We start from the raw sequence: 54,033 nt of genomic DNA, 5'->3' as shown, positions 1-54,033 counted from the left end.
AACTTTAATCAGTGGGGGTTTTGTTCATCCCCCACTGATTATTAGCCCTCACCAATCGGGCTGCCCGGCAAATAGCGGGATAAAATAAAAAACTTTACGTTTAAACGTAAAGTTTTTAATAAGTTATACAACCAGCGATTACAATCCCAATTGAAAGCGATAAAAACATAAGAAAAAGACCGACTGCTTGATTATCTTCTTCGAGACTTTTGTTTATATTAAAGCGTGGTGTAAGCCACTCAGCTAAATAAAAGACGATAATTTGAGCCAAAATCCCAACTGCTCCCCACGAAATCATATCAAGAAGTGAAATTGAATTAGCTGCTGTCGAATATAAAACAATAGCTAACCCAAGTAATCGTCCTCCAAGCACATAGCTTACCGCCTTATTCCCTTGAGCCATTAACTTAAATTCCTTAACTTTCGTTGTCACTTCCATCAAGAACAGACCAATACATAAAAGTCCGAGTGTTACTGCTAGATATAATAAAAAATTAATCATTTTTTCCCCCTCCTTTTTATACCTACCGGTAAATAGTACGATTCATTTCCTGTAATCTTTTCTCCCGCGCGAATACCGATACTACTCGCTTTTCCAGCAATTAAAAACGAACCAAACACATACGACAGTTTCTCCATCCCTTTTTCTGTTTCCAAGGATACGACTGGAAGTTCTATATACTTTTGAAATATCGGCAGTGACGCTTTATACGTTTGGTGTGCATTTTGAAGCATAATATTTTCGTCTTTATCGCGAATCGTAATTGTATCTCCTTCTCTCCCAAATGAAGGTTTTTGAACGAAAGAACCTTTGCCTAAAAATAAATCTGGTTCTAAATATGTAGGTAACATATATTCTTTAATCCACTGTTGTTCCTCATTTGTATAAAAGGCCTCTTCTTCTGCTAACCCCCAAATAAGACACTGAATTGATTTTGGCTGAAGTAAAAATGCTGACAAAGGATTTATTATAAAAAGCTTTCCGGCTTTTACAAGTTGTAACAGTTCCACACCTACCAAATCTCCTGTTTCAGGATCTTGATCCTCAATTAAATCTTCTATCGGATATGTTTGGCGATATAAAACATCAATCTTCGCCCCATCTTTATCGACTAGAGCATCTTTCGTAATTCTAAGTTCTGACATTGGCACTACTTTATTTTCAACATGGCATAACTGACTCAAATACTTAGTCGTATTCCAATCCTCAATATGTTCATGATGTGCTGTAAAAACAACATTTGGATTGTCTAATCCCTTTGTCGCTTCCATTACGGCTTTCGTAACACCAGAAGATAGTAATCGTTCTTGATCCGAGTTTGGATCATCATATCCTAGGTTTTCACAAACTTTTCCATTCATTTGAAAGCATTCCATAATAAAAGTTGGTGTATCACTATTAAACTCAAGCATTTTAATTTGGTTATCGTCCGTTATAACGAAATCAAATCGTGAAATAACAGATTCAGGATATAATTCTTTCATTCTAATGAATGATAAGCTCGCAGGAGGAAAACCCAGCTCAAGAAGCTGTTCGTCACTTAAATTACGTAAAAGTCTAGCAGTCTTAAAAAATATTTTCCCCATTCGTTCAGTAGCTAATTGCAATTGTTCCAAAGTCTGATTTGTTATAGAAAAAACATGAAACAAACTATACTCACATTCATATAAATCCGACCAAAAATTTGGATATTTCAAATAAAACTCTTTTCGATTTCTTATGTATTGCGACATATTTTAGCCCCCAAATCCTCCCTTTGAACCGCTTCCAATTCCACCTTTAAATTCAGCAGACGATTGATACGATTTAAACGCCGATGAATTTTTAAAGGTGGACTTATTTTGATAGTATCGCCCACCATAGAAATAATGCCCACGATAACCTGAACTACTATCATCACACTGCCATACCCCAAGTTCATCATCCCAATCCCAATCAGAACAACTATTATCATTCGGTTTTGGGGGAAGATCTTGTGCGCAGCCAAATAAAGTGCCAGTCATTAAAGATGTTACGACACCACCTACTAGCCATTTCGTTTTTGTCACCTTCGCACTCCCCTTTTTAAATTATATTTCTATTATATAAGACGGCATGATAAAGTAGAAGAAAAAGGAAGAAGAGGGATTAAATGCGCTTAGAATATCGACTTAATGATGAAACAAAAGGGTATCCTGCTTTATGGAACTACGCAAATATTTCTAATTCTGAAATTATCGCACGCATGACTTGTGAATATTTTATTAAAGAGAAAAATACTTATGTTGTTACTGCAACTTCGGTTGATCCAGACGGAACAGTAGTTATTTATATTCAAAAAGAAGTTTTCGCAAATGACCCTTCAGACCCTACATACTCCTACATCGGTTTTGAAATTAGAGAACTAAGTGAAACGAGTTCAAACATAGTAGATAGTCAAGATGTATGGAACTACGAAGAAATTTTACCATCTCTTCATTCAGATATTATATATATTCAGCGAGACGGCATGTCTATGGAATTCTCCTTGGATTCAAGAGAGATTGATGAAGACAGAAAGTGCTACATTTATTACGGAAACTTCACAGGTGAATCAAGATAATATTGATATATCTATGCAACAAAAAAACCTTACGTATAAAACGTAAGGTTTTTATATAGCCCCACATATGCCGTTCTCTCTAGATGTCCATAAACCTGCTCTCACAGGTGGATGCTCTCACAAATGTTTGTAACTTCCTTCTTAAAAAGATGGCATGTTAGCTACATTTAAATATTGAACTTCCATATTAAACTTATTGGTTTAAGACATGCATAAGCTACGTACACCGTAGGAATTTTATATAAGGTTAGTTGAAATAAGACCCCCGCACGTGCCGCTCCTCGTAAATGTCCAAAAACCCGCTACTCGCAGGTGGATGCCCTCACAGTTACCGTACATCTTCCTCCACAAGGAAGGCTTGATGATGGTCGCTAAATATTGAGCTTCCGTATAACTAACATCGGTTTTAGACATAAATAAGTTACGCACACCGCAGGATGTATTATTTACTTGTCGTTATATTATCACATTGTTTCTAATGTGTAAAATACAAAGTTTTTCGAGCAATCTCTTGCTTGTGACCTTATTTTAATACAAATTATTTTTGCATGCAAGTGATTAATCTTCTTCTTTTGCAATTTGATTTTCTGGATAAGAAATCCAATCACTCCAGCTACCTGCATACAATTTAACATTTTGGAATCCAGCCAATTTTAATGCAACGATATTTGGACATGCCGTAACACCAGAACCACAATATACAATGGTTTCCTTATCTTTCGACAGGTTTTGGAATCGTTCTTGTTGCTCAGCTTCATTCTGAAATTGTCCTGATTGCAACATTCCATCCTTCCAAAAATAATTTACTGCTGTCGGAATATGTCCTGCTTTATGATCGACAAGTTCCTCTACACCAGCATAACGTTTTGGCTCTCTTGAATCAATTAACGTAACATCTGCACCTGCCTGGATATTCTCTCTTACTGTTTCCATCGATACAAGCATATGATCTTGTATGTTTGTTTTGAATGTTTTTCGTATAACAACAGGAATTTCCGTTGTTGTCGGTAGTCCATTCTCTTTCCAAACCGGGAAACCACCATCTAATATATATACTTTCTCATGTCCTACATAGTTACATAACCACCATAAACGAGCAGCATTTGCACCAGCTTGACTGTCGTACGCAATTACTGTCGTATGTTCATCAATACCAACCTCCGAAAGCTTGTCCGCAAACTCTTCAATGCTTGGCAACGGATGGCGGCCACCATGTTCTGCTATAGGACTTGATAAATCTAAATTCAAATCAAAATATAACGCATGAGGAATATGTTCTTCTTTATACTTTTCTCTACCCCAATTAGGATTCGCTAAATCAAAACGACAATCGATTACACGGACGTTCTCATCTTCTATATGCTCACGTAACCATTCGACTGTAACTATCATCTTTAACGACCTTCTTTCTCTTGTAAACGACTTACATACTCCATAACCATTTCTTCTGTAACATATTTACGCTGCAAGGTAACACCATTTTTTGCAAGATCATTAATTTGCTTTGTTACAACATTAATGACATCAACCGAAAATTCTTTCCCATTTGACGCAAGAGATACGGCTGCTTCAATAGCTGCTTCACGCTGCGCATCTAATTGTAAACATGCTTTTACACTTTCATTTTGTTTACGAGAATGTGCTGTAATTGCTTTATGTACTTCCATCTTCTCTTCCCCCTAAATAAGTTATACGTTCTAATTCAATTCCATTGCAAGCCGAATCATATCACGACATACAATCCCATTTTCAATAATCTCTTCTTCATAATGCTTTGAAAAGTAATCAAAATCAATAGAAAAAATACGAAATCCACATTTTTGATATAAAGCAAGTTGTGAAACACTAGAATTACCTGTACCAATTTCAATTTTGGACATACCATATTCCTTAGCTGTTTCTACAGCATGCTTTAATAGCTTCTTTCCAATACCTTTTCCTTGCATATGTTCTACAACCGCAATATTCATGATTTCCATCGTCTTCGGCCTTGTTTCCAAAAGAACATACACACCGATGACGCTGTCCCCTTGCTTTGCTACGTATGTTAACCCTCTTTGTACATATGTAGCTATTTGCCGTTCACTTGGATCAGCAAGTAGCAATAAAGACTTCGGTATAGCCTCTTTTAAAATACGTTCTATTACAAAAGACATAAAAAATCCCCCCATCTCTATTGTTCTAAACCCTCCTTGTCTACCATAAATAATAGAAAGGAGGGATTCACCATGGACAACAATGAGAAAAAATGCAACGTCATCTCTATTGATGGAAAGAAGAAGAAAAGCGACACGTATTCCTATCCAAAATTAGTAGTTGAAAATAAAACATATGAATTTTCTTCATTCGTCTTATGCGGTGAAACACCAGATGGCAGACGACTCGTTCTTACTCATATGATTTCTACAGATGAATTTGCTGGATTTGTCAAATCTTTAGATACTGTACTGCAAAAGAAAATTGAACGAATCTTTTTCTCATAACGACTATATAACATAAATTTCTTTTTCAATCTCTACTAACTGATTGTGCAATTGTTCTTTACTTTGTTCATATAGAGATACATCGATCGTTTCAGCCAATGCAAACAATATACTTTCATAATAGTTCATCACATCTTGTTGCATCACTTTTTGGAATAAGTTCCACTTCATATCCCATTCTTGCTTATAATGATGAACAAATAAATCTTTTTCATCGGCTACATAGTTTGATACGAGCGGTTCTAATACAGATTTAGCGTCTTCTTGCATAAAAGCTTTGTCATTCTTTTCAAAAAAGCTTTTCTCATTTTTAAATTGTGCCAGTGCTTTTTTGAAATCTTTTATTTCAACTGAAGGGAACGGTTCTTTATGTGTAATATCTTTATATTCATACTCCACTGTTCCATTCATAGAAATTGATTGATTTTCTACTTTACAGTTCACTACAATTTCATCCTTTGCACGCTTCATCGCTTCGTCTATCCATTTTTCAAGACGTAATGATGTCGCACGCATTTCTTGTAATAAATCATGCTGAATAAATGCTACTAATTCCATAACACACTGTTGCAATTGTGTTTTCACATTTCCATCCGTTCGAAGTGACGCCGGATTAATAAATTCAGTAAACACATCGTTATAACGTAGGAATAGACGCTGTTGCACGTAATAAAGCAACTCTTTCACTTCATTTTGCATCGCCTGTTCTTCAGCAAGTACACTATATGATGAAATAATATGAAGTAGTTGATCACGCTCTGCTTCATATTTTTTCGTTTGCTTCTCTTTCTCTTCATTCCCCTGCTTTGCACCATTTATCATGTTTACTAAAAGCTGATCTGCCCCTTGCAACGCACCGTATAGAGCATGCACAGAAACAAGCATTAAATCTCTCATCATAAAGGACGTAAATGATTCCTCAAACTTAGTAATTCCAGAGTTTTGTAAAATACCATACTTCTCTTTTTCAACATTCTTTCCTTGTTTCTCTTCAAGCGCACATAAACTTGAAATTGCAAATAAACGCGGATTTCTAATACCGTATTGCAGTAGCTGATCTGCGATATAACCTTTTACCATTTCAAGTTCTTCTTCAGACTCTGCTAAATCCGCCGCATTAATTAAGAAGAACATTTTATCAAGGGCAAAAGTATCCTTTACACGACCAAGCTGAATTAAAAATTCACGATCAGCACGAGAGAATACATGGTTATAATATGTTACAAATAAAATAGCATCTGCGTTTTTAATATACTGGAATGCAACATCCGTATGGCGAGCATTAATAGAATCCGCTCCAGGTGTGTCTACAAGCGCTACTCCCTGCCTTGTTAAAGCACAATCATAATAAAGCTCCATATACTCAACGAAGCATGATTTTTCTTCATTCGCTACATAATCAGAGAACTCTTCTAATGTGACTTGTACTTGTTCTCCTAAATAAGTAGAAACTGCATCATACCCTTTTTGTACCGCTCGTAAGAAGCTAAATGTTGTTTTTTGCTTCCCAGTCGGTGAAGGATATTTCATAACTTTATCAATTTGTGCTAACGCCTCATCTAACGTAGTAATCTCATAATGAAACAGCTTATAAACAGCTTTCATATCTTCTAATAGAGCTTGCTTTGATTTGAATTGAACCATTACTGTTCCGTGTGGTTTTTCCTCTGTAACCGGCAAAATTTGATTAATCGTTGCCGTCGTCGGATTTGGTGATACAGGAAGTACCTTCTCACCAAGTAAGGCATTGGCAAATGATGATTTCCCAGCACTAAAAGCTCCGAATAACGCTACTGTAAATTGTTTCGTTTCCACACGACGCCTTTTTTCTATCACCTCTTGCTGTACATGTTTCAGCGCTGGCAATGGCTCTAATATCATTTCAGCTTTCTTCACTTTCTCTAATATACGCTGAATATTTAAAGCTGCCGTTCCTTTTATCTCTTCTTCATGAGCCGCTACGTTATCATTTACCATTTCCTGCTCTTGTAGTGTGAATTTCTCACTAACAATTTGTTTTTCACGTTGCAATATCTCCTCTATTTGCAATCCTTCTGGTGTAGCAACACGCTCGTGCCAAACATTTTGTAAATAACTTTCATATGTCTCTAAATTGTTACTGTATTGTAATTCCGTCTCTTTTGCCGTTTGCAACATCGTATATTTTTCAATCTCTTCTTCCATACGAGCAACTGCTTCCTTCACTTTTTGCTTTAAAACGACTGCACTTTTATCAAAAATTTGCTGTGCTTTTGTAAAATAACGTTTCTTCAGTTCATTCGCTACATCCGCTGTATAAAGAAGTAAGTAATCACCTGTGAAACCTGCACCTTGTTTAATGACTTCAGCTAACATTTCTGGTCCAAAAGCAATTTCTAAAGCATATATGTCTTTCCCAATTTCCTCCGTGAACAATCCTTCTTCTTTTAAGAAGGCTACAATAAATTCTTTCACATGAAAATCAAGTTGCGTTTCAACAGTCTTTTGAAGGGCAGAATAAAACGCCTCTACACGTCTTTGTTTTTCTTGCTCCGTCTTTCCTTTCGCAAATAGCAAACCAACTTTAAACTTTGTTAATTTCGTTTCTAAATATGCATTTGCCAATTCTCTCATTTCAAATGGCATTAAATACGCGTTATCTAATATAGCTTGTAAACCTTTTATAAATTCGTTTCTCACATGAGATTCTTTACTAGCCTCGCGATGTTTAGTTTCCGTTAGCTCTTCTTTCTTTTCAACTATTTCTGAAATCGAAAGCGGTGATGCTAACTCTTCCTCATATGTCAAAAGAGCTTTTTCATTTTCAGAAACAATAAACGAGAAATGTTCTCCCATTAAATGTTCTGTTTCTCGCTCCATTCCCTCTCTTACATACTGCTCTTTTTCTTTCATAATAGAAGTAATTAATGTTTCTAAACTTCCAATTTCATTATGTGGATGGTTCATCATTCGTAATGACGTATAATAAACTCCATCTACTTCAATATCCCAGTTAGAGAACGATTGTTTCACACTATCTTTATAATCCTCAAATGATAATTCGTTTTCTTTATGTTTATCTATTTGATTTACAACGAGATAAACCGTTTTATTACGTTGTTTCAATTCTTTAACAAATTGCAAATTCACTTCCGATTGGACGTGATTATAATCCATCATATAAAAAATTACGTCTGCTAGATGTAGCGTTGATTCTGTCGCTAGTTGATGGGCATCATCTGTTGAGTCAATCCCTGGTGTATCAACTAACATAACACCCTCAGGAATTGGTGCATCATTCCGATAAATATGAACACCAATTACCTCATCGCCATCTTTACAAATTTGCTTTAATTCTTCTGCTGAATATGCACCGTCATATTCGTACTGTTCTCCAGATTTAATCGTAACAACAACACGATCAAATCCCTTTTCAATTTTAACGACGTTAGCGCTTGTCGGAATTGGACTTGTTGGTAACAACTGCGCTTTATATAGATGATTCATCATCGTTGATTTCCCTGCTGAGAAATGACCGCAGAACGCTATCATAAGCTGCTCTCGTTTATATTTTTGAATTACTTCAAACAACTTTAAGCTATTCTCTGCATCGCCGTGTTTTTGCCACTCTTCATAAAAACAAACAAGTTTTTTCATACCGTTTGTCTGTACTATGTTTGTCATCCCCTTGTTCCCCTTTATCCAAGATGTATATACTTTTCCCCGCTAATTGCGAGCTCATAACCAGTGAGAGTTACACCTACCCATTGATTACAGTTTCACTTTACTATCATACTAAATTTTCAGCATATTCTCATTAAAAATAAAAAATCCCTTTCATTCTTTTTACAAATGAAAGGGATTTTATGTCATATCACTCATTTTGCTGTTCCTACTCCATTTAAAACATACTTTGCAATAACTGCATATACAGCAACTGTACCTGCTACTAATGCATATACCATACTCATGCACCAACTTTTTTTTGATAATGATTATCACTTTTGAATACATTTTATCATTAAAGAGAATCATTATCAACACTTTCCATAAAGAAAGCTCCTTATAAGAAGGAGCTTTACTGCCTGTTTTGAAAAAGGTTAAAACTTGTTGTGCACTCTTATTATATCTCATCCTACATAACTTAACAGTTTAAAAAAATGGAAATATCCCCTATCCCCTCCATCTTACATTTTGTATAATAAAAGGGAATTACTTAACAAGGAGGAAAAAAATGACACAAAATCTTACACAAGGCGAGAGGATACACTCCATTGATATTATTAGAGGAATAGCTGTACTAGGTATTTTTCTTGTAAATTGGCCTGTTATCGCCGGGGTTGACTCACGTGATCTTTCAGGAGTTTATGAGGGGCTAGATAGCTATATCCGTCTATTCTACGATATGTTTATTCAAACAAAGTTTTATACTATCTTTTCGTTTTTATTTGGCCTAGGATTTTATATTTTTATGACTCGTGCTGAAGCGAAAACAGATCGTCCAAAAACTTTATTTGTTCGTCGCTTACTTATTTTATTATTATTTGGTTTCTTACATTACGTTCTTCTATGGGACGGAGACATTTTACATACGTATGCAATCGCTGGATTTTTCTTATTTTTATTTTATAAGAGAGAAGCTCGTACCATTTTAATATGGGCAATCGTTTTATTAAGTATTTTTCAGTTTCTTATGCTAATTGCTAGTATTGGTATTGCCTTCATGCCAAAGGAGGAGCTTGGGTTATCCTTACCAATCATGCCACTTGAAGACTGGGTGTCACAAATACAAAATCGTTTCCATGCATTTTATGCTGATGGAATTAGACTAAACGTATTCATGCTACCAGAAACAGTTGGGCTATTTTTACTTGGTTTATATGCCGGTAAAAAGGATATTTTCCGCCGTACGAAAGAGTTAGATCCAAAGCTTAAAAAATGGCAAATTATTATGTTCATTTTAACATTGCCAATGTGGTTCTTCATGGTCCGTTATTTCTTATCAAAACCATCTTATGAACCAATTTATATGCAGGCCTTTACAATGTTTAGCGGCAAAACATTATTCATATTCTACATTTTCACGCTCATGCGTTTATTACAAAAAGAAAAATGGCAAACATTATTACGTCCATTCCAATACGTTGGACGAATGGCATTAACAAATTACATCTCGCATACAATTGTTACATTACTTGTATTCGGGCTATTGTTTAAAAATGATTATCTTGCTCCACTATGGGTTGGACCACTATTCTGCATTAGTTTCTACACGTTACAAATCTTTATTAGCCGCTGGTGGCTTTCACATTACCAATACGGACCACTTGAGTACATTTGGCGTCTTGGTACTTACAGAAAAATGATGTCCCTTAAAAAGAAAAGCAAGGTCTCATAACGAGACCTTGCTTTTTTACGCTTCTCTTACCGCACTTTGCATAGACACCGGCTCTTCTTTTACTTTCACTTTACGCTGCGGCACCATATTAAATACGATATTTAAAAGTACTGCTGACGCACTTCCAAGTACAATTCCGTTATCTGTTAAAATACGAATGTTTTCAGGAAGTTGTGAGAATAATGTAGGAACGACTGTAACACCAAGCCCGATTCCGACAGAACATGCAACGATTAATAAGTTTTCTTGTTTACCAAAATCAACGCTACTTAACATTTTAATACCATATGCCATTACCATACCGAACATTGCGAGCATAGCACCGCCAAGTACTGATTTCGGAATGATTGTTGTAATAGCTGCGATTTTAGGAATGAATCCAAGAACGATTAACATACCACCGCAAGTATAAATAATAACGCGATTTCTTACTCCAGTTAATTGAACAAGTCCTACGTTTTGAGAGTAAGTTGTATATGGGAACGCGTTGAAAATGCCACCTAACACCATCGCTAATCCTTCTGCTCGATAGCCCTTTGTTAATTCTTTTTCACCGATTTTTTTATTGCAAATATCAGATAATGCAAAGTATACACCCGTTGCTTCTACAATCCCTACACAAGCAACGAGAATCATCGTAATAACTGGTGTTAATTCAAATGTTGGTGTACCGAAGTAAAATGGTTGAATACCATGGAACCAATCAGCCTCTCCAACCGCTTGCAAGCTTACTTTCCCCATAAACGCTGCAACGATTGTACCGAACAATAGACCTAGTAAAATAGAGATTGAACGAATAAATCCATCAAAGAAACGATACATAATGATGATAAATAGTAACACACCAAATGCTAATGCTAAATTTTCAAGACTACCGAAATCCTTACTTCCTACTCCTCCAGCCATATCATTAATTGCTGCTGGAACAAGTGTAACTCCAATTACAGTAACAACAGATCCTGTTACAACAGGTGGGAAAAGCTTTACAAGTTTCCCGAATAACTTTGCAAAAATAACAACGAACAATCCAGCAGCAATAATTGCTCCATAAATGGAAGACACACCGTATTGTTTTCCAATCGCAATCATTGGTCCAACGGCTGTAAATGTACAACCAAGTACAACGGGAAGTCCAATACCGAAAAAGCGATTTGATAATGCTTGTAAAATTGTCGCAACGCCACACATTAATAAATCAATTGAGACTAAATATGTTAACTCTTTTTGATTTAAACCAAGTCCACCGCCCACAATAAGCGGAACGATAATTGCTCCAGCATACATTGCAAGCATATGCTGCATACCAAGCGATGCAATTTTAAATGGATGCTGCTTCATCGTTTATTTCACCTCCGCAGTTTCTTGCTGTACAAATGTAACTGTGCCGTTATCAAGTGATGCAATTTCTGCTAGTGATTCAACACGAACGCCTTGTTCACGAAGCTTCTTTCCTCCATCTTGAAATGCTTTTTCAATAACAATTCCAATTCCTGCAATACTTGCTCCTGCTTGCTCTACCAAACTCATTAAACCTAAAGCAGCCTGACCGTTTGCTAAAAAGTCATCGATGATTAGCACGCGATCATTTTCATCGATATGATTTCGAGATAATGAAATTTCATTTGTTTCTTGTTTTGTAAATGAATATACGTTTGCAACGTACATATTATCTTGTAACGTTAACGATTTACGTTTTCTTGCAAAGATTACTTTTACACCAAGCTCTAATGCAGCCATAACAGCTGGTGCAATGCCTGAAGATTCAATCGTCACGATTTTTGTAATGTTCTCTTCTTTAAAACGTTTAGCAAATTCTTTTCCGATTTCTTGCATAAGTACTGGATCAATTTGGTGATTTAAAAATGCATCCACCTTTAATACATCACCAGATAAAACCTTTCCTTCATTCAAAATCTTTTCTTGTAATACTTTCATGTTTGTTCCCCCTCTTATGCAATAAAAAAACTCCAAAAGCCGCCACCACTCGTTACAAGTGAGAGACGCGCTTTTGGAGTTTCGCAAAAAAAGAATGCTAAACAAGCAATTATATTCGTCCTCACTCATAGTCAAAGTATTTACGGTACTTCGGTAGAAACTTGCAGGCCATATCCCCGCGATTATATGAGTGTAGCTAACTATTTATTTTATAGAAGGATTATAACGCACTTTTTATACTTTGAAAAGCATTTATCGAAAAAACACGTACGAATTTTTAAAAACTACTATTTTCGTTCGAGTTTTGTAAACTCTTTCATTCCCAATTACAACTTCGTTAAAATGACTGGTCCATCTTTTGTAATCGCAATTGTATGCTCGTATTGAGCTGATAATTTCCTGTCCATCGTTCTTGCAGTCCATCCATTTAAATCTACTTTCGAGTATCGCATACCTACATTGACAATCGGCTCAATCGTAATCACCATTCCTTCTTGTAACTGAGGCCCTTGTCCTTGCTTCCCAAAATGAAAAATTGCTGGTTCTTCATGAATCTCTTTACCAATTCCATGTCCCGTAAAGTCTCTTGCGACAGAAAAACCTTCATTTGTTACATAACTTTCAATTGCATAGCCAATGTCTCCTACATGATTACCGATTACTGCCTGATCAATCCCTTTATATAAAGCTTTTTCAGCTACTAACAATAACCTTTCTGCTTCATCAGAAACATTTCCGACTATATACGTCCAAGCAGAATCTGAAAGACCACCATTTAAGTTTACTACCATGTCAACGGTTACAATATCTCCTTCATTTAAAGGAACATCGGCCGGAAACCCATGACACATTTCATCGTTTACAGATGCACATATCGCATATGGATACCCATTGTAATCTTTCTGTTCAGATGTGGCACCATGCTTTTTTAAATACATTTCAACAAACGTATTAATTTCTTGTGTCGTTATACCTGGCTTTATCATTTTCGCAATTTCTTTATGACATGAAGCAAGTAATTTTCCAGATTCATGCATCAAATCTATTTCATTTTTCGTTTTAATTGTAATCATACTACCTCTACCTTTCCTTACTAAACCTGCTATTTGCTACTAAAATTCAATCATACACATCAAAACCCTCAATTACAACAAGTACAAAAATATGTATCATATATTTCTACATCAAAATAAAAAAACAGAAGATCCCTCTGTTTTTTAATCATTTTTACACATGTAATTCATTTTCAAAAACTCAAAACAACTACCATTTGTTCTCTGTATAAACGTTCCAACTGCCTCAAATCCTGCTCTTTTATACACTTTGATTGCTCTCTCATTAAATGTCGCTACTGATAGTGTTATATAATTGCATCCGTATTTTTCTTCACTAAAAGCTAGTCCAGCATTTACGAACTGTAAACCAAATCCATTGCCAGTTATATCAGGTCTCATTCCAAGTCCTATATCAACCGTTCCATCATTCATTTTACAAACAGTAAAAAAACCAATGAGAATGCCATTTTGCTTCACAGAAAATGTATGATTCCCTCTACTCTCACCATGTAAAAATTCATCTAAATCTTCTTCATCTGCCTCTATATCATAAAAAGAATATTTCCCTTCATAATGCCAGTTATACGCAATTTCCTCCGCTTCTTCTTGCTTCATTACTGTATATGTATAACAACCCATTCTCCCATCCCCTTTAACAAAAAGAGCTGCAATTAAGCAGCTCTTTTTGTTACAACTCATAAATCTCTTTATATTTCGCTTCTAAATAATCGGCTAAGTAGTTTGCATTTAAGCCTTCACCTGTTACATCTTTTAAAATTTCAAGTGGCTTTTTCGTTTTACCATATTGGTGAATATGTTCTGTTAACCATTCACGAATCGGTGTTACGTTTCCTTCTTCTAATAATGCATCAAAGTTCGGAATATCTTTTAACATTCTTTGCTTAAATTGCGCTGCATACATGTAACCAAGCGCATAAGATGGGAAGTATCCAAATGAGCCACCAGCCCAGTGAACATCTTGCAATACACCTTGCGCATCATTTTCCGGACGAATTCCTAAATATGCTTCCATCTTATCATTCCAAGCTGCTGGTAAGTCCTTCACTTGTAATGTACCATCAAATAATTCTTTCTCTAATTCATAACGCACCATAACATGAAGCGGGTATGTAAGCTCATCTGCTTCTATACGAATGAATGACGGCTTCGATTCGTTAATTGCATCATAAAACTCATCGACTGAAATATCATCAAATTGACCATCGCTATACTCTTTTAATAAATCATAATTTTTCTTCCAGAATGATTTATTACGGCCGATAAAGTTCTCAAAGAATAATGATTGTGATTCGTGAATACCCATAGATGTACCACTGCAAAGTGGTGTACCTTCAAATTGTTCTGCAATGTTTTGTTCATATACTGCATGACCACATTCATGAATTGTTCCAAATACAGCCATACGGAAATCTTTTTCATCATAGCGTGTCGTAATACGAACATCCCCTCTATTTAATGTAATTTCGAAAGGATGTACTGTTTCATCAAGACGACCTGCTTCAAAGTCATAATTCAATTGCTTTAATAGTTCTAATGTAAAGTTCTTTTGTTTTTCTTTTGAAAACTGTTCCGATAAAGCACTTGTTTTTAATCCTTTTTTAGACTCAGAGATTTCTTTTACAAGCGGCACGATGCGCTCACGAAGTTGACCAAATACGTGATCTAAAACTTCTACTGTAATACCTGGCTCATACATGTCTAATATTGTATTGTATTTATATGTTTCATAACCCCAATATGTAATAAATTTCTTTTTAAATTCAACAATTTTTTCTAAGTACGGGCGGAACATTTCGAAATCAGATTTTTCGCGAGCTTCTTCCCACACACTCTCTGCTTTCGCTTCTAATTTCACATAAGCCTCATATTCAGCTTGTGGAATTTTTTTATTTCTATCATATTCTTTCCGACACTCTTCAACCATTTTCTTTGTCGTTTCAGAAAGTTTATCTTCACGTATTAAAGCTTCAAGTTCTGTTAAATAGTTTCCCATCTCATCTGAAGTCGACATAGCAAACACTTCTGACGAAAGCATACCAATTACTTCTGAACGCTGATCTACACCTTTTTTTGGTGCACCTGTTCTTAAATCCCAAAACATTAAACTTAATGCTTCTCCGTAATTCTGTATCTTTTTCACGTATGTTAAAAATTGTTTTTCCACTTCATATGTAGCAACTGTCATCGTATAAAAGCCTCCTTTTTCTACCTCAAACTTAATTCGACACGGAAACATAAATTCCTTTTATAATAGAAAAAAAGCTTGGCAAGCGCCAAGCTTTCTCCTTATAATTCTTTACCTTCTACTGGCAGTACATTTTTCACAGCTGCAACTACTTTCTCATCTTCTGAATCAGATAAGAAGATTGATATAGCACCTTTATCTTCACTTGTACGAATTAAACGCCCAATTCCTTGACGAAGTCGTAAAATCATATATGGTACATCTACATCCCAGAATGGATCATTTACGTGCTTACGTTTCGCTTCAAACACAGGGTCGTTTGGAGGGAATGGTAATGACCAAATAATAACGTGTGATAATGATGAACCAGGAATATCTAAACCTTCCCATAAATGAACCGCACAAAGTACAGTTTCTTCTTCATTTTGGAAACGAGAAACGAGCTGGCTAATTTCCTGATCTCCTTCATATAAGAATGGAACCGACATTTGCTCTTTACTTACATACTCTTTGAACGCTGCAAGCTCTTGCGTTGTACGGAATAATACAAGTGTACGTCCATTTGTTTTTTGTATATTTTCAAGTGTATATTGACACTTTCTTTCCCATTCATTTTCTTTCGTATGCGATAGTAAGTTTACTGCCATTTGCTCTTCGTAATCAAACGGTGAAGCAACTGAGAATGATAAGTAATCTTTTACCCCTAGGCTATTAGCTGTAAACGCGAATGAATCATTGTTCGATAATGTCGCAGAAGAGAAAATATACGGTATTTTCTTCGAGAACACTTTCTCTTGTAATACTTCTTCAACTGCACGCGGCATAATAACTAACGTGAAGGCACCATCACCTTCTTCACCCCAAGTAATTACATTTTTCTCGTGCATGAACAGACGAAGTGAATGTTCTAATACATCTAAATGCTCATCAACAATATTTAAATCATACGTGTTTACTGTATGCATTTCACTTTCAAATACTAATGCATCTCCAACTTCACCGATTTTTGCATAAAGTCGTTTCGCTTCAGCTGTTACTTTTTCTGTCACAGTAATTTCTAAACGATCAGAACCGGCAATTTCTTTTTTGTTTTCTTGTAACACATCAAAGAATCGTTCAGTTTGCCAGATTGTTTCTTCTACTAAATGTGCAAACTCTTCACGAATATCATTTTGTAATAATCTCGTTAAAAGTTGCTCCATCATCGTTTGCTTTAAACGGTACGTTAACGCTTTTTGAGCTGCATATTCTACAAGATGCCCTTCATCGAATACAACGCAGCTACTTTCAGGTAATAACGGAATTTGCCCTTCACGTTTACGAGCATCGTACGTCCAAATATGATCCATATAGAAATCTTGAGAACAAATAATTAAATCTGCTGCTTTACGATAATGTTCACGAGAAAGAGTTTGACCACAGCGATGACGTGAATCGCAAGTAAAGCAATCCTGGAAGTAATCCCAGTTTACTCTTGACCATTCTTCGTCATTTAAAAGTGGAAATTCTTTTCGATCACCATAGTGAGTAAAGTTTTGCATCGTACCATGATCGAATACGAATTGTGGTAATTCATAATATAGGTCTTCAATTACTTCTGGAGCTCGTCCACTCATAACATCTTCTAATTTTCGTAAACATAAATAATTATCCATTGATTTCGCAAGTCTTACATCAACTGATAAACCTAATGCTTCAGATAATTTAGCAATGTCCCCTTCTTCTTTTACAAGCTGCTCAATTAACGTTTCATCTGCACAAGCGATAATTGCTGGTTTTCCAGTATAACGCGCGTAGCAAATTGCATATAGAAGATATACAATTGTTTTCCCTGTTCCTACACCCGCTTCTGCGAACATAACTTTCTTTTCTTGGAAAGCGCGTTCTAACTGAAACGCCATAAAAATTTGTTCATCACGCTCTTCAAAGCCTTTTTCCGGAAGGATGTCGTAAAACACATCTCCAATCCACTCATTCAACTTATCATAAAAATTATCTTGTTTTCCTACTTCAAATGGTAATCTCTTCTCAGTAAACATCCTTAGCCTCCAACCAAAAAGTTTTTCTATAAAAAGATATAGCAACTGCTACACATATGTGTGCAACCTCTTTCCCCTGTTGCAATACATCGAAATTCACGAAAAAAAATTTTCCTTTCGAAAAAGGAAAATTTTCTTCTATATTAATGACTTTAAATACCGTTTATCAATCGCCGTTTCATGTGAAAGAGCTGACAAATATTCTTCTTGTGCTTTTTGTATTTCATCTACAATTACACCTTGACTATCCACTTCTTTTCCGAGCTCATCATACGTACGGTGAATAGCTTTTTGAATCATTGATAATTGGAAACTATCCATATCACTTCCTCCTTTACGCATTACATAATAGCCAGTATATGCGCGCTGGAGGAGTTTTATACTATGAATTACGCGGTGGACGTTTTCCGAAGTATTGGTAGTAATCTGTACGGATAAATCCATTAAACAGTTTACGCTTCTTCGACGCATCTTTTCCGTAACACTTCTCAAATGCTTCGTAGCTTGTTAATACATACGCTGACCATGTATCTAATGGGCGGAATACTTGTCCCATTTCTTTATACAGTTGTTCAACGAGTGCTTTTTCACTTAAACGTTCTCCGTATGGAGGATTCGTTACAACGTAGCCATAATCCTCTTTTGTTGTGAAATCTTTTACTTGCATTTGTTTAAATGTAATTAAATCGCCTAAGCCTACTTCGTCTGCGTTATCTTGAGCAACTCGAATCATACGATGATCAATATCTGATCCAATGATTTGTAATCGTTGATCATAGTTCGCTAAATCTTCAGCTTCTTGACGAGCTTCACGCCAGTTTTGTTTACCTACCCAGCCCCACTCATCTGATGCGAAACCACGGTTAAATCCTGGTGCAATGTTTTGTCCAATTAATGCTGCTTCAATTGGAATTGTACCTGATCCACAGAATGGATCAACAAATGGACGATCTGGCTTCCAGTTTGTTAATTTAATTAAAGACGCAGCTAATGTTTCTTTTAACGGAGCTTCCCCTTGATCCATACGGTATCCACGTTTATGAAGTCCAACACCACTCGCATCAATTGTTAATGTTGCAATATCCTTAAGCATTGCAATCTCGATACGGAATAACGGACCATCTTCTTCAAACCAAGTTGTACGTTTATATGTTGTTTTTAATTTTTCAACGACAGCCTTTTTAACAATACGTTGGCAATCCGAAACACTGAATAATTCAGATTTTAAAGATTTACCGATAACAGGGAATTCGCCATTCTCTGGAATATAATCTCCCCAGTTTAATGCTTTCGTTTTTTCAAATAGCTCATCAAATGTTGTTGCTTTAAATTCGCCAACTTTAATTTTTACACGGTCTGCAGTACGTAACCATAAATTCGTGCGACAAATCGCCTTTTCATCTGCTTCAAATGTTACTTTGCTGTTTTCTACTTGACATTCATAACCAAGATCGCGAACTTCTCGGGCAACTAACGCTTCAATACCCATTGCCGCTGTTGCAATTAAAGTAACTTTTCCCATTTGTATTCACCTCTTATGTATATTCAAACAATAATTAATAGCAATTGGTTCTATTAATCATTACATTTTACGAAGAATTTTCTCATTAATCATTTTAACTCATACTTTATAACTTCATACAAATAAAAAGCCCTCCTCTAACAAAGGAGAGCTGAGTTATTTCATAGTTGGTTCATAACGTTCTGTAAGCCATGTTCTGTTCCTTTGTACTACAAACGGCCCACGCCTCGTACTCCGGTGGCAATCATCTATCTACAGGTTATACAACCTGTCCTTTCCCGTCGTTCATTTCCTTGGAAAAGATTCCCCTACCATTATTTGGGTTTCTCGCTCGTGGGGTTTACCTCGTTCCACTCCTATCATTTCTTCAAGGACTTCGTCACTGTGGCACTTTAAAGGTAGTCAAACCATATCCGAAAGGACTTAGGTTTTTTCCCTGCCGTTAAACCAGCCTTACAGCCAGAATACCCTAGCTTATGAATTGGCTAGGCACGAACACTACAGCCGTCTCAGGCCGTGCGAGCATGGACTTTCCTCTACAACGTTGGCGTTGCAGCGATTACCCAAACGTTATGACATCCATTAGTATAGTGGAAACAAAAAGATTTTGCAACGTTTTTTTCTATGTAAAATGCTTAAACCTTTTCCCACCTTACATCATTCGTATAACTTACTTCCAAATACAGCTTTTTCTAAGTTAGATAAGCGTTTTAAAATATCCGTATTCGTGTTGTTATAAACCGGTTGTGCAACTGGTGTTTGTACAGGTTGTTGTGGAACTTGCGTTACTGCTAGTTTTTGTTCCTCTAATTCACGCTTTAAACGAGCATTTTGTTGCTTTAATTGCTCAAACTCTTTGTGGAAAGCTTCATAATCTTTAATGATCATATCAAGAAACTTGTCTACTTCTTCTTGCTGATAACCTCTCATACCTGTTTTAAATTCTTTTTCTAAAATATCTTTCGCTGTTAATTTAATTTTATCCGAAATCATTTTCTTCACCTCAAATTTTTACCAAAACTTTCATTAACTAAATTTTTTCAGAAACAATGCTTTTTGTCAATCATATATACGAGTACTATATTACATATTACTCTGCATTATTCCACTGTTCCTCTTCTATTATATCTTGTAAATCAGAAAAAAGAATGAAATAACTGTGATAATTTTCTATTTCCCCTTTTTTCTTTGCTGCTTCTACAATATATTTGGGGCTTCCTGGTTTTTCTTCATCGTATACCGCTAAAAGCGCATCACTTTTTTCAATAAAAAATTGATTTTTTAATTTAAATTGCTCTGGACTTTCATACTTCCTTTTCGTAATACTATCAACATGGTCTGCTTGGGAGAGAATAAATTCGTAATATTCACGATTATCTTCTTTCCAACTTTCTTCTTGTTCTAAAAACGGAGTGAATACCGCTAATTTTAAATCTGGATATTCTATTTGAATTTCAAAAACAACTTCAGCAGCCCATAATTCTACACCTAACTGACCGCTTATTATAACCCACTCTAAACCATCTTCTACAAAAGTGGTTAATTTACGGTGTAATGCCTTCTTTATACACTCCACCCCTGGATGATCATTTTTAAATATTCCAAGTTCAAATGGCTTATATCCTGTTACTGCAATAACTTTCATATCAACACTCCAATTACAAAAAAAGAACTAGCATTTCGCTAGTTCTAACATATCATTTACTTTTTAAATATTCCACCAACGTTTGGTCCGATATTTGGACCAATTGGCGATACATTGTTTGGTAAAAATGGTGATACATTTGGTCCTGGTCCAAACGGTGACACATTCGGTCCTGGTCCAAATGGAGAAATTTGATGTCCGTGATGATGATGATGATGGCCATGGCCACACGGTCCACATCCGCCACCAAATCCTGGATCGATTGGGTCCACGACATTTACATTTGAATTTGTTTGTGGGAAGAAGTTTTGGTTTTTAATTTGTTGATGGTGTACATGTGTTGTATGTGTTGGGAAAATGTGTGGCACCACCGTTGTTGAAAAAGAGTGTGTTACGCATTGTTTCGTCGGATGAACGACAGGAGCAGTTGTACAAATAGGTCCTACAGGCTTATGCCCTCCAAAGCAAGGATGACAATGATGCATAGTTTTTTCTCTCCTCTCTCGTTAAAAAAATCTGATTACACTTTACAGTATGAGAAAAGAGAGAAAGCCGTTTGTTATATATACCCATTTATTACAAGGAAATTTGTCTAGTCCTTTATTTCATATACAATACTTTCATAGACAACCCTTCAACATTACTTACCAAAAAAGCCTCCAACTTGCTTTACAATACCTGTCACCTGATTCATCGCATTCATCATTTGTCCAGCTGTATTCATCATTTTATTTACATCATAGTTACCATCTGATGTTTTAAATTGAGAAACAAAACTAGAAAACTGACTTGGCTGTTGTTGCTTTTGTTTACTCTGCGTCGGATACGGTTGTTTTGGTGGATAAAACATCCCTTGTTGATTAGCATAGGCCGCTGGTGGTGGCATATAATATTGCGAATTCATATAAGGCTGCTGCTGTTGTGGATTCATGTATGGTTGCTGAGCTTGTGATTGTTGAGCTTGATTCACATAAGGTTGTTGAGCTTGTGGTTGTTGAGCCTGATTCACATAAGGTTGCTGCTGTTGTGGTTGTTGAGCTTGATTCACATAAGATTGCTGCTGTTGTGGTTGTTGAGCTTGATTCATAAATGACACTTCAAACGGTTGATAATAATTTTGATTTCCATAATAAGGCTCGAAAGGATACATATTATACCGTAAATATGTATCTGTATTATATTGGTACATATTTTGCTGTGCATATGGATTCGTTTGCTGATATACGTTAGGTTGTTGAAACATGCATTCTCTCCTCCTTTACATAAGTTTCTACATATATAATATGTACCTATAAAATAATATGTGTGATGGAGCATCTGTCTATTTTTGTCGGAAGTTTAAATTTTTAAAAAATTAAGAAAGAAAACCCTTCCATGCTATGATAATTAAGAAGAAGATTCTCATGGGGGAGGAATCAACATGGTATTAGGGGATTTAAAACAAGCGTTTTCTCAAAAAAAGGGGTATTGCACAGAGAATGCAAATGAATTATTAGACTTTGCGAGACATTGGTATCTCGAAGGAAAAATATGCATATCAGATTATCGAACATTAATAAAAGAATTAGAAATAAACGGCGCAACAAAACCTACAACAATGACAGAAGCATAAAAATAACAAGAGGGTTCTCCCTCTTGTTATTTACATTGCTCAACTATATTTTGCAAAGTATACGAAACGGCTTGGTGTGTTTCAAAGAATCGTTTACCTTTACCTTTATTTACAAAGCATTGTAACACATTCGTTTGTAAATTATCGTATACTTGATCAATTTGCTGTACATGTATATACTTTGGCTTTTCTTCTTTAATCCACGTATAAGCTAATTCTTTCCACTTCTCTAATTCCTCATCTACCATATCTACAAACGGTTTCATATCCTTATAAAAATCGTATTCAATCAGTTCTCTTTTTTTTACATTCGCTTCATTATTATACTGCATGAGTTTTTCTGAAGACTGTATTAATGCTTCATTCTTCATTTCTTTCCCACCTTATTATGCACTCACTACGACGTTTTGAAATGTCTTTACCCAATTCCCTTTTTCTTCGTGATGCACTAATTTATTTTCCATATGTTCAATATGCATTTCTGTTATTTCTATCTTATTGCATATTTTTTCACTCGCACCTTTTAATGCATGATTCATTCTAATCCCTATATTCATTTCCAGCAAATCGAGAGAACTTAACATTTGATCCATTTTTTTCATTACATCTTCCTTCTGAACCATCGCCATATACAAAACGCCTCCTTCTTTGCTTTTCCTTTGTCATGTAATTTCGCCGAATGATTCACCACTCCTGCCCACATGACAAAACTAGTTGTTATTCGTCAAAGAAATCATTTCGTATGTCATTTATAGAAATGGTAACAATACAAAAAGGAGGTGTATTACAATGGCAAAGAACAAAAATGAAAAAAAGAAAAAACAAAACAAACAACAAAATAAACCCGAGACTGGCAATCCAAAGCTAGATGGTCCAAACTTCCCTGCTACATAAAGCGAGACTTTATTACGAACGGTTAAATTTCTAGTCACCCTTAATCTCCTACTAGCATTACGTTTTGAGATTAAAGTCGTAGCAAGCATAGCAGGATTATTTCAAATTAAGAAGTCCCGTCTTCAAAATGGAAGACGGGACTTCTTTTTTATTATATCATGAACTCATCCATCCTTTTAGCAAAACGATTTATGATAGATATCCTATAGATTTGTTCCCTCTTTCTTCTATACCATTCTGTTATATTAACTTCCCCTTTAGGTTCTTCAAGTACAAATAGCACATTCATTTTCATATTTGCACAAAACCAATCTCTCATTTTTATTTCTTCATGTGAAACAACAGAATAAACATCTCTAAGTGCTGGCGTACAAGATTTTCTAGTTTTCTTTGCGTAAAATTCATAATCTTCTCTAGACCCAGTATGTGTAGTTTGCAATGCAAACTTATAAAAAGAACCATTATAAATCGGATGAAACAATAACCATGCTAATTTTTTTCCCAGTTCTATACGCTGTTGTAACGTTTCAAATTGATAAACCGAAAATCCATACATTCTCCCTTCAATTGTTGGGAAGATAACTGCACTAATATGAAATCTTTCTTGTACTTTAAAAAGTGCAGTATGGAATACATATTTTTTAAAATATGTGTTCTCAATGACTGGTTTTTGAATTTTATTTTGTTCATTTATAATAAGCGCTGTCATAAGCCTATTCATATCTCTTCTTTCCCAGAAAAGTAACCATTCTTTTTCCATAAAAATTGATACACTGAAATATTGCAACAAATGAAAGAGAGGTGCACAGCTCTTCTTACTTTCCTCGTACAATAATAACTGAGGAAATGCATCTAAGAAAATAATCCAATTAGCTTGTTCGTATAGAAGAAATAAATGTTTTTTTACCGTTTTAGGTAAAATAGTAGCATAATATCTCCCTTCCAAATCAGTCATATTCCATCCTGCATTTCTCGAAACCATACTCGCTAAAAAGGCCCACCTGATTTCACTATTTCTTAAATAATATTCTTGATAAGATTGTGTCCGAGAAATATTGTCCACATTAGCTATTTCTGTTTTCTTTTTAATATTGTAAATAATTGCTTTTTCTTCCTCTGTACAAAATTTTTTTTCTCGATTTTGTTTAATTTTCATATAATCATTCCCTGTAAACATGAATAAGTCATCATACCTTTCATCAAAAAGGTCACATCTTTTTTCATTTTTTGATATAATCACCTTTGTAAGTAATTCTTAACAAGTTGGGAGTGGACACACTATGACCATTCGTTACCCAAATGGAAAAAGGTATAATCAAGCTTCACAACCTCAAAAAACACCTATAAAAACACATACTTATAGTAATAGAGGTATGTCCCTTGAAGAGGAATTGAATGAAACAAATCAATATTACTTAACCCATAATATTGCATGTGTACATAAAAAACCTACACCTCTTCAAATTGTAAAAGTAGATTACCCCGCTCGAAGTGCTGCAGTGGTAAAAGAAGCGTATTTTAAACAACCTTCTACAACAGATTACAACGGTGTATACAAAGGGAAATACATCGATTTTGAAGCGAAGGAAACAAAAAATAAAACTAGTTTCCCACTTCAAAACTTCCACCTTCATCAAATTGAACATATGAAGCAAGTGGTTGCTCATAATGGAATTGCATTTGTCATTATTAAATTTACACTTTTTGATGAATTTTATTTATTAGATGCAAAACATATTATTGCATTTTGGAATCGTCAAAATACAGGTGGACGCAAGTCGATTACGAAAGAAGAAATAGAAGAGCATGGATCCTTATTATCATGCGGTTATCACCCTCGGATTGACTATATCCGTGTACTAGACACGGTTTATTTTTCGTGATAGAGTCATCACTAAGGCTCTTTTTTCGACTTTTGGGGGAGAGAATGAAAGGTAGGAGAAAGTATAATGTCAGATAATTATCGTTCTCGTACAGAACGAAATCATGTAAAAAATCAAGAGAAAAAAACAAATAAAGAAGAAAAACCAAAGAAAAAAGGCTCCTTTTTCAAGAAATTCCTTATAGGTTGTCTACTTCTTGGTATCGTTGGTCTTGTAGCCGGCGTTTCCGCTTTCTTTGTTATGGTAAAGGACGCTCCAAAATTAGATAAATCCAAACTTGTTAATCCTTTATCAACAAAGTTTCTTGATAAAAACGGAAATTTCTTCTATGAATACGGTGCTGAAAAACGAACGCATGTTACTTATGATCAAATTCCAAAAGTAGTTGAAAATGCATTCCTTGCAACTGAGGATTCGCGTTTCTATGATCATAATGGAATTGACTTTAAACGAACTACAAAAGCAGTTATGGAAAATGTCACTGGTGGTTTCGGTTCCCAAGGTGGTAGTACGATTACACAGCAAGTCGTTAAGAACTATTTTCTAACGATGGATAAAACCGCTAAGAGAAAAGTACAAGAATGGTACTTATCTTATAAATTAGAGCAACAATACTCTAAACATGAGATTTTAGAAATGTACTTAAATAAGATTAATTTAGGTAACCGTTCATATGGTATTGCGACAGCAGCGCAAAAATATTATGGTAAAGATTTAAAAGACTTGCAATTACATGAAGCTGCTATGCTCGCTGGTTTACCCCAAGGTCCAAACATTTATGATCCAACAAAAAAGGAAAATGTTGAACGAGCAACAAATCGTCGTAATGTCGTATTATCATTAATGAATCGACATGGTTATATAACAAAAGAAGAAATGAATAACGCAGTTAAGATCCCAGTAACAGAGGGCCTTCAACCGTCTTCAGAAATAACTGAGATGAAGTATCAAGCATTTTTAGATGCAGTTGTAAAAGAAGTTGAAAAAGAATATCCTGATGTAAATATCGGTTCAGATGGTTTAACGATTCATACAACACTTGATCAAGATGCTCAAGATTACGCTGAAAAAATTATGGATGGCAATCTTATTAAGTATCCAAACGATCAATTCCAAGGATCATTCGTATTTATGGATACACAATCTGGAGAAGTTCGAGCAATTGGTGCTGGACGTAAAGAAAATAAGTCCACTTTCAAAGGTCATAATATGGCAACTGATTTAAAACGCCAAGTTGGTTCAACAATGAAACCAATTTTCGACTACGGTCCAGCGATTGAGAATCTTCAGTGGTCTACTTATCATCAATTAAATGACTCTGAATATACTTATTCTGATGGCACAAAGATAAAAAATGCTACAGGGAGTTTTAAAGGTGACGTTTCACTTCGTGAAGCATTGAAGAAGTCATTAAACATCCCGGCTTTAAAGACAGCTCAAACAGTTGGACTTAATAAATCAAAAGAGTTTGCTGAAGGTTTAGGCATGACATTTGAAAATGGAGTACATGAATCTACTGCAATTGGTAGTAACGATAGTTCTCCATTAGCAGTAGCAGGTGCATATGCAACCTTTGGTAATAGTGGTAACTATAATAAACCACACTTCGTAAAAGAAGTAACCTTCCCGGACGGGAAAAAGAAAAGCTTTAAACCGAAAGAACAACGCGCTATGCAAGACTATACAGCTTACATGGTAACTGACGTTCTTCGTGACGTAGTAAAACCTGGTTCTGGTGGTACAGGACCAACAGCATATGTTTCAGGTGTTGACGTAGCGGGTAAAACTGGAACGCAAAACTTTGATGCAAAAGATTTAAAGAAATACGGCATTCCAGCTGATGCAAACAGGGATAGCTGGTTCGCTGGATATACACCACAATATACGATGGCTGTATGGACCGGTTACGTAAAGAATGGTCCAGAAAACTACATTAGTGATCGTTATACTAAAATTGCACAGCAAATGTTCCAAGTAATGATGAGCAAATTCGCTACAGATAAATCACGCTTTGAACGTCCTTCTTCTGTTCAAGAAATAAACGGAGAATTATACGTAAAAGGTGCGAAAAAAGATGCAATTAAACAAATTAAAGTAGATGCCCCTAGTGGTCTGAATGTCACTTTCGATGGCGCTAGCACAGTTACACTAAACTGGTCTGGACCAGCAGAAGTTGATGCATATGCAGCCAGCTATAAAGCAACTGACGGTTCAAGTGGTAGCCTATCAATAAGTGGTACGACAGCTACTCTTGGTGGTATTAAACCAGGTGTTACTTACAGCTTCTCTGTAGTAGCGAAAAAAGGCACTGGCACAAGCCCAGCAGTTGGTGCATCCTTCACTGCGCCTGGCGGAACTCCAGATGCGAAAAAAGCTGAAGAAGAGGCTAAGAAAAAGGCCGATGAAGAAGCTAAGAAAAAAGCTGATGAGGAAGCCCAGAAAAAGGCTAATGAAGATAAAGTAAAACAAGACGAAGCTAAGAAAAAAGCTGATGAAGAGGCTAAGAAACAACAAGAACAGCAACAAGAACAACAACGTAAACAGCAAGAAGAAGCTCAAAAGAAAGCTGATGAAGAAGCTAGAAGAAAAGCTGAAGAAGAAGCTAAGAAAAAAGCTGATGAAGAAGCTAAGAAGAAAGCTGATGAAGAGGCCAAGAAAAAAGCTGATGAAGAAGCTAAGAAACAACAAGAACAGCAACATCAAAATACCGGAGGAGATACACCTCACGCAGACGGTACTGTTATTACAACAGAGTCCTAATAAACAAAAAAGAAGTCCGTTTCTCTTAACGAGAAGCGGACTTCTTTTTTGTTATCATTTTTTTTACATACAGCTTTTCTATTTCGATATACAACTGCGCTAATTGAATATAAGAATGATAATTACTCGGTTTCTTTATTATGAATGAATATCTTTCCATAAAATTAACAGGTTGCACTTTTAATTTATTCGTATTTATTTGCATTTCATTCAAACTATGAACAGGTTGCTCATTTAGCCAATAGACAACCGATAACAAGTGAGCTGCAAAAAGAATCATTGGCCCCTCAGCCTCTTGCTTATTTCTATTTCGAAACAGTATAGCAATGTCTTCATGCTTATTTTTCCATACATTCAACATCGCTGGAATACTGTTTTCAATTTCCTTCCATGGCTCATACTGTCTTTCAATATCAAATATAAAGTAAGTATTTTGTATTATTTCTTCAAAAGACTCGTCTGTATGATACTCAATTGAATTTACGCTTTCTTTAAAAAATGGTAAGCAGTGAAATTCTTTCGGTATTTCTATAACTCGCTCCATCCCTTATTTCACCTTCATTCGCTTCTTTCCTTCACGACATACTTCTAACAGTCTGCACTCCTCACATTGCGGTCGTTGTGCTTTACAATGATAACGTCCAAAGAAAATCATACGATGATGTGTAACTCCCCACTCATCCATCGGTACTTTCTTCATTAACGTTTTTTCTACTTCTAACACAGAATCTTTCCATCTACAAATCGCTAATCGTTTACTCACTCGCTCCACATGTGTATCAACAGCAATTGCAGGAATCCCAAACGCTACGGAAACTACAACATTCGCTGTTTTCCTTCCTACACCGGGTAATTTCGTAAGTTCATCTCGATCGCTCGGTACTTCCCCATTATAGTCGTCTAATAACATTCGGCATAATTTTTGAATGTTTTTTGCTTTATTTCTATACAATCCGATAGAGCGTATATCTTGTTGTAATTCTTCTAGAGAAACACTTAAATAATCTTCTGGTGTTTTATATTTTTGAAATAAATTTCTTGTCACTTTATTTACAAGTACATCTGTACATTGTGCAGATAACGCCACTGCGATTACAAGTTCAAATGGATTATCATGAACCAATTCACAATGCGCTTCTGGATACATATCCGCCATTGTATCTAAACAATAACGGATTTGCGTTTTGTTAAGCATATTTCTCCTCCTATATCACTGCTCCAACCAATTATAAAAAGGCACTTTTCCAGTAAATTTCGTCTCTTGTTTTGTCATTTGTTGTGCTCTTTGTTGATTCGCTCTAAATTTTTGACCTTGATTTTGAGCCTGATCTACCGTTTTAATTCCATTCTTTTTCCACTCAAATAAAATACGATCAATATATCGGAAATTTAGTTTTCCACTCATTACAGCTTCTCTAAGAGCCGCTTGAATTAAATTTGGATGATGTTGATCTTGGTCCTCCCACATGCCTAACGTTTCACATTCGAACGGCGAAAGTGGTCTTCCAAATTCTTTTTCAAATACTGTATATAAATTTACTTGCAGCTGTTTTTTCTCTTTTTGCTCTTCCTCTATTGATTCATCCATTAAGAAATGTAATATTTTTTCCCATAACGGTTGTAAAGAATAACTTTCGCACATCATCGCTTCTGATCTTTGTCCACCTTCTAGTGATAAAAAACCTTTTTGAATCAACGCTTGAATTACTTCCATACATTTCATTTCCGTTATCGTCATCCGTTCAGAAATCTCTGAAGGAGTCGGAAACGAATTACCTGATTCTAAAAATGTATGTACATGAAGTACAACCATAAATTCCGTCTCATTTAAACCTAATTTTTTATAATGCATCATAAGCAATTTTGGAATTGCAATGCTTCCCTGCTCAAACCAATGTAACATCATTTTCTTTTTCATCACCAAACACCTCGCTCTCTAGTATAACACACCTTTAGCTATTTCTTTTTGCCACAATTCGTCAAAAAAACCTCCCCATTAATAGGGAGGTTTTTTATATTACATGAATGAAATATACAATTAAGCTTGCACTTTACTTTTCATAAATGTATGGATGCGTTCTAATGCTTTCTCTACTTGTTCAAGAGATGTCGCATATGATAAACGAACATTATTTGGAGCACCAAATCCTGTACCTGGTACAAGAGCCACTTTTTCCTCTTCTAATAGAGCTTTTGCCCAATCATCAACTGTTGTATATCCTGATAAAGCTACAGCTTCTTTTACGTTAGGGAATAAGTAAAATGCACCTTGCGGTTTAATACAAGTAAAGCCAGGGATTTGAATTAATTTATCATAAATGATGTTTAATCTCTCTTCAAAGGCTTGACGCATTGTTTCCACAGGTTCTTGTGAGCCCGCATATGCCGCAATTGCGCCGTATTGAGCGATTGAAGTAGGGTTTGACGTACTATGACTCGCTAAGTTCGTCATCGCTTTAATAAGCTGCTTATTTCCTGCAGCATACCCAATACGCCATCCTGTCATAGAATGAGATTTAGATACACCATTAATAATAAGTGTTTGTTCTTTTAATGCATTAGAAAGCTGGGCAATTGAAGTATATTCTACGCCACCATAAATTAATTTTTCATAAATTTCATCAGAAACGATTAAAATATCATGTTCTAAACATACTTCTCCAAGCTGTTGTAATTCTTCTTTGCTATAAATCATTCCTGTTGGATTGCTCGGTGAATTAATAATAACTGCTTTCGTTTTCTCTGTAATTGCCTCACGCAGCTGCTTTGCTGTAATTTTGTACTCATTGTCTTCTAAACCTTCTACATAAACCGGCTTACCGCCAGCAAGCTTTACTTGCTCTGGATAGCTTACCCAGTAAGGAGTTGGGATGATAACTTCATCTCCCTCATCAAGTAATACTTGGAATAATGTATATAATGCATGCTTTGCACCATTACATACAATAATTTCAGATGGATCATACGCAATACCTTGATCGCGAGTAAATTTCTTCACAATTTCTTGTTTTAACGATTGTAATCCACCTGTTGGTGTATACTTCGTATGCCCTTCTAACATCGCTTTATGTGCAGCATCCATAATATGCTCTGGTGTATTAAAGTCAGGTTCCCCTGCCCCTAATCCAATTACATCATGACCTTCTGCTTTTAATGCTTGCGCCTTTGCTGTAATTTCTAAAGTTGAAGACGGTGTTAAAGCAGCTACTCGCTTTGCTAATTTCATTTGTAGTTCCCCCTACATCTATTTTTCAATGCTATATCGTCTTAAAAATTTCCCATCTTTAAATTCAAGATAGTAATAACTATAACGATTGTCATCATCAATATATGTAACTTCCCATAGTGGTACATCATTTTCAAAGCCTAATTTCACTTTCATAATTTCTTTCGGCTTACTTTTTGATTCCTTACTTTCATTGCCGACTTGTTCTAACGTTCTTTGTATAGCCTCTTTTTCAGAAATACCTTCGCTCTTTTTCCTTACTACAGTATCCCCTTTTTTCTCAGGCACCCAAACGATAAGTTGTTCTCCCTTTTCATCTGTACCTTGCACGACTATATATGCAGATTTTCCGTTGTAATAATCAACAGATTTCACCTTTGTAAGCTTTGCTTTTTCTTTAGCAATTTCTACAAATTTCGACTCTTTTGGAATTTTCTTTCCCATTGCTTTATTATAAACATACGCCCCATATATTCCGCTAGCAACGATAACAATAATGATTGCAAAGATCCACTTTTTCATTGTATCACTACGTTCTGTAAATCGTAAATACAGCTGTTTCTTTATCTTTTTCGTCTAATGCTAGTCCGAACATGAGGTCCTGCTCTTTTAACGTACGATTCAAACTATCAACAATTTTATACAAATCAGACGAATATTTAATACGCGTCGTTGATAGTACTTCGATTTTCTTCTCCATGAAAAAACTCCTCCGTTACACAAAAATTTCTAATTATAGAAGAACGCAATGCGGTTACAATAAGAGTACATTCTTTACAACCCCTGCTTCATCACCCATCTATTATAGCAGGACATGTACAGCAAAAAAAGGTTTCAAGTCGAAAACCAACACATTTTGTATACAAGAAGTAAGAAAAATAAAATTCCTCCTCCCCACATTTTTTACGCCTGAAGTTTATAAGTACTTCAGGCGTATTTTTCTTCCATTTTTATTCATTTGATGGTTCTTCTAATTGTACTAATAATTCTTCTAATGGCCCTTCATAAAGAGGTACGTTAGGGATCGATTGTAGAAATCGTTTTCCATAGGAAGAACTCGTCAAACGACGATCTAACACTACTACCGTTCCTGTATCTGTATTCGTTCGAATTAAGCGGCCGAATCCTTGTTTGAAACGTAATATTGCTTGTGGCAGCGCTAATTTAGCGAATACATCCTCACCTTGATTTTTTAGCCACTCACCTTTCGCTTCCATCATCGGCTGATGAGGAGGCGTAAATGGTAGACGGACAATAACAAGACAACTTAAGGCATCTCCTGGAATATCTATCCCTTCCCAGAAACTGCTCGTCCCTAATAAAATTGATTTGTCGAACTCTTGAAACTTTCGAATTAAGCGGCTTCGACTTTTATTATTCACACTTTGTGTGAGTAATAAAAAACCCTCTAATTCATCATTATTTTTTAAATTCGCATACGCTTCTTTTAACATTTCATACGAAGTGAATAAAACAAGCATTCTGCCTTTTGTGGCTTTCGCTATCTTTGCAATATGTTCCGATACAGATTCAATATATCGCTCATTACTTACTTGCTTAATAAAAGGTACATCCGTTGAAACCATTAATTTCATTTGTTCATCATAACGAAATGGCGACGGAACCTTTAAAGTATTTGGAGCGAAATCATGCAAACCAAGTTCCTCTTTTATATAATCAAACGTATCGTTAACTGTTAGTGTTGCGGATGTAAAAATAACACTCTTTTTTTCTGTTAAAAATTCATCAGCAAATCTTTCACCAATATGAACAGGCTGTGCATATAGAACTGTTGAATGAATCGTCCCTTTCGTTTCAGTCTCCATCCAAGTTACATACGAATTCTTTTCTAATACGAGTAACTGTAATGATTCTGCCATCTTTCTCAGCAACTCAATTAAATGCATAAATTCACCTGTTACAACATGCATCTCCCATTCTAACTTACTTTGCAATATATCCACTTGCTTCTCAAGAGCAGTTACTACCCTTCTTAATTCATATATAAAACGATTTGTTAATTCGACGATACTATCCCACAACTTACCTTTTTCTAGTTCTGTGTTATACCTATAGATGAGCGGCATATTATTCGTTCCTTGTTCTTGCTTTGTTTGTTTAAATATAAAAGTACGTAACATTTGGAAGAGTTCATCCGCATCAAACTTAAGTTCCTTCAAACTATAACTTATCATACGGAAAGTTGAACGAGATGCTTGCTCTGATTTTTTCATCATTTTATATACTTTGGAGAGTACATCTTCTGTTTCTAGCGTCCCAAGACGAGATATAACCAATTGAAAATACATACAAGAGAACTGTTCACCCAATGTTCTACTCGCAGCTTCTTCAATATGGTGAGCTTCATCAAAAATAATATGTTCGCATGAAGCAAACAGCGGTTCTTCACTTGAAAAATCTTGAAATAATAACGCATGATTTGTGATAACGATATCTGCAAATAAAGCTTTATTCTTCGCTCGCTGGTAAAAACAACGACTAAACCAATTACTTTGCATACCGCCTGGACTATACGCATCACTACAAATACGATTCCAAAGTAACTTTCCACCCTCAGGAATATTTAATTCGTCTCGATCACCCGTTTCAGTTTGCAATAGCCAAACTAAAATCTTTGCCTTCGTAAGTGCCATATCATAATTTTTTTCTTCCTCTTGTAAAGCATACTCAAATTTGTGTAAGCAAAGATAATGCTTTCTTCCTTTTAGAAGAGCTGCCTCAAATGAAAATGGCATTATTTTTTGTAATAACGGTATTTCTTTTTCTAATATTTGTTGTTGGAGTTGTACCGTTTGTGTACTTATAATGACAGGTTCTTCTTTTCTCTTTGCAAAATAAAGACTAGGAAGCAAATACGCAAGAGTCTTTCCTGTTCCTGTACCGGCTTCAATTAGTGAAAAACGAGAATCTCTTAACGCCGTATATATCTCTTTCATCATCAGTTGTTGACTTTCTCTTCTTTCAAACTTTGGCATATGTGATTCCAATTTATCCATCGTTTTATTCAAGAAAGCATCAAACTTTGATGAACACGTTTCTCCAAGGTTTAAGGAATAGTTCCGCTTTTTCAGCGCAATATTTCGATGTATTTCATACTCCGCTATATCTTCTTTACCATGCATTACTTTCTTTAAAATATTTTCAGAAAGCACATCAGCTATATCACTTTGGAACACGTCGCTTAATTCATAAAGCGATTGCAACGTGACAAGTGGTAACTTTTCAATTTCATTTAAAAATTGTAAAAATAATTCCGCTGTTGCGAGAGCATCACTATCCGCACGATGTGGTTGATCGTGCTCTAGTTCATGCTTCTTAGCTAAATCACGTAATTTATAACTATCAGCTGTCGGCAAAAGAATTTGAGCCAATTCAACCGTGTCGATTTTAGGACAATGTATTTCTGTATATCCAGCCTGCCTTAATTCTTCATTTAAAAAATTCCAATCAAAGTGAACATTATGCGCAACGAAAGCCGCACCTTGTAATAGCTCAACAATCATCGGGGCTACATCTTGAAATAACGGGGCTTGTTTTACAAGACTTTCATCAATCCCTGTTAATTCTGTAATAAATGGTGGGATCTCTCTCTTTGGGTTAACAAAAGACGAAAAAATCTCCAATATCTCTCCATCTTCTACTACAACAGCTGCAATTTGGGTAATTTTATCCTTCCCATCTTTCCAGGAGTTCCCTGTCGTCTCTAAATCAACAACGACATAACGCTTACTCATATATGTAACACCTCAATTTCTTACCTTTCAAACAACAATAATTTATATAATGTTACTATACCACGTTTTATCTCATCTTAATGAAAAGATGCACAAAAAAGCTATCTCCGCAATGGAGATAGCTTTTCTATTTATAATATCGTACCCGCTTTTTCAGCACCTAGCATTTCAATGATTTGATTATTATCGTCTAGTACTGCAATTTTTGGTTCTTGTTTATGAATCTCTTCTTCCGTAACTAGCCCATAACAAATAATAATTACTTTGTCCCCTGGTTGTACAAGCCTTGCCGCAGCACCGTTTAAACAAACAACACCACTACCGCGTTCCCCTTTTATAACGTATGTCTCTAAGCGAGCACCATTATTATTATTTACAATTTGAACTTTTTCGTTTTCTACAATATTTACTGCATCCATTAAGTCTTCATCAATTGTAATACTACCTACATAATTTAAATTTGCCTCCGTTACAGTTGCACGATGTAACTTTGCTCTCATCATTGTGCGAAACATAGATGCTCCCCCTTATTTAACCGTTAATGTTATATTGTCAATTAATCTTACATTTTCAAACTTAACTGCAATAGCTAAAATGATTCTTCCTTCGACTTTCTCTACCATTGTTAATGACGGATATGCATATAAATCCGCATAATCTACAGTGCCTTTCGTATGCGTCTCAATATACTCTTTCACAAGATTTGTAATGATTTCCGGATTACGTTCACCTACCTCAATTCTTTCTTTCGCTATACATAGGCTGCGGTATAAATGAAGAGCCTCTTCACGTTCATCTTGTGATAGGTACACGTTACGAGAACTTTTCGCTAATCCATCTTCTTCCCTTACAATATCAACTGGTACGATTGTAACCGGAATATTGAAATCAGTTACAAATCCTTCAATTACTGCAACTTGTTGAGCATCTTTCATACCGAAATAAGCACGCGTTGGCAGCGTAATATTAAATAGTTTCATTAGTACAGTTGCAACACCAGCAAAATGACCAGGTCTTTGTTGACCGCATAATACGTCCGTGCGCTTCACAACTTCTACTGTTGTTGTTTGTTCTGTTGGATACATTTCTTCTACACTCGGATAAAATAAATAATCTACACCGTTTTCTTTTGCTACATTTTCATCTCTATTAATATCACGAGGATATCGATCTAAATCTTCATTTGGGCCAAATTGCAGCGGGTTTACAAATACACTTAAAACTACAATTTCATTTTCTTCTCTTGCCTTACGTAATAAGGTAGCATGCCCTTCATGTAAATAACCCATCGTTGGAACAAAACCAATACTCTTTCCACTTGCACGAAGTTCGTTTGTAATTTGCTGCATCTCTTGCACTGTAGTTACGATTTTCATTATTGTTTTCCTCCGTATAACGCTAAGCATTCTTCCTCTTTCATTGTGAACGAATGTTTTTCTTCAGGAAATTGCCTTGTCTTTACTTCAGTAACGTATTGTGAAATCCCACGCACAATCTCCTCTTGAACAGACGTATATTGCTTCACAAATTTCGGAACACGATTCACGCCGTATGAGATAAGATCATGATAAACAAGCACTTGCCCATCTACTTTTTGTCCTGCACCAATCCCAATTGTCGGTATTGTTAGTTGCTCTGAAATAAGTTCTGCTAACTGCATTGGTACACATTCTAGCACAAGCGCTATTGCACCAGCTTCTTCACATTTCTTTGCATCTTCTATTAATTTCTTAGCACTCTCCGCATCTTTTCCTTGCACTTTATATCCACCCAACACTCCTACAGATTGAGGGGTTAAACCTAAATGCGCTACAACAGGAATTCCTGCGTTCGTCAAATATTGAATTGTTGATATAACTTCTCCAGCACCTTCTACCTTCAGTGCATGCGCCCCGCTCTCTTGAACGATGCGGCGTGCATTCACCATCGTTTCTTGTAACGATACGTGATACGACATAAATGGCATATCAGTTACAATAAACGTCTCTTTCGCTCCGCGGCGTACAGCTTTCGTATGATGAATCATATCCTCTACTGTTACAGGTACTGTTGAATCGTATCCGAGTACAACCATTCCAAGAGAATCTCCAACTAGAATCATATCAACTTCAGCTTCTTCTGCTAATTTAGCAGATGGATAATCATACGCCGTTAGCATTGTAATCGGCTCACCTTGCTCTTTCATCTTCAAAAAATCTGTTTTTGTTTTCAAAAACTACTCCTCCTTTATGCAGGAGAGAGGAGATGGCCGAAATCATATAAAAAACCCCTCTGGCCATAAAAGGGCAGAAGGGTTGTGTGTTAGTCGGCATTATTCATCCCTCTGTCCCAGTCCGTTATTGGATCAAGGCAGAATCCAAGTTATTATTTTTCGTATTACTTCGAATCATGGTGCAGTTCGCTCTGATACTGCCCACATTCGAACTAATTATAGCAAACTACAAAAGGGAATTACTACATTTTTTCGAAAAAATAATTTTTTATTCTTATTACGGTATATGAAATTTAACACGAGAGTATATATGCTATAAAGTGAAACTTTAATCACCCCTCACCAATCGGACTTTTACGGACAGCCCGCTCCCCCACCTAACTGCTTTGCTTCCGCTGAATTTTGAGGTAGGGGTCTTACTACCCGGCAAATAGCGGGATAAACTTTTTATAGATAATTCAATCCTGAAAAGATACATGTTTTTTCAACGCATGTTTAAAAAGTCCAAGTTAATTTCTTCTGTAATCAATTTAACTGTATAGTATAACTCTTAAACTAATGATGCAGGTTAATTGAGGAAAAGTACTTAACAAAGGAGAATTGCAAATGTCTATGAACAGGTGGTTATTTCGATTCAGCAGTTTGCTTGTAATGATTGTATGGTGGATGTCTTTAGGATCCTTTCATGTATTTGCCTCAGTTAATGTCGTAACACAACCTACCGATTTAACGAACGTGATTGAGGTTGAACTAAATGATGATTACTTTAATCCAAATGTCATCACGATTCCGCTTGAAGGATCAACAACATTACTATTGAAAAATAAAGGTAAAAACGAGCACACCTTTACAGTGAAAAAACTCGGCATTGACGTCGTAGTCGAGTCAGGAAAAGAAAAGAATATTACCGTGAAACCTAAAAATACTGGTACATATGAATTAATATGTCGATACCATCTCCTTAAAGGAATGGAAGGCAAAGTAATCGTCAAATAACATGCCAGGCCAACTAGACGGAAGATATCTTGAAATGAACTTTAAATATTAAATGAATTTATTATCATATTACAAATTCAACTCAAAAATATTGAAATAAAAAGAAGTTCCAAAAGAGGAACTTCTTTTACTTAATTTCAATATCTGCAGAATGAATATGATGTACTTTCCCCTCATGATCCTCCAGAAGTAATACACCATCCTCTGTGATTCCTTTTGCTAACCCCGTAATCGTCTCTCTCATCGTTCGAGCAGTAATTTCTTTCCCGATGCTCACAGCGTAACTTTCCCAAAGGATTTTAATGACAGAGAAACCATTTTGTAAATACTCTTCATATAATTTTTCTAGTTGTAAATAGATTTGTTGCATAAGTTCTGCACGAACAATCGGCTTACCTGATTCAATCGCTAATGAAGTAGCAATGTGCTGAATTTCTTCATCAAAATGTTCTTGCTTTTGATTCGCATTAATACCGATGCCCATAATAACAGCATTAATTTTATCAGGATCCGCTTGCATTTCTGTTAATATACCTACAGCCTTTTTACCTTGAATTAAAATATCATTTGGCCATTTTATTCCCACGTTTACACCTGTACATTTTTCAATTGCCTGTGCAACACTAACAGCCGCTAACAAAGTAAGTTGCGGTGCATGATGAACTGGGATTGATGGACGTAAAATAATACTCATCCAAATTCCTGTTCCTTTTGGTGAATACCATTTTCTGCTTAAACGACCTCTTCCCGCTGTTTGTTCTTCTGCTACAACGATAGTTCCTTCTTCTGCACCTTCATAAGCAAGTTTTGCTGCAATGTGCTGCGTTGATTCAACAGTTTCTTCAAAATACACTGTTCTACCAATTCGCTTCGTTTGTAGCCCTAACTGAATTTCATTAGCAGTCACTTTGTCTGGCTTACTTGCAATTCGGTAACCTAATCGACGCACAGCTTCAAGTTCATATCCCTCACTCCTGAGGTCTTCCATATGTTTCCACACGGCAGTTCTTGAACAACCAAGTTTATCACTAATCGTTTGGCCGGATACAAACTCGCCATCCGCTTCAGAAAAAACTTGCAATAACTGCTTTCTTATAGTAGATTGCATCCTTGCAGCCACTCCCTTATACGCTCTTTCTCATTAACTACGTTTCCTTGTACGATTGCTTCCTCGATTTTCTGAAGCATGTCAGCAACCCACGGACCAGGCTTTTTGTTTGCCCAGTTTAATAAATCATTACCAGTCACATTCATTTCTTGACGACTCTGGATTGGCAATGCGTGAAACATTGATTGTACTCGTTTAACAGATGTAGGGTCATAGCTTTCAATCATCGCTTCATATACTCTCTCTGCCATTTCAGCGATATGAATTCCCGTTTTATAAAGAAGGACTGTATCCCAATCCTTCTCCTTTCTAGTACGTATTGCCAATAAAACTGCAACAATATCTTTTATTTTTTTATTTGAAAACTTCCATTGACGTAAAAAAACAGATGGATGTTCTTCTCCGATACAATATAAGAAAAATGCCCACGCCTCAATATCCGTTTCGAAAGAATCCCATTTATACTGCGTAGCTTTTAACAGTCTCTCTTCTGACATTTGTAAATATGGCAAATGAGAAAATAGCTTCGTCTCTACTAATTCTTTGAGACCTTTCACACAATATGTACCAGTTAACAGTTTCTCAAACTCTACTGTAATGCGCTCAATTGCTATATGTTCTAGCAAATGCCCATACGTTTCAATCGCTTGCTTCGTTTTCGTTTCTAATGAAAAACCTAACGTGCTTACAAACCGAATACCACGCATCATTCGCAGGGCATCTTCTTGAAAACGATCAGCAGCATTTCCAACTGTCACAATTTCTCTCTGTTGAATGGCTTCCTGCCCAGCAAATAAATCAACCATTTCGCCTTCTTCTGTCATAGCAATTGCATTCATCGTGAAATCACGACGTTTTAAATCCTCTTCTAATGAACGAACAAACTGAACACTACTAGGTCTTCGAAAATCTTCATATTCGCTTTCTGTTCGAAAAGTAGTTACCTCATAAGGCTCACCATTTTCTACAACAATTACAGTTCCATGCTCAAGACCAACAGGAACATTTCTTGGGAATATAGCCATCACTTCTTCTGGTAAAGCAGATGTCGCAATATCAATATCTCCAATCGGCCTATCGATAATAAGATCTCGTACGCTCCCACCAACAAAGTAAGCCTCATGTCCTTGTTGCTTTAATGTCTCAATAATAGAACTAGCTTTTTTAAATATTTCCATTTTTGTCATCCCTTAGTACGTCATAGTAAATCGTTTCATATTGTGAAACAATTTTTTCTGAGCGAAATTGCTCATAAACACTTTCTCTTGCTCGTTCTCCCATATTGCGGTGAAGTTCCTCGTCCTTTAATAGCTGAGTAGCTTGATTTGCCACTCCTGTTGTATCGCCAACTTCACATAAATATCCTGTTTCCCCGTGTTGAATAACCTCTGGAATACCTCCAACCCGTGTTCCGATACAAGGTACACCACACGCCATTGCTTCTAATAAAACAAGACCAAAACTTTCCTTCTCTGATAGAAGCAACATTAAATCACTCATCGCAAGTAGTTCTGCAACATTATCTTGCTTCCCTAGGAATAAAACGCGATCTTCAATATGTAAATTCTTCACTATCTGTAAAATCGTACAGAATTCTGGTCCGTCTCCAACAAGAAGCAACTTCGCATCTACTTCTTTAACAATTTTAGCAAATGCCTCAACAACATCCTGCACACGCTTCACTTTACGGAAATTCGAAATATGAATAAGTACTTTTTCACTATCACTTATACCGTATTCTTTCTTTAATTGAGACATATTACGCTTGAAATATACGCGTTCGTCTATAAAGTTATATACCGTTTGAATTTCTTTACTTGGTTTTACAAGCTCATGCGTTTCGTTAATTAATGAATGCGAGACAGCAGTAACAACATCCGATTGCTCAATACCAAAACGAATTAAATTATTTAACGACGGGTCGGAACCTAACACAGTAATATCTGTTCCATGCAAGGTTGTAACAATTTTAATACGCTCTCCGATCATTTGTTTTGCTAAATATGCACAAATTGCATGTGGTATTGCGTAATGCACATGTAAAATGTCTAAGTTTTCTCTTTGTGCAACTTCTGCCATTTTACTTGCTAACGCTAAATCGTATGGTGGATATTGAAATACAGAGTATTGGCTTACCGTTACTTCATGAAAATATATGTTTGGATATACTTTATTTAACCGGAATGGTAAACCCGATGTAATAAAGTGAATTTCATGCCCGCGTTCCGCCAATTGCTTTCCTAATTCTGTTCCAACAACTCCAGAACCACCTACAGAAGGATAACATGTAATACCTATTTTTAATTTCATTTACATCCCCCTAATAAATCAGCATGTAATAAAACCGGTTTCTTACTCATAAATCCCTCGGCATACAAGACTCCAACTTCTTTTCCAAACATCTTCTCACGAGCAATCACAGTTTCAACGTAACCTTCTGTTAACGGTGTCTTAACACCATCACTCCCTGTTGAAAACTGACTTTCATACGCTTCTAATGCTTCCACCTTTATAGAGAGGTGCTCACTTATATCTATACAAAAATTCGGTTTATGAAAACCATTAATCATATAATTATAAAAAGACTCCACACGATGTGGTGAAAGTTCCGGCATATATTTACGGATTCCTGCTGAAAAAATAGCCTCTTCCACAAGCTTTGCACAATTTGCATGATCTGGATGGCGATCTTCATAGTATGGCGCAAAAACTAGTTTTGGTTTATATGTACGGATCACCTTGACAATTTCACGTATATACTCTTCTTTCATATACAAACCACGGTCTGGCATCGCTAAATTCAGCCTCGTTTTTACTCCCATTATACGAGCTGCGACCTCTGCTTCTTCTTTTCTCAACTCTATCGTTCCATTGGAAGAAAGATCAGCTTCTGTTAAATCACAAATACCTACTTCATACCCTTGCTTTGTATATTTAGCGATGGTACCAGCCATGCCGATTTCAACATCATCGGCATGAGCACCAAACGCTAATATATGTAATCCACTCATAATTGTTCCCCTCATTTTCTTAACTTACGATAATCTAAATCTCCTCGCTCTAATGCGTGCATTAACATTTCAGCACTTGCCATATTCGTTGCAAGTGGAATCGCATATACATCACATAAACGAAGCAATGCATTTACATCCGGTTCATGCGGCTGTGCTGTTAATGGATCGCGGAAGAAAATCACCATATCTAAATCGTTTTTTGCAATCATTGCACCAATTTCTTGATCTCCACCAAGAGGGCCAGATTGATATCTTGTTACAACTAATCCAGTCGCTTCCATAATACGAAGCCCTGTCGTTCCTGTTGCAAATAATTCATGTTGTTCAAAAATTGGTTTATATGCGTATGCAAACGAAACCATATCATTTTTCTTTTTGTCATGTGCGATTAAGGCAATTTTCATCCGTTGTCTCCCCTTTAGTCGATAATATTTTCTAAACCGTACACAAGATGATCCAGGTTCATTACTGTCTCAATTGATAGTTTTACACCTGACATAAATGATGTACGATTGAATGAATCATGACGAACTGTTAACATTTGTCCATCTCCACCAAACATTACTTCTTGGTGTGCAATAAGCCCTGGCAAACGTACACTATGAATGTGAATACCATCTACATTTGCACCACGTGCACCTGCTAGTTGCTCTACTTCATTCGGATGACCTTGCTGCTTTGATTCACGATTTTGACGAATTAATTCTACCGTTTTTACAGCTGTACCAGATGGCGCATCTAATTTTTGATCATGATGCAATTCAATTACTTCAACATCTTGGAAATATTTCGCTGCCATTTGTGAGAATTTCATCATAAGAACTGCACCAATCGCAAAGTTTGGAGCGATAATTGTTCCTACTTCTTTTTCTTTTGCATTCTCTGTTAAACGTTTTAATTCTTCTTCTGTAAATCCAGTTGTACCAATAACAGAACGAAGTCCACGCTCAACTGCAAGTGTAACGTGTTGTTTCCCTACTTCTGGTGTTGTTAAATCTAACAATACATCTGCTTCTACTTCCTCTAAACAAGTATGTAAATCAGCGTAAATCGGCGTATGTAACGCTGGCATGCCAGGTAAATCAGAAATCTTCTCTCCACCATGCTTATAATCTACTGCTGCTACTAAATTAAAATGTTCCGTTCTTTCCATAAGAAGGACTGCTTCATGCCCCATACGTCCTCTTGGTCCAGCGATAATTACTTTAATTTCTTTCATTATTCTTTCTCTCCCTCATCAATACGTGTCCAGCGATCTTTATCACGTGTATTAAATTTATTCATTACAATGTTATGTGCTGTCTCTAAATCAATATTTAAACTATTTGCCATACAAATCATAACAAATAATACATCTCCAAGCTCTTCTTCAATACTATTTTCTTTTTCAGTCGTTTTCTTTGGTTTCTCACCATAATAATGATTTACCTCTCTTGCAAGCTCCCCCATTTCTTCCGTTAAACGAGCCATCATTGCAAGCGGACTGAAATAACCTTCTTTAAACTGACCAATATATGCATCTACTTCTTTCTGCATATCTTTCATCGTTTTTGCTTCCATACTATTCACCTCTAATCCTTCCTCTTTCATGTTAGCCAATTCATCGCGATTTGACAAATATTATTCCCCGCCAAACACCTATTTGCGACCCTTTTTTGGATAGACTATAATAAAGTGAAACTTTCTTTTGCGCTTTTTGCAAAAGATTAGCCCATACCAATCGGGCTCTTACTATTTTCACTAGCAACTAGAAATTACTTATTATGTTTTACCGTTTCAGCGGAGCAATGTAATCATTACATAATTAGGGGGATTTCTATATGACATCAAAATTGAAGATGCGAAATATTATTTTTATTTTAATCGGTTCCGCTATATTTTCTTTCGGTATTGTCAATATCAATATTGAAAACCACCTTGCAGAGGGTGGGTTTACTGGTATTACACTATTATTGTATTTTTTATTTAAGTTTGATCCTTCCTACTCAAACTTAATTTTAAATATCCCTATATTTTTTATTGGTTGGAGGTTACTTGGCAGAACGACATTTTTATATACATTAATTGGCACCTTTAGCGTATCTTTATTTCTATGGATTTTCCAGCGTTACGAAGTGCTCAACTTACATTTAAACTTGCAAAATGATATGACACTCGCAGCTTTATTCGCCGGGGCATTTATCGGTATCGGCCTTGGGATAATATTTAAATATGGCGGGACTACTGGCGGTGTAGATATTATCGCACGACTAGCTCACAAATATGTTGGCTGGAGTATGGGTAAAACGATGTTTATGTTCGATGCTGTCGTTATCGTCGTCTCTATTCTTACCTATTTATCATACCGCGAGGGTATGTATACGTTAGTTGCTGTTTTTATCGGGGCTAAAGTCATTGATTTTATGCAAGAAGGAGCCTATGCCGCCAAAGGAGCGACTATTATCTCAGAGAAAAATGATGAAATTGCTGCCAAAATTTTATCTGAAATGGAGCGCGGAGCAACCTTTTTAAAGGCTGTTGGATCGTATACAAAAGTGGAACGTAACGTACTGTATTGCGTTGTTGCTAAAAATGAAATCGTGAAATTAAAGAATATCATTACTTCTGTAGATCCTCATGCATTTGTTGCAGTAAGTGACGTACATGATGTAGTTGGTGAAGGTTTTACGTTGGATGAAAATAAAAACCCTTTACATAATTAAATGTAACTAGAAGAGCGCCTTAGCTTTTCTAGTTTTTTATTACAAGTCTTTTAAGCTTCTCCAAATCCTCATAAATAAGCTCCAATAAACTCCGATTATAAAAAATGGAAGCTGGATGAAAAGTTGGAAAAACATGATATTCATTCTCTGACCATGTAAACTCTGCACTTTGCATATCCTTTAATTTTTGAATGGGCTGTTTTAATAATTGCCCGTGTACATCTGTGATTTTTTTATTTTTTCCTGTTAAACGTTGAAGACCGATATTTCCAAGCGTGACGATAAGCCTCGGATTTATTTTCTCTAATTCATAATCTAACAAAGGCGCATGGGCAACTATTTCTCCTTGATTTGGCGTTCTATTATACTTTTTTTGTATGCTTTCACCATTTCGTTCTTTTTTCTCTCGCCATTTATAAGGTCTACTCCGAACAGCGCTCGTAATATATACTTCTTTCCTTGTAACGTGAATACGCTCTAAAAAACCCATTAATTGTTTTCCCGACCTCCCGCTAAACGGAATCCCATTATGAATTTCTGTTTCACCAGGCGCTTCTCCTAACAACATAAATTTGGGATTTTCAGGACCTTGTCCACTTAAAAAACCTTCTAGTTGATAAGGAGCACTACGCTCTTTCACTTGTTTTACTAAATGGTCTGGATATTTCATTTCCCCCCACCGCCTTTCCGCATTACTTCTATTATTTCTATTTGCAATACATTATATAATTCAATCCACACAACAAAAAAAGACTATCAAAATTGATAGTCTTTAGTCGTCGCTACGCTGCATACCAGTATACATTAATACGAGACGTAATAATTCAAATACCGCTACAGCTGCAGCTGCTACATATGTTAATGCTGCTGCATTTAATACTTTACGAGCTTGGCCATATTCATCTGTTGATACGATACCTAACGCTTCAATTTGTTGCATTGCACGCTTTGAAGCATCGAACTCAACTGGTAATGTAACAAGTTGGAACACAACACCTGCAGCCATTAAAATAATTCCTAATAACAATAGTTTCGACATTGTCGCAAATATACCAATCATAATAAATACCCATGATATATTCGATCCAAAATTCGCCACAGGAACTAACGAATGACGAATACGCATAAAGTTATAATCTTGCGCATCTTGAATTGCGTGTCCTACTTCATGTGCTGCAACTGCTGTACCAGCAACTGAATGACCATAATAGTTATCTGTTGATAATCGAACCGTTTTGGCCGTTGGATCATAATGGTCTGATAAATGACCTGGTGTTTCTTCCACAGCTACGTTGTATAGTCCATTTTCATCTAAAATTTTTCGAGCCACTTCCGCTCCTGTCATACCTGATGTTGAATAAACTTGTGAATACTTGCTATAGGCACTACGTACTCTTGACTGTGCATACAACGGTATGATCATTATGATCGCGAAGTAAATTAAATAAAACATCATGAACCTCCATTGAAGTTTTAATTATAGTACTTCTCATTCTATTTTTTTCTGCCACTATTGTCAATGAATAAACCTTACAATCCATATCTTTATTTATTGCATTATCTATTTTTAGAATGCACATTACTTTTTCTTTTTTCTCTCTCTCCTTTATACTTTCTCCATCCAACATAAGTTAATGTGAATAAAATAAGCCCCCCAGTAATTGTCATAAACCAAATGAGAGAGGGTGCAATTTCATCCTTTTTTACTGTGTGAAATATCTTTTGCAAATCCCCTTTAATAATCCCTAATTGCATTTGGCCACCTTTCGTTTTTAACATAACGTTACGAAATTCATCCAAATAAGATAAATGAACATTTACACGCTGTACCTCATTTTCTGGCAAAGCAATCATTAAGCTTGGATAAATAATATTGAATTCATTTAAAAATGCATTTAACGTTTGTTGAAATTGCCCAACATCTTCTTTTTCCATCGCTTTTTCCATTTGAGAAAAGGCATCCATTACTTTTCTTTCTCTTTCCATCCAAAGCGGTTGATATTTCGATACTTGCGCGTCAACAGCAAGTTGTAATGCCAACACATTATCCATTTTAGCTTGCTTACCTAAGCCTTCTTCAGAGAGCGATTGCTGTGCCTTGTCGTAAGCTAAAGAAATAACTCTAACTTGATCTGGTGTTACTTCCTGCTTCTTTTCATTCCCCTTCATTAAAAATTGCTCTGAGAAAAGTTGTAATACTTGTACTGCTTTTTCATCTTCATTACGCTTCACTAACTGTAACGAGTCGTCTAACAACCCTGTTAGCTCATTCCACTCTTCAGCATATATACGTAACGGAAACATTATAATTAGAAATGCTATCAATCCAATTAATGTTCTCTTCATCCCGGTCCCCCCTATAACTACTAGTACAAAATATGTTAATTTGGACAAGAATAGAACAGAACTGAACCGAAAAATATATTATCGTTTTACAAAGAAAAAATTCTCTTTAAGCAGAGAATTTTTTCTTTGACACCCTTTTCTTTTTTACGAAATATCTATATAAGCTGTAACAAAGTATACTACCACCTAAAATGAATAATAAAATAGCACACGCAGCATGCATAAAGAACTCCTCTGGTAGCATTAATATAACTGGATCCGTTTCAATATCAAACATCCAATAATCATTACTGAATAAAAACTTATGGAATAATACAAAGCTCTTTTCAAAATTAATAGCTATTGGTAACATAAGCGCTATCGGAAAAATGATTGTTAAAATCGATCCGTGCAGTAAAAACTTTTCATTTTTCTTTTTTAATAAATAAATTCCGCCTATCACTGCAATCATAATTGTCGCATACATCACATATTGAATCTTTACTAAAATATTTTTAACATCTACAAAATGAATACGGCCATTTGTAGACATATCTAATGTTGGTAAATGTAATGCTCCGTCATAAAACGGGGATAAATATGTAATAAGCACATCGTAATTTCTTTTAATTTCATCCTTCGTCATATCCGCTAAATCAGGAATATTTAAAAAATCAATTTCAAAATAATACAGCCATTTTCCATACACAACTGCCGTTGTTGCGAGTGCAAAAATAGAAAATGCTATGCTATATGAAACAACTAAAGTAATCAATCGATCCAATATTTTTGTACCACTCTTATTTTTCTCCATGTTCTCCCCCTAAAAGTTCTAACCATCATAAAGAAAATTGTTTCCTATGTTCACGTAAGCAACAATAATATGTAATACATAGTACAGCAATGCTTAACCAAAACGTAAAATAACCAATTCCCTCTACAAACAAATGCATAATTCCATATCGCGGCATTTGCCAAAATAAATAATCAATTGCATCGTTATGCAACGTCCACACACCCGCTGCTATAAAATGCCATTTTTTTATACGGTAAAATGGAGCATATAAAAAACCTTGCACTGCCATCGCAAAGTGCGAAAGCATTAACATGTAGCCCATAAGGCCAATAGGACCTTTTACGTAAATCATAATTGCGTTTACAACAACAGCCCAAATACCATATTTTATTAAAGTAACAATCGCTAACGCTTCTATTAATCCCCAGTTTCTCTTTGTCAAAAAAGCAATTAAAACAAAGACAAAAAAGAGACTCGCCATAGGACTATCTGGTACAAACGGCCAAAATATAGGTGACGTTTCTTTCAATTGATTTCCGTACCATATAAATCCGTAAATTGTACCTAATATGTTAACAATTAATAAAAATAATAATACCGATCGTTGTCTTAACATTGCATACAAGTACACCAATCTGTATGTCCAACACCTTTCAAGAAAAGTAATTCATTCACTAAATCCTACTCTATTATAACAAACTTCATCCAACTAAATAGAAAAGCTGACTACAAATTTTGTAGTCAGCTTTTTATTATTTTTTATTATACTTTGCAACGAATTCCGAGAGCTTCTTCAGTTCCTCATCCGTACCTTTAAATACACCTTTAGGCATTGAACCTTTTCCCTCTTTCGCAATTTTAGCAATTTCTTCTGGCTTTAAAGTTAAGTTTTGCAGTGCCGGTGCTGCCGCCCCGCCCTGTAAATTGTCACCATGACATGTTAAACAAGTATTTTTTTGCATTAATTTATAGCCATCATCATTTTTATCAACTGGCGCTGTTTTTACAATTGCTCCTTGTTTTTTTGCAGCTTCCCAGTCGTGGTGTGCTACAGATTCCCAAGTTAAAAAGATAATCGAAGCAATTGCTAAAAGCATAAATCCAGTTGCTACAGGACGCTTCAATGGACGTCTTTCTGGACCTCGATCAAGAAATGGAGCTAACAGTAATGCACCAAACGCAATCCCTGGCATAATAAACGCTCCAATTACAGTAAATGAACCAGAAGCATAAGAATACTTTAATAACTGATACAAGAATAAGAAATACCAATCTGGAAGTGGTATATACCCAGCATCTGTTGGATCCGCCATTCTCTCAAGCGGCGACGGATGCGCCACTGTTAAACATAAATAACCGATTAAAAAAACTGCACCAACCATCCATTCTTTTAACAAGAAGTTCGGCCAAAATGCTTCTGTTTTCCCTGGGTATTCAGAATAGTCTTTTGGAATATTTGGTTTCCGAGCTACTGGTACCCGAGAATCTCCTACAAACTTCATCCCTTTGCCGCGATGCATAATCTCCCTCCTTTAGTTCTTTCCCCTTTAATTTAGCAATCTCTTATAGTGGACCGGAAATACCTTGTTTGCGAATCATGATGAAGTGGAAGGCCATTAAACCTAGAAGTGCTGCTGGTAAGAAGAAGACGTGAATAGCAAAGAAGCGAGTTAATGTTTGAGCGCCAACAATTTCGGAATGACCAGCGAGTAATGTTTTAATATAAGGACCAATGAGCGGTGTTTGCTCTGCAATTTGAATCCCTACTTTTGTAGCGAATAAAGCTTTCATATCCCACGGTAATAAATATCCGGTAAAACCAAGACCTAACATAACAAAGAAAATAAGAACACCAACAATCCAGTTTAACTCACGGGGCTTTTTATACGCACCTTGGAAGAAAACTCTGAGTGTATGTAAAAACATCATTACAATTACGAGACTAGCACCCCAGTGGTGCATACCACGAACAATTTGCCCATAAGCAACTTCATTTTGTAGATAGTAAACTGATTCCCAAGCATTTTTAATATCAGGCACATAATACATCGTCAAAAACATTCCAGATAAAATTTGAATTACAGTAACGAAAAAGGTAAGTCCTCCAAAGCAATAGACGAATGCAGAAAAGTGATGTGCCGGGTTTACATGTTCAGGTACTTCATGATCAGCGATATCACGCCATATCGGTGTAATATCTAATCTTTCATCTACCCAATCATAAATTTTATTTAACATCTACTTTGCACCCCCTCTTGGCTTCGCTTTTCCTAGATACAGCGTTCCATCTTTCACTTTAGACTCGTACACATCAAGCGGAGCAAGGGGTGGCGTACCTTTAATGTTAATCCCATCTTTTGTATAACGACCCCCATGACATGGGCAAAAGAATTGATTCGGATGTGCTTTGTCCGAATTCCAGTTAACTGTACATCCTAAATGTTTACATACTGGAGAGAACGCAACAATGTCTCCGCTTTCATCTTTATGAACCCAAGCCGATTTTGGTTCTTCAGACTTGTACCAACCATCAACCTGCTTCACTTTAAAATCGAAACGCTTCGGCTCTGTTGTAATATCCTTTACTTGCGCAACAGCAACCATATCTGTTCCGGCTTCTTTTCTTAACACCGGATCAAGCGCAAATCGCGTCATCGGCATTAAAATACCGGCAGCCATAAAGCCTCCTACCCCTGTGAGTGTGTAATTTAAAAATTGTCTTCTTGACACGCGATGTTCTTTCTCGCTCACGAAAATTTCCCCCCTCTATCAGAAATTGTCCCCTCGTGATAAATTATATAAAAAATAAAAACTAGGACACTATCATGATATAATACGCTCATGCACAGGTCAATATCATACTACTCATAATAATAAGAACTTTCTGTTTATTATTAGTTTCCCCACTTATCTTCCAACATCACCATTATATTTTTTATATGTGCATGAATAACTTCTCTTTTTGCTTGATCACTAAATTGTTCTAGTGCTAATGAAGGAAACCAAAATAAATCTCCCTGTAACTCTTGTATATCCTCTTTCCATGAAAAATCACTTGTAACATAAGCAATATGCTTAAAACCTTCGCTTCGTAAATGATTTGTCCATTCTTGCAAACGACCTTTTTCATTCTTTTGACTTTCTACTAAATACGTAAACGCAGGCAGTAAAAGCACCCTGCCTTTATACTCTCTTTCCAATTCCATACTCAACAATTCTATAAATTCACCTTGTTCTACAACCATTTTCATTTCTTTTGCTGCCGAAATTGATAAAAGCGGTATTACTCCTGTATCAACATACTCTCTTGCTTGCTCAAACTGTTCCACATCTTTTACAATCCACTTCAAATTCCTTCCCTCCTTCACTTACAAATGACAGAACTTTCACTTTATATATATTAAACCATACTAAAAGAGGTAAAAAAAGAAAAACTACCCAATATAGGTAGTTTTTCTTGATAAAAGTCTGAAATTTGTAAAAAATTATTAATCCAAATAAATTCTATAAAGTCTTTAACTCTGCCGTTAATCTATGAAACGCTTCCTTATCTTGCTTATCCAACGCTTCATCAATTTGTTTCAAAAGGCGTTCTCTCCTAAACGAAAATACACTTTCTTCCAAAAACCTTTCTGCAAGCAAACGATCTTTTTCATTTACTTCAATATGCTTTGGTAGATATGGGTTTTCTTCTAATACAGCTACATAATTCGCATTTTGAAACGATGATTTAAAGTTGAGTTGAATATAAATATCCTCATCTCGATTTAAACGAATATCATGAAACGATTTTTCAGCATCTGTTGTCATAACATTTTGTTTAAAAAAGTGAAACGGTGTGTCTTTCACACAATTCGCTGACATCACTAAGCCACGCGGACAATATTTTGCATGCTCTACGAAGTGGACTTTATGCATTAATTGATCGTGACTCATTAAATAATTCAGAATCCATACACATTCACGCTGTTTCAGTTGGTAATTATTCAAAAACCATTTTACAAAATCCTTCTTCTCGTTTACAGAAACAGGGGTATTCATAGCAATTAAGTCCCTCCTCTGTCTTTCTCTTTTCTTTTTAGATTCAAGAAGCGGCATTCAGTTTCCTTCCAACTTATGAAAAATCCTCTAAATTATATAACAACTCTTCAATATGAATTTGTGTCGGGTCTAGTTGTAATAACTGGGTAAATACTTCTTTCGCCTCTTTTCGCTTTCCTTCTTCCAATAAGAAATAACCGTATTCTTCTAAGAAGTCTGGATGATTCTTAAAAGAAGTATATGCACTTTCATAGTGTTTTAATGCATCCGAATACATTTCTAATTGTTTTTTTGCATACGCAAGGTCCCAAAGTAGTTGTGTATCTGGTTCTCCACTATCAATAGCACGCTCTACAATTGCAATTAACTCTTCGTACTTTTCTTGTTCTTTTAAGATATACGCATATTTTAATGTTGCGCCTAAATGTCCTGGATCTAACTCAAGCGCTTTTTGAAGAACTTCCTCTGCTTCTACTATTTTTCCTAATTTCGCCGCAATGTTCGCTAACTCTACATAAAACGGAACTGAAAGCTCATCTACTTTAATTCCTTCATGAAGCGTTTCATAGCTTTCTTGAAGCATCCCTTCTTTTTCATAGCTTTTCGCTAAATACATGTACAGTGATGCGTACTCAGGGTCTAATTCTTTTAGTTCTTGCCAAGCACCAATTGCTCTCTGATATTCTTCACCTTGGTATAATGTGAAGGCATATCCAAATAATGAGTGAATATCTTTTTGTTCCTCTAGGCCTGCTTCATAATAAGAAATTGCCTCTTCCCAGTTTCCGATTGCGCTTAACGTTTCTGCGAGACGAAGTGCGATCACAACACCACCCATTACTTTATGTTCCGCTAATAGCGATTCATAATAAGTAATTGCCTTTTGTTCTTCACCTTTACTACTATATAATTCTGCTAACCCAAATGTAATAACAGGTTCATCAGGCATCATTTCTTTCGCCTTTAATAGTTTTTGCTCTGCTACATCATCAAAACCTTGCATTTGGAATAAATCTGCAACAAGTAATAAAGATTGAACATATAAATTGTCATTTTCTGGAATATCATGAAGTACTTCAATCGCTTCATCTTCTTTATCTAGATCAATATATAATTCTGCTAAAAATACAGTGAATTCACTTTCTTCCGGATACAGTAAACGTAAGTCTTCAGTAATCGCTAATGCCTCATCTGTAAATCCAAGTGTATGATAGTAACGAGCGATATCATACTTCTCTTCATCATTTGCAATTTTTAATTGTTCTTTTAATAATTGTAACCCTTTTTCCGCTTCACCATTTTCAATATATGAAACAGCTTGTTCAAACTTTTGCATAAACGTCTCCTTTAATTCTAAAAAATATTCTCTTCTGTTCATTTATCATAAGCAACTCACTGTTAGAACGCAACCTTTAGAATGAGCATGCTTCTTCTTATACTTCTTCTTACAGAATAGGTAATTGTTCAAAAGGTTCGGATATGACACCGATACCTTATCATCATCTTCTATTGTACCGCTTTCTTTTATGACCGTGCAAATAACTTCTCTCACTAATTATCAAGCTATACAAACCGTGATTTACAGAACAACTTAAATACCAGACTTCAATCTTTATTTTTAATACGATAAAAAAGGCTCCTATAATAGGAGCCTTCACAATCTCTTAAGAATATGTTTCTTCTTTCTGTACTTGCTCATTTACAAGCTCTTTCAGCAACTCTATAATTTCATCATTTTCTTCTTTCAAACCGACAGTAATACGAATACCATCATCGATACCAAATGCAGCACCAGAACGAACGATATATCCTTTTTTCATTAATCGTTCGAAAGCTTCATTACCCGGTATACCAAGTTTTAAGAA

General features: G+C 35.8%; 60 protein-coding genes, 3 other RNA genes and 1 riboswitch (1 of these 64 cut by a window edge). Of the genes, 9 read left to right on the top strand and 54 right to left on the bottom strand.

Features of this window, described 5'->3' with window-relative positions:
* Positions 1-115: 115 nt before the first annotated feature.
* From RT27_RS06000 to RT27_RS05990, 3 genes are read right to left on the bottom strand one after another with little or no spacing between them, the layout of a single operon-like run.
* Positions 116-502, bottom strand: coding sequence for a DUF350 domain-containing protein (locus tag RT27_RS06000; RefSeq protein ID WP_000606857.1), 387 nt, complete (start codon positions 500-502; stop codon positions 116-118).
* Positions 499-1,734: a glutathionylspermidine synthase family protein gene (locus RT27_RS05995; protein WP_043935520.1), complete on the bottom strand. Its 1,236-nt coding sequence runs from the start codon at positions 1,732-1,734 to the stop codon at positions 499-501. The genes RT27_RS06000 and RT27_RS05995 overlap by 4 nt, the downstream gene beginning before the upstream one ends.
* 3 nt (positions 1,735-1,737) lie before the next feature.
* Complete coding sequence (locus RT27_RS05990) at positions 1,738-2,049, bottom strand: hypothetical protein (protein ID WP_000169030.1); 312 nt, start codon at positions 2,047-2,049, stop codon at positions 1,738-1,740.
* Between the two features lie 83 nt (positions 2,050-2,132).
* Here RT27_RS05990 and RT27_RS05985 point away from each other — a divergent pair, with 83 nt between their 5' ends.
* The gene (locus RT27_RS05985) at positions 2,133-2,582 is read left to right on the top strand and encodes a hypothetical protein (protein ID WP_025688552.1); all 450 of its coding nucleotides are present in this window, start codon (positions 2,133-2,135) and stop codon (positions 2,580-2,582) included.
* A 54-nt stretch (positions 2,583-2,636) separates the two neighbouring features.
* Here the strand turns inward: RT27_RS05985 and ssrS (RT27_RS32910) are convergent.
* The 5 genes from ssrS (RT27_RS32910) to RT27_RS05970 all read right to left on the bottom strand — a co-directional run bounded on the left by ssrS (RT27_RS32910) (position 2,637) and on the right by RT27_RS05970 (position 4,738).
* Positions 2,637-2,820, bottom strand: a non-coding RNA gene (gene ssrS / locus RT27_RS32910) — 6S RNA.
* Between the two features lie 21 nt (positions 2,821-2,841).
* Positions 2,842-3,024: non-coding RNA, 6S RNA (gene ssrS / locus RT27_RS32905), on the bottom strand.
* A gap of 116 nt (positions 3,025-3,140) precedes the next feature.
* Positions 3,141-3,974 carry a sulfurtransferase gene (locus RT27_RS05980; RefSeq protein WP_016082227.1) on the bottom strand — a complete coding sequence of 278 codons (834 nt, stop codon included), beginning with the start codon at positions 3,972-3,974 and terminating at the stop codon, positions 3,141-3,143.
* A gap of 2 nt (positions 3,975-3,976) precedes the next feature.
* On the bottom strand, positions 3,977-4,249 hold the full coding sequence (locus RT27_RS05975) for a YpbS family protein (protein ID WP_000451820.1): 273 nt from the start codon (positions 4,247-4,249) through the stop codon (positions 3,977-3,979).
* A gap of 30 nt (positions 4,250-4,279) precedes the next feature.
* Positions 4,280-4,738, bottom strand: coding sequence for a GNAT family N-acetyltransferase (locus RT27_RS05970; protein ID WP_016082228.1), 459 nt, complete (start codon positions 4,736-4,738; stop codon positions 4,280-4,282).
* Positions 4,739-4,810: 72 nt separating this feature from the next.
* Between RT27_RS05970 and RT27_RS05965 the strand changes: the two genes are divergently transcribed.
* A complete protein-coding gene (locus tag RT27_RS05965) occupies positions 4,811-5,065 on the top strand; it encodes a DUF3931 domain-containing protein (RefSeq protein WP_000369740.1) in 255 nt (84 codons plus the stop codon).
* A gap of 3 nt (positions 5,066-5,068) precedes the next feature.
* Here the strand turns inward: RT27_RS05965 and RT27_RS05960 are convergent, their stop codons facing one another.
* On the bottom strand, positions 5,069-8,728 hold the full coding sequence (locus tag RT27_RS05960; protein WP_043935517.1) for a dynamin family protein: 3,660 nt from the start codon (positions 8,726-8,728) through the stop codon (positions 5,069-5,071).
* A gap of 550 nt (positions 8,729-9,278) precedes the next feature.
* On the opposite strand from RT27_RS05960, the gene RT27_RS05955 reads away from it, so the two are divergent.
* A complete protein-coding gene (locus RT27_RS05955) occupies positions 9,279-10,442 on the top strand; it encodes a DUF418 domain-containing protein (protein ID WP_043935516.1) in 1,164 nt (387 codons plus the stop codon).
* Between the two features lie 15 nt (positions 10,443-10,457).
* Here the strand turns inward: RT27_RS05955 and pbuX are convergent, their stop codons facing one another.
* The 13 genes from pbuX to RT27_RS05895 all read right to left on the bottom strand — a co-directional run bounded on the left by pbuX (position 10,458) and on the right by RT27_RS05895 (position 22,087).
* Positions 10,458-11,780 (bottom strand): xanthine permease PbuX, encoded by a 1,323-nt coding sequence (pbuX, locus tag RT27_RS05950; RefSeq protein WP_000809230.1) that lies wholly within the window; start codon positions 11,778-11,780, stop codon positions 10,458-10,460.
* Positions 11,781-11,783: 3 nt separating this feature from the next.
* Entirely contained in the window at positions 11,784-12,377 is a 594-nt protein-coding gene (locus tag RT27_RS05945; protein ID WP_000866483.1) for a xanthine phosphoribosyltransferase, read from the bottom strand.
* 108 nt (positions 12,378-12,485) lie between these two features.
* Positions 12,486-12,587, bottom strand: a riboswitch (purine riboswitch).
* 116 nt (positions 12,588-12,703) lie between these two features.
* Entirely contained in the window at positions 12,704-13,450 is a 747-nt protein-coding gene (locus RT27_RS05940; protein WP_016082232.1) for a type I methionyl aminopeptidase, read from the bottom strand.
* 144 nt (positions 13,451-13,594) lie between these two features.
* Complete coding sequence (locus tag RT27_RS05935) at positions 13,595-14,071, bottom strand: GNAT family protein (RefSeq protein WP_043935515.1); 477 nt, start codon at positions 14,069-14,071, stop codon at positions 13,595-13,597.
* A 49-nt stretch (positions 14,072-14,120) separates the two neighbouring features.
* Entirely contained in the window at positions 14,121-15,638 is a 1,518-nt protein-coding gene (gene ypwA, locus RT27_RS05930) for a carboxypeptidase (protein WP_043935514.1), read from the bottom strand.
* A 101-nt stretch (positions 15,639-15,739) separates the two neighbouring features.
* Positions 15,740-17,677, bottom strand: coding sequence for an ATP-dependent DNA helicase (locus RT27_RS05925; RefSeq protein ID WP_016082235.1), 1,938 nt, complete (start codon positions 17,675-17,677; stop codon positions 15,740-15,742).
* Between the two features lie 138 nt (positions 17,678-17,815).
* Positions 17,816-17,998, bottom strand: coding sequence for a DUF3921 domain-containing protein (locus RT27_RS05920; protein WP_000376898.1), 183 nt, complete (start codon positions 17,996-17,998; stop codon positions 17,816-17,818).
* Between the two features lie 61 nt (positions 17,999-18,059).
* Positions 18,060-19,199: a class I SAM-dependent RNA methyltransferase gene (locus RT27_RS05915; RefSeq protein WP_016082236.1), complete on the bottom strand. Its 1,140-nt coding sequence runs from the start codon at positions 19,197-19,199 to the stop codon at positions 18,060-18,062.
* A gap of 180 nt (positions 19,200-19,379) precedes the next feature.
* Positions 19,380-19,770: RNase P RNA component class B (rnpB, locus tag RT27_RS32895), an RNA gene on the bottom strand.
* 86 nt (positions 19,771-19,856) lie between these two features.
* Complete coding sequence (gpsB, locus tag RT27_RS05910) at positions 19,857-20,192, bottom strand: cell division regulator GpsB (RefSeq protein ID WP_000622431.1); 336 nt, start codon at positions 20,190-20,192, stop codon at positions 19,857-19,859.
* Positions 20,193-20,289: 97 nt separating this feature from the next.
* Positions 20,290-20,844, bottom strand: coding sequence for a DUF1273 domain-containing protein (locus RT27_RS05905; protein ID WP_016082238.1), 555 nt, complete (start codon positions 20,842-20,844; stop codon positions 20,290-20,292).
* Positions 20,845-20,900: 56 nt separating this feature from the next.
* A complete protein-coding gene (locus RT27_RS05900; RefSeq protein WP_043935513.1) occupies positions 20,901-21,329 on the bottom strand; it encodes a CotD family spore coat protein in 429 nt (142 codons plus the stop codon).
* 155 nt (positions 21,330-21,484) lie between these two features.
* Positions 21,485-22,087 (bottom strand): YppG family protein, encoded by a 603-nt coding sequence (locus RT27_RS05895; RefSeq protein ID WP_043935512.1) that lies wholly within the window; start codon positions 22,085-22,087, stop codon positions 21,485-21,487.
* A gap of 177 nt (positions 22,088-22,264) precedes the next feature.
* Between RT27_RS05895 and RT27_RS05890 the strand changes: the two genes are divergently transcribed.
* Positions 22,265-22,456 carry a YppF family protein gene (locus tag RT27_RS05890; protein ID WP_000242652.1) on the top strand — a complete coding sequence of 64 codons (192 nt, stop codon included), beginning with the start codon at positions 22,265-22,267 and terminating at the stop codon, positions 22,454-22,456.
* 26 nt (positions 22,457-22,482) lie between these two features.
* Here RT27_RS05890 and RT27_RS05885 read toward each other — a convergent pair whose 3' ends face one another.
* Positions 22,483-22,827, bottom strand: a complete 345-nt coding sequence (locus tag RT27_RS05885; protein ID WP_000786937.1) for a YppE family protein — start codon at positions 22,825-22,827, stop codon at positions 22,483-22,485.
* A gap of 15 nt (positions 22,828-22,842) precedes the next feature.
* Positions 22,843-23,085: a hypothetical protein gene (locus tag RT27_RS05880; RefSeq protein WP_016082241.1), complete on the bottom strand. Its 243-nt coding sequence runs from the start codon at positions 23,083-23,085 to the stop codon at positions 22,843-22,845.
* 85 nt (positions 23,086-23,170) lie between these two features.
* Between RT27_RS05880 and RT27_RS36210 the strand changes: the two genes are divergently transcribed.
* The gene (locus tag RT27_RS36210; RefSeq protein WP_080117233.1) at positions 23,171-23,350 is read left to right on the top strand and encodes a phage portal protein; all 180 of its coding nucleotides are present in this window, start codon (positions 23,171-23,173) and stop codon (positions 23,348-23,350) included.
* 151 nt (positions 23,351-23,501) lie between these two features.
* On the opposite strand, the gene RT27_RS05875 is transcribed toward RT27_RS36210, so the two are convergent.
* Positions 23,502-24,527 carry a DUF2515 domain-containing protein gene (locus RT27_RS05875; protein WP_043935511.1) on the bottom strand — a complete coding sequence of 342 codons (1,026 nt, stop codon included), beginning with the start codon at positions 24,525-24,527 and terminating at the stop codon, positions 23,502-23,504.
* Between the two features lie 103 nt (positions 24,528-24,630).
* Between RT27_RS05875 and recU the strand changes: the two genes are divergently transcribed.
* Both recU and RT27_RS05865 read left to right on the top strand, forming a co-directional pair.
* Positions 24,631-25,233, top strand: a complete 603-nt coding sequence (gene recU / locus RT27_RS05870) for a Holliday junction resolvase RecU (RefSeq protein ID WP_000155599.1) — start codon at positions 24,631-24,633, stop codon at positions 25,231-25,233.
* Positions 25,234-25,299: 66 nt separating this feature from the next.
* Complete coding sequence (locus RT27_RS05865) at positions 25,300-27,993, top strand: PBP1A family penicillin-binding protein (protein ID WP_043935510.1); 2,694 nt, start codon at positions 25,300-25,302, stop codon at positions 27,991-27,993.
* Between the two features lie 25 nt (positions 27,994-28,018).
* Here the strand turns inward: RT27_RS05865 and RT27_RS05860 are convergent, their stop codons facing one another.
* The 10 genes from RT27_RS05860 to panB form a co-directional block, all read right to left on the bottom strand.
* Positions 28,019-28,537, bottom strand: coding sequence for a YpoC family protein (locus tag RT27_RS05860; protein ID WP_029441862.1), 519 nt, complete (start codon positions 28,535-28,537; stop codon positions 28,019-28,021).
* A 3-nt stretch (positions 28,538-28,540) separates the two neighbouring features.
* The gene (nth, locus tag RT27_RS05855; RefSeq protein WP_000933035.1) at positions 28,541-29,188 is read right to left on the bottom strand and encodes an endonuclease III; all 648 of its coding nucleotides are present in this window, start codon (positions 29,186-29,188) and stop codon (positions 28,541-28,543) included.
* Positions 29,189-29,203: 15 nt separating this feature from the next.
* On the bottom strand, positions 29,204-29,911 hold the full coding sequence (dnaD, locus tag RT27_RS05850; RefSeq protein ID WP_000728532.1) for a DNA replication protein DnaD: 708 nt from the start codon (positions 29,909-29,911) through the stop codon (positions 29,204-29,206).
* Between the two features lie 120 nt (positions 29,912-30,031).
* Positions 30,032-31,219 (bottom strand): aspartate transaminase AspB, encoded by a 1,188-nt coding sequence (gene aspB, locus RT27_RS05845; RefSeq protein ID WP_029441861.1) that lies wholly within the window; start codon positions 31,217-31,219, stop codon positions 30,032-30,034.
* Positions 31,220-31,237: 18 nt separating this feature from the next.
* Positions 31,238-31,741 carry a DUF5590 domain-containing protein gene (locus tag RT27_RS05840; RefSeq protein ID WP_000758740.1) on the bottom strand — a complete coding sequence of 168 codons (504 nt, stop codon included), beginning with the start codon at positions 31,739-31,741 and terminating at the stop codon, positions 31,238-31,240.
* 7 nt (positions 31,742-31,748) lie between these two features.
* Complete coding sequence (locus RT27_RS32325; RefSeq protein ID WP_000412179.1) at positions 31,749-31,919, bottom strand: YpmA family protein; 171 nt, start codon at positions 31,917-31,919, stop codon at positions 31,749-31,751.
* A 250-nt stretch (positions 31,920-32,169) separates the two neighbouring features.
* Positions 32,170-34,974 carry an ATP-dependent DNA helicase DinG gene (gene dinG, locus RT27_RS05835; protein ID WP_043935509.1) on the bottom strand — a complete coding sequence of 935 codons (2,805 nt, stop codon included), beginning with the start codon at positions 34,972-34,974 and terminating at the stop codon, positions 32,170-32,172.
* Positions 34,975-35,105: 131 nt separating this feature from the next.
* The gene (panD, locus tag RT27_RS05830) at positions 35,106-35,489 is read right to left on the bottom strand and encodes an aspartate 1-decarboxylase (RefSeq protein ID WP_000490182.1); all 384 of its coding nucleotides are present in this window, start codon (positions 35,487-35,489) and stop codon (positions 35,106-35,108) included.
* A 12-nt stretch (positions 35,490-35,501) separates the two neighbouring features.
* Positions 35,502-36,350, bottom strand: a complete 849-nt coding sequence (gene panC / locus RT27_RS05825; protein WP_029441859.1) for a pantoate--beta-alanine ligase — start codon at positions 36,348-36,350, stop codon at positions 35,502-35,504.
* Entirely contained in the window at positions 36,350-37,186 is an 837-nt protein-coding gene (panB, locus tag RT27_RS05820) for a 3-methyl-2-oxobutanoate hydroxymethyltransferase (RefSeq protein WP_000851108.1), read from the bottom strand. Before panB ends, panC begins: the two co-directional genes overlap by 1 nt.
* A gap of 606 nt (positions 37,187-37,792) precedes the next feature.
* Here panB and RT27_RS05815 point away from each other — a divergent pair.
* Complete coding sequence (locus tag RT27_RS05815; RefSeq protein ID WP_000062380.1) at positions 37,793-38,182, top strand: cupredoxin domain-containing protein; 390 nt, start codon at positions 37,793-37,795, stop codon at positions 38,180-38,182.
* Between the two features lie 127 nt (positions 38,183-38,309).
* Here RT27_RS05815 and RT27_RS05810 read toward each other — a convergent pair whose 3' ends face one another.
* Genes RT27_RS05810 through RT27_RS05780 form a run of 7 tightly spaced genes read right to left on the bottom strand, consistent with a single transcriptional unit; the run spans position 38,310 to position 43,864 of the window.
* Positions 38,310-39,290 carry a biotin--[acetyl-CoA-carboxylase] ligase gene (locus RT27_RS05810; RefSeq protein WP_016082248.1) on the bottom strand — a complete coding sequence of 327 codons (981 nt, stop codon included), beginning with the start codon at positions 39,288-39,290 and terminating at the stop codon, positions 38,310-38,312.
* Positions 39,275-40,468, bottom strand: a complete 1,194-nt coding sequence (locus tag RT27_RS05805) for a CCA tRNA nucleotidyltransferase (RefSeq protein ID WP_043935507.1) — start codon at positions 40,466-40,468, stop codon at positions 39,275-39,277. The genes RT27_RS05810 and RT27_RS05805 overlap by 16 nt, the downstream gene beginning before the upstream one ends.
* On the bottom strand, positions 40,455-41,600 hold the full coding sequence (bshA, locus tag RT27_RS05800) for an N-acetyl-alpha-D-glucosaminyl L-malate synthase BshA (protein ID WP_029441857.1): 1,146 nt from the start codon (positions 41,598-41,600) through the stop codon (positions 40,455-40,457). Before bshA ends, RT27_RS05805 begins: the two co-directional genes overlap by 14 nt.
* On the bottom strand, positions 41,597-42,301 hold the full coding sequence (bshB1, locus tag RT27_RS05795; protein ID WP_043935506.1) for a bacillithiol biosynthesis deacetylase BshB1: 705 nt from the start codon (positions 42,299-42,301) through the stop codon (positions 41,597-41,599). Before bshB1 ends, bshA begins: the two co-directional genes overlap by 4 nt.
* A gap of 11 nt (positions 42,302-42,312) precedes the next feature.
* On the bottom strand, positions 42,313-42,708 hold the full coding sequence (gene mgsA / locus RT27_RS05790; protein ID WP_000684765.1) for a methylglyoxal synthase: 396 nt from the start codon (positions 42,706-42,708) through the stop codon (positions 42,313-42,315).
* A 14-nt stretch (positions 42,709-42,722) separates the two neighbouring features.
* Entirely contained in the window at positions 42,723-43,523 is an 801-nt protein-coding gene (gene dapB / locus RT27_RS05785) for a dihydrodipicolinate reductase (protein ID WP_043935505.1), read from the bottom strand.
* A complete protein-coding gene (locus RT27_RS05780; protein ID WP_014894810.1) occupies positions 43,523-43,864 on the bottom strand; it encodes a nucleotide pyrophosphohydrolase in 342 nt (113 codons plus the stop codon). Before RT27_RS05780 ends, dapB begins: the two co-directional genes overlap by 1 nt.
* 260 nt (positions 43,865-44,124) lie before the next feature.
* Between RT27_RS05780 and RT27_RS05775 the strand changes: the two genes are divergently transcribed.
* Positions 44,125-45,006, top strand: coding sequence for a YitT family protein (locus RT27_RS05775; RefSeq protein WP_000202121.1), 882 nt, complete (start codon positions 44,125-44,127; stop codon positions 45,004-45,006).
* A 28-nt stretch (positions 45,007-45,034) separates the two neighbouring features.
* On the opposite strand, the gene RT27_RS05770 is transcribed toward RT27_RS05775, so the two are convergent.
* The 12 genes from RT27_RS05770 to hisC form a co-directional block, all read right to left on the bottom strand.
* Complete coding sequence (locus RT27_RS05770) at positions 45,035-45,676, bottom strand: uracil-DNA glycosylase (protein WP_043935504.1); 642 nt, start codon at positions 45,674-45,676, stop codon at positions 45,035-45,037.
* A 102-nt stretch (positions 45,677-45,778) separates the two neighbouring features.
* Positions 45,779-46,462 (bottom strand): zinc metallopeptidase, encoded by a 684-nt coding sequence (locus tag RT27_RS05765; protein WP_011109966.1) that lies wholly within the window; start codon positions 46,460-46,462, stop codon positions 45,779-45,781.
* A 101-nt stretch (positions 46,463-46,563) separates the two neighbouring features.
* Complete coding sequence (gene ypjB, locus RT27_RS05760) at positions 46,564-47,352, bottom strand: sporulation protein YpjB (protein WP_043935503.1); 789 nt, start codon at positions 47,350-47,352, stop codon at positions 46,564-46,566.
* Positions 47,353-47,458: 106 nt separating this feature from the next.
* The gene (locus RT27_RS05755; protein ID WP_016082254.1) at positions 47,459-48,145 is read right to left on the bottom strand and encodes a TIGR01906 family membrane protein; all 687 of its coding nucleotides are present in this window, start codon (positions 48,143-48,145) and stop codon (positions 47,459-47,461) included.
* 25 nt (positions 48,146-48,170) lie between these two features.
* Complete coding sequence (locus RT27_RS05750) at positions 48,171-48,761, bottom strand: DUF1405 domain-containing protein (RefSeq protein WP_043935502.1); 591 nt, start codon at positions 48,759-48,761, stop codon at positions 48,171-48,173.
* A gap of 118 nt (positions 48,762-48,879) precedes the next feature.
* Positions 48,880-49,647, bottom strand: coding sequence for a menaquinol-cytochrome c reductase cytochrome b/c subunit (gene qcrC, locus RT27_RS05745; protein WP_000554603.1), 768 nt, complete (start codon positions 49,645-49,647; stop codon positions 48,880-48,882).
* 43 nt (positions 49,648-49,690) lie between these two features.
* Positions 49,691-50,365: a menaquinol-cytochrome c reductase cytochrome b subunit gene (gene qcrB, locus RT27_RS05740; protein WP_000932700.1), complete on the bottom strand. Its 675-nt coding sequence runs from the start codon at positions 50,363-50,365 to the stop codon at positions 49,691-49,693.
* Positions 50,366-50,878 (bottom strand): menaquinol-cytochrome c reductase iron-sulfur subunit, encoded by a 513-nt coding sequence (qcrA, locus tag RT27_RS05735; protein ID WP_001290418.1) that lies wholly within the window; start codon positions 50,876-50,878, stop codon positions 50,366-50,368.
* 143 nt (positions 50,879-51,021) lie between these two features.
* Positions 51,022-51,495, bottom strand: a complete 474-nt coding sequence (locus tag RT27_RS05730; RefSeq protein WP_105434158.1) for a YpiF family protein — start codon at positions 51,493-51,495, stop codon at positions 51,022-51,024.
* Between the two features lie 136 nt (positions 51,496-51,631).
* Positions 51,632-52,168: a ReoY family proteolytic degradation factor gene (locus tag RT27_RS05725; protein WP_001095925.1), complete on the bottom strand. Its 537-nt coding sequence runs from the start codon at positions 52,166-52,168 to the stop codon at positions 51,632-51,634.
* A 73-nt stretch (positions 52,169-52,241) separates the two neighbouring features.
* Positions 52,242-53,504 carry a tetratricopeptide repeat protein gene (locus RT27_RS05720; RefSeq protein ID WP_043935501.1) on the bottom strand — a complete coding sequence of 421 codons (1,263 nt, stop codon included), beginning with the start codon at positions 53,502-53,504 and terminating at the stop codon, positions 52,242-52,244.
* A 328-nt stretch (positions 53,505-53,832) separates the two neighbouring features.
* Positions 53,833-54,033: the end of a histidinol-phosphate transaminase gene (gene hisC / locus RT27_RS05715; protein ID WP_043935500.1), read on the bottom strand. Its footprint extends 912 nt past the window's final position; only the last 201 of its 1,113 coding nucleotides appear in the window; its start codon lies beyond the right edge, outside the window; it ends in the stop codon at positions 53,833-53,835.

Source organism: Bacillus sp. L_1B0_5, from assembly GCF_000836715.1.
In the GTDB taxonomy this organism is placed as follows: domain Bacteria; phylum Bacillota; class Bacilli; order Bacillales; family Bacillaceae_G; genus Bacillus_A; species Bacillus_A thuringiensis_S.
Note: the sequence above shows the minus strand (reverse complement) of the source record. Positions and strands in the feature narration are given on the sequence as shown.

Coding starts and splice junctions, on each gene's coding strand:
- RT27_RS05860 (WP_029441862.1), bottom strand. CDS start 28,537: ATGGAGCGAGTTATAGAAATACCGAAAGAATTTCACTGCTTACCATTT.
- pbuX (WP_000809230.1), bottom strand. CDS start 11,780: ATGAAGCAGCATCCATTTAAAATTGCATCGCTTGGTATGCAGCATATG.
- RT27_RS05775 (WP_000202121.1), top strand. CDS start 44,125: ATGACATCAAAATTGAAGATGCGAAATATTATTTTTATTTTAATCGGT.
- RT27_RS05985 (WP_025688552.1), top strand. CDS start 2,133: ATGCGCTTAGAATATCGACTTAATGATGAAACAAAAGGGTATCCTGCT.
- RT27_RS05995 (WP_043935520.1), bottom strand. CDS start 1,734: ATGTCGCAATACATAAGAAATCGAAAAGAGTTTTATTTGAAATATCCA.
- RT27_RS05955 (WP_043935516.1), top strand. CDS start 9,279: ATGACACAAAATCTTACACAAGGCGAGAGGATACACTCCATTGATATT.
- RT27_RS05840 (WP_000758740.1), bottom strand. CDS start 31,741: ATGAAAAAGTGGATCTTTGCAATCATTATTGTTATCGTTGCTAGCGGA.
- RT27_RS05945 (WP_000866483.1), bottom strand. CDS start 12,377: ATGAAAGTATTACAAGAAAAGATTTTGAATGAAGGAAAGGTTTTATCT.
- RT27_RS05960 (WP_043935517.1), bottom strand. CDS start 8,728: ATGACAAACATAGTACAGACAAACGGTATGAAAAAACTTGTTTGTTTT.
- RT27_RS05940 (WP_016082232.1), bottom strand. CDS start 13,450: ATGATTACAATTAAAACGAAAAATGAAATAGATTTGATGCATGAATCT.
- dinG (WP_043935509.1), bottom strand. CDS start 34,974: ATGAGTAAGCGTTATGTCGTTGTTGATTTAGAGACGACAGGGAACTCC.
- RT27_RS05895 (WP_043935512.1), bottom strand. CDS start 22,087: ATGTTTCAACAACCTAACGTATATCAGCAAACGAATCCATATGCACAG.
- RT27_RS05755 (WP_016082254.1), bottom strand. CDS start 48,145: ATGGAGAAAAATAAGAGTGGTACAAAAATATTGGATCGATTGATTACT.
- ypwA (WP_043935514.1), bottom strand. CDS start 15,638: ATGACAGTTGCTACATATGAAGTGGAAAAACAATTTTTAACATACGTG.
- RT27_RS05720 (WP_043935501.1), bottom strand. CDS start 53,504: ATGCAAAAGTTTGAACAAGCTGTTTCATATATTGAAAATGGTGAAGCG.
- RT27_RS05765 (WP_011109966.1), bottom strand. CDS start 46,462: ATGATGTTTTATTTAATTTACTTCGCGATCATAATGATCATACCGTTG.
- RT27_RS32325 (WP_000412179.1), bottom strand. CDS start 31,919: ATGGAGAAGAAAATCGAAGTACTATCAACGACGCGTATTAAATATTCG.
- mgsA (WP_000684765.1), bottom strand. CDS start 42,708: ATGAAAATTGCCTTAATCGCACATGACAAAAAGAAAAATGATATGGTT.
- RT27_RS05805 (WP_043935507.1), bottom strand. CDS start 40,468: ATGGAAATATTTAAAAAAGCTAGTTCTATTATTGAGACATTAAAGCAA.
- RT27_RS05925 (WP_016082235.1), bottom strand. CDS start 17,677: ATGTTTACTGAGAAGAGATTACCATTTGAAGTAGGAAAACAAGATAAT.
- RT27_RS05875 (WP_043935511.1), bottom strand. CDS start 24,527: ATGTTTACAGGGAATGATTATATGAAAATTAAACAAAATCGAGAAAAA.
- RT27_RS05770 (WP_043935504.1), bottom strand. CDS start 45,676: ATGAAATATCCAGACCATTTAGTAAAACAAGTGAAAGAGCGTAGTGCT.
- RT27_RS05880 (WP_016082241.1), bottom strand. CDS start 23,085: ATGGCGATGGTTCAGAAGGAAGATGTAATGAAAAAAATGGATCAAATG.
- qcrB (WP_000932700.1), bottom strand. CDS start 50,365: ATGTTAAATAAAATTTATGATTGGGTAGATGAAAGATTAGATATTACA.
- RT27_RS05725 (WP_001095925.1), bottom strand. CDS start 52,168: ATGAATACCCCTGTTTCTGTAAACGAGAAGAAGGATTTTGTAAAATGG.
- RT27_RS05920 (WP_000376898.1), bottom strand. CDS start 17,998: ATGGATAGTTTCCAATTATCAATGATTCAAAAAGCTATTCACCGTACG.
- RT27_RS06000 (WP_000606857.1), bottom strand. CDS start 502: ATGATTAATTTTTTATTATATCTAGCAGTAACACTCGGACTTTTATGT.
- RT27_RS05935 (WP_043935515.1), bottom strand. CDS start 14,071: ATGGGTTGTTATACATATACAGTAATGAAGCAAGAAGAAGCGGAGGAA.
- panD (WP_000490182.1), bottom strand. CDS start 35,489: ATGTTTCGCACAATGATGAGAGCAAAGTTACATCGTGCAACTGTAACG.
- RT27_RS05915 (WP_016082236.1), bottom strand. CDS start 19,199: ATGGGAAAAGTTACTTTAATTGCAACAGCGGCAATGGGTATTGAAGCG.
- bshB1 (WP_043935506.1), bottom strand. CDS start 42,301: ATGAGTGGATTACATATATTAGCGTTTGGTGCTCATGCCGATGATGTT.
- dnaD (WP_000728532.1), bottom strand. CDS start 29,911: ATGAAAAAGAAAATGATGTTACATTGGTTTGAGCAGGGAAGCATTGCA.
- RT27_RS05780 (WP_014894810.1), bottom strand. CDS start 43,864: ATGGAAGCAAAAACGATGAAAGATATGCAGAAAGAAGTAGATGCATAT.
- RT27_RS05975 (WP_000451820.1), bottom strand. CDS start 4,249: ATGGAAGTACATAAAGCAATTACAGCACATTCTCGTAAACAAAATGAA.
- RT27_RS05815 (WP_000062380.1), top strand. CDS start 37,793: ATGTCTATGAACAGGTGGTTATTTCGATTCAGCAGTTTGCTTGTAATG.
- RT27_RS05980 (WP_016082227.1), bottom strand. CDS start 3,974: ATGATAGTTACAGTCGAATGGTTACGTGAGCATATAGAAGATGAGAAC.
- RT27_RS05900 (WP_043935513.1), bottom strand. CDS start 21,329: ATGCATCATTGTCATCCTTGCTTTGGAGGGCATAAGCCTGTAGGACCT.
- RT27_RS05965 (WP_000369740.1), top strand. CDS start 4,811: ATGGACAACAATGAGAAAAAATGCAACGTCATCTCTATTGATGGAAAG.
- bshA (WP_029441857.1), bottom strand. CDS start 41,600: ATGAAATTAAAAATAGGTATTACATGTTATCCTTCTGTAGGTGGTTCT.
- qcrC (WP_000554603.1), bottom strand. CDS start 49,647: ATGCATCGCGGCAAAGGGATGAAGTTTGTAGGAGATTCTCGGGTACCA.
- panC (WP_029441859.1), bottom strand. CDS start 36,350: ATGAAAATCGTAACTACAGTGCAAGAGATGCAGCAAATTACAAACGAA.
- recU (WP_000155599.1), top strand. CDS start 24,631: ATGACCATTCGTTACCCAAATGGAAAAAGGTATAATCAAGCTTCACAA.
- gpsB (WP_000622431.1), bottom strand. CDS start 20,192: ATGATTTCGGATAAAATTAAATTAACAGCGAAAGATATTTTAGAAAAA.
- RT27_RS05865 (WP_043935510.1), top strand. CDS start 25,300: ATGTCAGATAATTATCGTTCTCGTACAGAACGAAATCATGTAAAAAAT.
- RT27_RS05970 (WP_016082228.1), bottom strand. CDS start 4,738: ATGTCTTTTGTAATAGAACGTATTTTAAAAGAGGCTATACCGAAGTCT.
- RT27_RS05890 (WP_000242652.1), top strand. CDS start 22,265: ATGGTATTAGGGGATTTAAAACAAGCGTTTTCTCAAAAAAAGGGGTAT.
- nth (WP_000933035.1), bottom strand. CDS start 29,188: ATGCTTAACAAAACGCAAATCCGTTATTGTTTAGATACAATGGCGGAT.
- RT27_RS05885 (WP_000786937.1), bottom strand. CDS start 22,827: ATGAAGAATGAAGCATTAATACAGTCTTCAGAAAAACTCATGCAGTAT.
- ypjB (WP_043935503.1), bottom strand. CDS start 47,352: ATGAAGAGAACATTAATTGGATTGATAGCATTTCTAATTATAATGTTT.
- RT27_RS05810 (WP_016082248.1), bottom strand. CDS start 39,290: ATGCAATCTACTATAAGAAAGCAGTTATTGCAAGTTTTTTCTGAAGCG.
- dapB (WP_043935505.1), bottom strand. CDS start 43,523: ATGAAAGAAATTAAAGTAATTATCGCTGGACCAAGAGGACGTATGGGG.
- aspB (WP_029441861.1), bottom strand. CDS start 31,219: ATGAAATTAGCAAAGCGAGTAGCTGCTTTAACACCGTCTTCAACTTTA.
- RT27_RS05905 (WP_016082238.1), bottom strand. CDS start 20,844: ATGAAAGTTATTGCAGTAACAGGATATAAGCCATTTGAACTTGGAATA.